Source organism: Streptomyces sp. NPDC025651 (assembly GCF_055558735.1).
The window spans coordinates 1-57,671 of the sequence record NZ_JBVHLZ010000005.1 but is presented as its reverse complement, the minus strand read 5'-3'; the positions used below and the strand labels follow the sequence as shown (position 1 = coordinate 57,671).

At 71.9% G+C, this 57,671-nt stretch carries 43 protein-coding genes (1 of these 43 running past the window's edge); 17 read left to right on the top strand and 26 right to left on the bottom strand.

Going from position 1 to position 57,671, the window contains the following annotated elements; all coding sequences use genetic code 11:
* The 5 genes from ACZ4D5_RS19630 to ACZ4D5_RS19610 form a co-directional block, all read right to left on the bottom strand.
* Positions 1 to 691 carry the 5' portion of an ABC transporter permease gene (locus tag ACZ4D5_RS19630; protein ID WP_467773642.1) on the bottom strand. The gene continues 272 nt to the left of window position 1, outside the view, so only the first 691 of its 963 coding nucleotides appear in the window; the start codon lies at positions 689 to 691; its stop codon lies off the left edge, out of view.
* Positions 684 to 1,613 carry an ABC transporter permease gene (locus ACZ4D5_RS19625; RefSeq protein ID WP_467773641.1) on the bottom strand — a complete coding sequence of 310 codons (930 nt, stop codon included), beginning with the start codon at positions 1,611 to 1,613 and terminating at the stop codon, positions 684 to 686. The genes ACZ4D5_RS19630 and ACZ4D5_RS19625 overlap by 8 nt, the downstream gene beginning before the upstream one ends.
* Before the next feature lie 81 nt (positions 1,614 to 1,694).
* Positions 1,695 to 3,320 (bottom strand): peptide ABC transporter substrate-binding protein, encoded by a 1,626-nt coding sequence (locus ACZ4D5_RS19620; protein WP_467773640.1) that lies wholly within the window; start codon positions 3,318 to 3,320, stop codon positions 1,695 to 1,697.
* Between the two features lie 479 nt (positions 3,321 to 3,799).
* Positions 3,800 to 5,707: a translational GTPase TypA gene (gene typA / locus ACZ4D5_RS19615; RefSeq protein ID WP_467773639.1), complete on the bottom strand. Its 1,908-nt coding sequence runs from the start codon at positions 5,705 to 5,707 to the stop codon at positions 3,800 to 3,802.
* 245 nt (positions 5,708 to 5,952) lie between these two features.
* The gene (locus ACZ4D5_RS19610) at positions 5,953 to 8,247 is read right to left on the bottom strand and encodes an ABC transporter family substrate-binding protein (protein WP_467773638.1); all 2,295 of its coding nucleotides are present in this window, start codon (positions 8,245 to 8,247) and stop codon (positions 5,953 to 5,955) included.
* A gap of 447 nt (positions 8,248 to 8,694) precedes the next feature.
* On the opposite strand from ACZ4D5_RS19610, the gene ACZ4D5_RS19605 reads away from it, so the two are divergent.
* From ACZ4D5_RS19605 to ACZ4D5_RS19575, 7 genes are all read left to right on the top strand, one after another.
* Positions 8,695 to 9,006: a hypothetical protein gene (locus ACZ4D5_RS19605; protein WP_467773637.1), complete on the top strand. Its 312-nt coding sequence runs from the start codon at positions 8,695 to 8,697 to the stop codon at positions 9,004 to 9,006.
* A gap of 92 nt (positions 9,007 to 9,098) precedes the next feature.
* Positions 9,099 to 9,932, top strand: a complete 834-nt coding sequence (locus ACZ4D5_RS19600; protein ID WP_467773636.1) for a hypothetical protein — start codon at positions 9,099 to 9,101, stop codon at positions 9,930 to 9,932.
* Positions 9,933 to 11,882 carry a fumarate reductase/succinate dehydrogenase flavoprotein subunit gene (locus tag ACZ4D5_RS19595; RefSeq protein ID WP_467773635.1) on the top strand — a complete coding sequence of 650 codons (1,950 nt, stop codon included), beginning with the start codon at positions 9,933 to 9,935 and terminating at the stop codon, positions 11,880 to 11,882.
* Positions 11,879 to 12,649 carry a succinate dehydrogenase/fumarate reductase iron-sulfur subunit gene (locus ACZ4D5_RS19590; protein WP_467773634.1) on the top strand — a complete coding sequence of 257 codons (771 nt, stop codon included), beginning with the start codon at positions 11,879 to 11,881 and terminating at the stop codon, positions 12,647 to 12,649. The genes ACZ4D5_RS19595 and ACZ4D5_RS19590 overlap by 4 nt, the downstream gene beginning before the upstream one ends.
* 157 nt (positions 12,650 to 12,806) lie before the next feature.
* A complete protein-coding gene (locus tag ACZ4D5_RS19585) occupies positions 12,807 to 14,054 on the top strand; it encodes an alpha/beta hydrolase family protein (protein WP_467773633.1) in 1,248 nt (415 codons plus the stop codon).
* A gap of 167 nt (positions 14,055 to 14,221) precedes the next feature.
* Positions 14,222 to 16,324 (top strand): TPM domain-containing protein, encoded by a 2,103-nt coding sequence (locus ACZ4D5_RS19580; RefSeq protein ID WP_467773632.1) that lies wholly within the window; start codon positions 14,222 to 14,224, stop codon positions 16,322 to 16,324.
* Positions 16,325 to 16,392: 68 nt separating this feature from the next.
* Complete coding sequence (locus ACZ4D5_RS19575; protein WP_467773631.1) at positions 16,393 to 17,106, top strand: PspA/IM30 family protein; 714 nt, start codon at positions 16,393 to 16,395, stop codon at positions 17,104 to 17,106.
* A gap of 150 nt (positions 17,107 to 17,256) precedes the next feature.
* On the opposite strand, the gene ACZ4D5_RS19570 is transcribed toward ACZ4D5_RS19575, so the two are convergent.
* The 7 genes from ACZ4D5_RS19570 to ACZ4D5_RS19540 form a co-directional block, all read right to left on the bottom strand.
* Complete coding sequence (locus tag ACZ4D5_RS19570; RefSeq protein ID WP_467773630.1) at positions 17,257 to 19,914, bottom strand: SpoIIE family protein phosphatase; 2,658 nt, start codon at positions 19,912 to 19,914, stop codon at positions 17,257 to 17,259.
* Between the two features lie 173 nt (positions 19,915 to 20,087).
* Entirely contained in the window at positions 20,088 to 20,504 is a 417-nt protein-coding gene (locus tag ACZ4D5_RS19565; RefSeq protein WP_467773629.1) for an ATP-binding protein, read from the bottom strand.
* A gap of 138 nt (positions 20,505 to 20,642) precedes the next feature.
* Positions 20,643 to 21,044, bottom strand: a complete 402-nt coding sequence (locus ACZ4D5_RS19560) for a (deoxy)nucleoside triphosphate pyrophosphohydrolase (RefSeq protein ID WP_467773628.1) — start codon at positions 21,042 to 21,044, stop codon at positions 20,643 to 20,645.
* 138 nt (positions 21,045 to 21,182) lie between these two features.
* Positions 21,183 to 21,368, bottom strand: a complete 186-nt coding sequence (locus tag ACZ4D5_RS19555) for an SPOR domain-containing protein (protein WP_467773627.1) — start codon at positions 21,366 to 21,368, stop codon at positions 21,183 to 21,185.
* A 163-nt stretch (positions 21,369 to 21,531) separates the two neighbouring features.
* Entirely contained in the window at positions 21,532 to 23,232 is a 1,701-nt protein-coding gene (locus ACZ4D5_RS19550; RefSeq protein ID WP_467773626.1) for a purine-cytosine permease family protein, read from the bottom strand.
* Between the two features lie 134 nt (positions 23,233 to 23,366).
* Positions 23,367 to 24,122 carry a GntR family transcriptional regulator gene (locus tag ACZ4D5_RS19545; RefSeq protein WP_467773625.1) on the bottom strand — a complete coding sequence of 252 codons (756 nt, stop codon included), beginning with the start codon at positions 24,120 to 24,122 and terminating at the stop codon, positions 23,367 to 23,369.
* Positions 24,123 to 24,343: 221 nt separating this feature from the next.
* Positions 24,344 to 25,570, bottom strand: coding sequence for a DUF4190 domain-containing protein (locus ACZ4D5_RS19540; protein WP_467773624.1), 1,227 nt, complete (start codon positions 25,568 to 25,570; stop codon positions 24,344 to 24,346).
* Positions 25,571 to 25,651: 81 nt separating this feature from the next.
* Between ACZ4D5_RS19540 and ACZ4D5_RS19535 the strand changes: the two genes are divergently transcribed.
* Positions 25,652 to 26,860 (top strand): serpin family protein, encoded by a 1,209-nt coding sequence (locus ACZ4D5_RS19535; RefSeq protein ID WP_467773623.1) that lies wholly within the window; start codon positions 25,652 to 25,654, stop codon positions 26,858 to 26,860.
* Between the two features lie 60 nt (positions 26,861 to 26,920).
* Here ACZ4D5_RS19535 and ACZ4D5_RS19530 read toward each other — a convergent pair whose 3' ends face one another.
* Entirely contained in the window at positions 26,921 to 28,492 is a 1,572-nt protein-coding gene (locus ACZ4D5_RS19530) for a S8 family peptidase (protein WP_467773622.1), read from the bottom strand.
* A 268-nt stretch (positions 28,493 to 28,760) separates the two neighbouring features.
* Here ACZ4D5_RS19530 and ACZ4D5_RS19525 point away from each other — a divergent pair, with 268 nt between their 5' ends.
* Both ACZ4D5_RS19525 and ACZ4D5_RS19520 read left to right on the top strand, forming a co-directional pair.
* Entirely contained in the window at positions 28,761 to 29,894 is a 1,134-nt protein-coding gene (locus ACZ4D5_RS19525; protein ID WP_467773621.1) for a threonine synthase, read from the top strand.
* 59 nt (positions 29,895 to 29,953) lie between these two features.
* The gene (locus ACZ4D5_RS19520) at positions 29,954 to 32,653 is read left to right on the top strand and encodes a discoidin domain-containing protein (protein ID WP_467773620.1); all 2,700 of its coding nucleotides are present in this window, start codon (positions 29,954 to 29,956) and stop codon (positions 32,651 to 32,653) included.
* A 7-nt stretch (positions 32,654 to 32,660) separates the two neighbouring features.
* On the opposite strand, the gene ACZ4D5_RS19515 is transcribed toward ACZ4D5_RS19520, so the two are convergent.
* Together ACZ4D5_RS19515 and ACZ4D5_RS19510 are read right to left on the bottom strand one after the other, a co-directional pair.
* The gene (locus ACZ4D5_RS19515; RefSeq protein WP_467773619.1) at positions 32,661 to 34,073 is read right to left on the bottom strand and encodes an amidase; all 1,413 of its coding nucleotides are present in this window, start codon (positions 34,071 to 34,073) and stop codon (positions 32,661 to 32,663) included.
* Between the two features lie 30 nt (positions 34,074 to 34,103).
* On the bottom strand, positions 34,104 to 34,418 hold the full coding sequence (locus ACZ4D5_RS19510; RefSeq protein WP_467773618.1) for an ArsR/SmtB family transcription factor: 315 nt from the start codon (positions 34,416 to 34,418) through the stop codon (positions 34,104 to 34,106).
* 154 nt (positions 34,419 to 34,572) lie between these two features.
* Between ACZ4D5_RS19510 and ACZ4D5_RS19505 the strand changes: the two genes are divergently transcribed.
* Complete coding sequence (locus tag ACZ4D5_RS19505) at positions 34,573 to 36,099, top strand: MFS transporter (protein ID WP_467773617.1); 1,527 nt, start codon at positions 34,573 to 34,575, stop codon at positions 36,097 to 36,099.
* A gap of 17 nt (positions 36,100 to 36,116) precedes the next feature.
* Here the strand turns inward: ACZ4D5_RS19505 and ACZ4D5_RS19500 are convergent, their stop codons facing one another.
* From ACZ4D5_RS19500 to ychF, 8 genes are all read right to left on the bottom strand, one after another.
* Complete coding sequence (locus tag ACZ4D5_RS19500; RefSeq protein WP_467773616.1) at positions 36,117 to 37,517, bottom strand: hypothetical protein; 1,401 nt, start codon at positions 37,515 to 37,517, stop codon at positions 36,117 to 36,119.
* Positions 37,514 to 42,622, bottom strand: coding sequence for a hypothetical protein (locus ACZ4D5_RS19495; protein WP_467773615.1), 5,109 nt, complete (start codon positions 42,620 to 42,622; stop codon positions 37,514 to 37,516). The genes ACZ4D5_RS19500 and ACZ4D5_RS19495 overlap by 4 nt, the downstream gene beginning before the upstream one ends.
* Complete coding sequence (locus ACZ4D5_RS19490) at positions 42,622 to 44,685, bottom strand: CHAT domain-containing protein (RefSeq protein ID WP_467773614.1); 2,064 nt, start codon at positions 44,683 to 44,685, stop codon at positions 42,622 to 42,624. The genes ACZ4D5_RS19495 and ACZ4D5_RS19490 overlap by 1 nt, the downstream gene beginning before the upstream one ends.
* Positions 44,686 to 44,749: 64 nt before the next feature.
* Positions 44,750 to 45,577: a hypothetical protein gene (locus tag ACZ4D5_RS19485; protein ID WP_467773613.1), complete on the bottom strand. Its 828-nt coding sequence runs from the start codon at positions 45,575 to 45,577 to the stop codon at positions 44,750 to 44,752.
* Between the two features lie 225 nt (positions 45,578 to 45,802).
* Complete coding sequence (locus ACZ4D5_RS19480; protein ID WP_467773612.1) at positions 45,803 to 46,246, bottom strand: VOC family protein; 444 nt, start codon at positions 46,244 to 46,246, stop codon at positions 45,803 to 45,805.
* Between the two features lie 83 nt (positions 46,247 to 46,329).
* Positions 46,330 to 46,899, bottom strand: coding sequence for an NADPH-dependent FMN reductase (locus ACZ4D5_RS19475; RefSeq protein ID WP_467773611.1), 570 nt, complete (start codon positions 46,897 to 46,899; stop codon positions 46,330 to 46,332).
* A 212-nt stretch (positions 46,900 to 47,111) separates the two neighbouring features.
* Entirely contained in the window at positions 47,112 to 49,106 is a 1,995-nt protein-coding gene (locus ACZ4D5_RS19470) for a helix-turn-helix domain-containing protein (RefSeq protein ID WP_467773610.1), read from the bottom strand.
* 81 nt (positions 49,107 to 49,187) lie between these two features.
* Positions 49,188 to 50,276 (bottom strand): redox-regulated ATPase YchF, encoded by a 1,089-nt coding sequence (ychF, locus tag ACZ4D5_RS19465; protein WP_467773609.1) that lies wholly within the window; start codon positions 50,274 to 50,276, stop codon positions 49,188 to 49,190.
* A gap of 211 nt (positions 50,277 to 50,487) precedes the next feature.
* On the opposite strand from ychF, the gene ACZ4D5_RS19460 reads away from it, so the two are divergent.
* A complete protein-coding gene (locus tag ACZ4D5_RS19460) occupies positions 50,488 to 51,126 on the top strand; it encodes a DUF6542 domain-containing protein (RefSeq protein WP_467773608.1) in 639 nt (212 codons plus the stop codon).
* Between the two features lie 57 nt (positions 51,127 to 51,183).
* On the opposite strand, the gene ppgK is transcribed toward ACZ4D5_RS19460, so the two are convergent.
* Positions 51,184 to 51,927: a polyphosphate--glucose phosphotransferase gene (gene ppgK, locus ACZ4D5_RS19455; RefSeq protein ID WP_467773607.1), complete on the bottom strand. Its 744-nt coding sequence runs from the start codon at positions 51,925 to 51,927 to the stop codon at positions 51,184 to 51,186.
* A 21-nt stretch (positions 51,928 to 51,948) separates the two neighbouring features.
* On the bottom strand, positions 51,949 to 52,932 hold the full coding sequence (locus ACZ4D5_RS19450) for a 4-hydroxy-3-methylbut-2-enyl diphosphate reductase (protein ID WP_467773606.1): 984 nt from the start codon (positions 52,930 to 52,932) through the stop codon (positions 51,949 to 51,951).
* A gap of 85 nt (positions 52,933 to 53,017) precedes the next feature.
* On the opposite strand from ACZ4D5_RS19450, the gene ACZ4D5_RS19445 reads away from it, so the two are divergent.
* From ACZ4D5_RS19445 to ACZ4D5_RS19430, 4 genes are all read left to right on the top strand, one after another.
* On the top strand, positions 53,018 to 54,412 hold the full coding sequence (locus ACZ4D5_RS19445) for an APC family permease (protein WP_467773605.1): 1,395 nt from the start codon (positions 53,018 to 53,020) through the stop codon (positions 54,410 to 54,412).
* 36 nt (positions 54,413 to 54,448) lie between these two features.
* Positions 54,449 to 55,666 (top strand): exodeoxyribonuclease VII large subunit, encoded by a 1,218-nt coding sequence (gene xseA / locus ACZ4D5_RS19440; protein WP_467773604.1) that lies wholly within the window; start codon positions 54,449 to 54,451, stop codon positions 55,664 to 55,666.
* A gap of 9 nt (positions 55,667 to 55,675) precedes the next feature.
* Positions 55,676 to 55,933, top strand: coding sequence for an exodeoxyribonuclease VII small subunit (locus tag ACZ4D5_RS19435; protein ID WP_467773603.1), 258 nt, complete (start codon positions 55,676 to 55,678; stop codon positions 55,931 to 55,933).
* A gap of 147 nt (positions 55,934 to 56,080) precedes the next feature.
* Positions 56,081 to 56,671 (top strand): malonic semialdehyde reductase, encoded by a 591-nt coding sequence (locus tag ACZ4D5_RS19430; protein ID WP_362328275.1) that lies wholly within the window; start codon positions 56,081 to 56,083, stop codon positions 56,669 to 56,671.
* Between the two features lie 111 nt (positions 56,672 to 56,782).
* On the opposite strand, the gene ACZ4D5_RS19425 is transcribed toward ACZ4D5_RS19430, so the two are convergent.
* The gene (locus tag ACZ4D5_RS19425; protein WP_467773602.1) at positions 56,783 to 57,301 is read right to left on the bottom strand and encodes a DUF4245 domain-containing protein; all 519 of its coding nucleotides are present in this window, start codon (positions 57,299 to 57,301) and stop codon (positions 56,783 to 56,785) included.
* Positions 57,302 to 57,465: 164 nt separating this feature from the next.
* Between ACZ4D5_RS19425 and ACZ4D5_RS19420 the strand changes: the two genes are divergently transcribed.
* On the top strand, positions 57,466 to 57,671 hold a 206-nt coding region (locus ACZ4D5_RS19420), incomplete at its 3' end, for a fructose-bisphosphatase class II (RefSeq protein ID WP_467773601.1).

Sequence of the window (57,671 nt, the reverse complement as noted above, 5' to 3'; positions counted from 1 at the left end):
GCCGGAACAGGATCCGCTTGGTGCCCGCGCCGAGCGCGCGCGCCGCCACCACGTAGTCGGCGTGCTTGGTCGTGATGACCGCGCCACGCATCACTCGGGCGATCTGCGTCCAGCCCAGGAAGGCCAGGGCGCCCATCACGACCCACACGCTGCGGTCGGTGAAGGCGTTCAGGACGACCATCGCGCCGAGCAGGAACGGGATGCCGAAGAACACGTCGATGAGACGCGAGATCAGGCTGTCCCAGAAGCCGCCGAAGTAGCCGGCGAGCATGCCGCACAGGCCGCCGAAGAGGGTGACCAGGAGGGTCACGCCGACGCCGACGATGATGGAGTTGCGGGCGCCGTGGACGACACGCGCGTAGATGCTGCGGCCCGTCCTGTCGTACCCGAACCAGTCGGCCTGGAAGAAGTGGCTCAGCTCGGGCTTGCCCAGGAAGTGGTTGGCCTGGTCTCCGGTGTCCGGGTCCACGTCGGTGAACAGGCCGGGGAAGGCCGCCACCAGAAGCAGGACCAGGATCAGCACCGCGGAGATCACGAAGAGCGGATTGCGCCGCAGTTCGCGCCAGGCGTCGCCCCAGAGGCTGCGCGGCTTGCCCGTGGAGGCCTGGGCGGAGACCGCGGAACCCGCCACGACTTCGTCCTGTGCCGCCGCCGTCTCGTCCGTGGTCGAGGTCTTGGTCAGGTCAGGCATAACGGATCCTCGGGTCCAGGACCGCGTAAAGCAGGTCGACGAGCAGGCTGGCGAGGAGGTACACGAGCACCAGGACGGTGACGACACCGACGATGACCGCGCCCTCACGGCGGGCCAGCGCCTGGAAGAGCAGGTTGCCGACGCCCGTCACGTTGAAGATGCCCTCGGTGATGACCGCGCCACCCATCAGGGCGCCGATGTCCGTGCCCAGGTAAGTGACCACCGGGATCAGCGAGTTGCGCAGCAGGTGCCGGGTGACGATGCGCTGGCGCGGCAGGCCCTTGGCGACCGCGGTGCGCATGTAGTCGGCCTGGCGGTTCTCCGCGATCGAGGTTCTCGTCAGGCGCGCCACGTAGGCGAGGCCGACCATGCCGAGCACCAGGGCGGGCACGACCAGCTGGCTCATGTCCTCGGAGTCCTGCACCGTGGGTGTGATCCAGCCCAGCTCGTTGCCGAAGAACAGCTGGAAGAGCAGGCCGACCACGAAGATCGGTACCGAGATCACCAGAAGCGTGAAGAGCGTGACCGTGTTGTCGACGAACCGGCCGCGCCGGATGCCCGCGAGGACACCGAGGGTGATGCCGACGATGAGCTCGAACGTCCAGGCCATGGAGGCCAGTCGGATCGAGACCGGGAACGCCTGGGTGATCTCGTCGAGGACCGGCCGGTTGCCGGCGATGGTGTTGCCGAAGTCCCCCTGCAGCAGGCCACCCATGTAATGCAGGTACTGCTGCCAGAGCGGCAGATCCAGACCACGGTCGTGCCGGATCTGCGCGACCTGCGCGGGGTCCGGCGGCTTGTCGCCCCACAGCGCCCGCACGGGGTCGCCGGGGAGGACGTTGACCATGATGAAGATCAGTAGTGTCGTCCCGATGAAGACCGGGATCATCTGGAGCAGTCGCCGTGCGACGTAGCGCCCCATTGGTGCCTCCGTCCAATCCGGAGCCGCCCGAAGCGACGCCCGGGATCACCGGGCGTCGCTTCGGGAGCGGACTTCCGTCGACTACTTCTCGAAGACCTGGACGTCCGTCAGGACCGGGTCACCGGCCTGATCGAACTTCATGTTCTTCACGTTCGTCGAGTAGCCGGAGGTGATCTTGTTGTACCAGAGCGGGATGCCCGGGAAGCCGTTGACCAGCTCCTTCTCGGCCTTCTGGTACAGCTCGGCGGACTCGTCGATCGTCTTGGCCGCGTCGGCCTGCTTGGTCAGTTCGTCGAACTTCTTGTCCGAGAACACGCCCTTGTTGCCGTCGACGCCGGTGCCGTAGAGGTCGGAGAGGAAGTTGCCGTTGAACGGGTAGTCGAGCACCCAGCCGGACCGGTACATCGCCTTGACCTGGTGCTTGTCACGCACCTCGGTGTCGGCCTGGAAGTCGGTCTTCGGGTCGCCGACGCACTTCACGCCGGTGTTCTTCTGGATGTCGTTGCAGACGGCCGTGACCCAGCCCTTGTGCGGCTGGTCGGCGTTGTACTGGATGGAGATCTTGTTGCCCGGAACGCCGCCGCCGTCCTTGACGAACTGCCTGGCCTTCTTCGGGTTGAACTTGCAGTACTCGCCGCAGGCGTCCTTCTGGTAGCCCTTCACGCCCTTGGCGACCCAGCCGGTGGCCGGCTCACGGGTGCCCGAGAACGTGGTCTTGACGATGGTGTCACGGTCGATCGCCATCGACAGGCCCTGGAGGACCTTGACGTCGATGTCCTTGAACGTCTTGCTGTAGAAGGCGGGGTTGATCGTGTTGATCGCCGAGTAGTCCGACTCGATGGCGCGGTCGCCGAAGTCCTGCTTGAAGTTGGCGAGTTCGCTGTCGGGGATCTGCGGCATCGTGTCGACGTTGTTCGACCGCAGGTCGTTGTAGGCGGCCTGGGGCGTCGTGTACGCCTTGAAGTTGATGCCGCCGTTCTTGGGCTTGTTGTCGCCCTTGTAGCCGGGCCAGGTGGTGACCTGGATCGACTTCTTGTGGTCCCAGCTCTTGAACTTGTAGGGACCGTTGCCGACCGGCGCCTCGCCGTACTTCTTCGGGTCCTTCAGGGCGGCCGAGGGCATCGGGTAGAACGGCGTGTACACCAGCTTGTACGCGTAGTACGGGATGCCGGACTTCAGGGTGATGGTGAAGGTGTTCTCGTCGACGACCTTCAGGCCGGACATGGTGTCCTTCTTGGCCTTGCCCTTCTCCGGGTGCACGTCGTCGTAGCCGACGATGTCGCGGTACCAGGCGCTGTTCTGCTGGCCGTTCGCGGGGTTCGCGGCCCAGTTCCAGGCGTCGACGTACGACTTGGCGGTGACGGCCTCGCCGTTGTGGAACTTCCAGCCCGCCTTCAGCTTGATCGTCCACACCTTGTTCGCCTTGTCGGGAGTGACCGACTCGGCGTTCTCGTAGGTGATGTCGCCCTGCTCGTCGTAGTGGACCAGGCCCGTGAAGAGCGAGTCGATGACGACGCTGCCGTACGCCTCCATGGTGTTGGCCGGCTGCAGTGCGTTCTGCGGCTCACCGTTGGCGTAGCTGACGATCCCCTTCGGGTCGACCTTGCCACTGCCGTTGCTGCCCTTGTCGCTGCCGCCACAAGCGGTGGCAGTCAGCGCCACAACACCGGCTATCGCGACCCACTTGGCGCTCTTGGCACCACGCATGGGGTTCCTCCTCATGAGTCCACTTGTTCACTACAAGAGGGGGTACGTGCAACCGCGCCGACACCCCTGACGGCGAAGATCGAGTACCCCAGTGTGCTCGTGAGTCGGCGCTCCCCACAGCGCGTGACCCATTGACCCGAGCTATACGCGGTCAACTATTAGCCATGAGGTACCGGTCGACCACACCCTTTTGGTCTCGGTTCAATCACACCTGGCCCGTACAACTTCCAAAATCCGGACAAACCGATCCGAGATAGATGGTTGCGAAACGGACGTGTTACCCATCTAACGGTCAGTGACGTCCGCATAGCGGACGCTCCGCGCTCGAAAACCGGTTGCCGGGAGCGCCTGGGAGGACTGTGGCGACACCGTACCCGCCAGGGGAAACACAAGAGGCCGACTTCCGCGCAACCCCCTCGGGAGCGGCGGAAATCGGCCTCGTGAGCGGCGGAGTGCCGCTAACTGCCTACATCAGTGGGTCAGTTGTGCTTGGCGCGCGAAGCGGAACGGCCGCGCTCCTTCTGGTCCAGGACGACCTTGCGGATGCGGACGGCCTCCGGGGTCACCTCGACGCACTCGTCGTCGCGGCAGAACTCCAGGGACTGCTCCAGCGACAGCTTGCGCGGCGGGACGATCGCCTCGAAGGAGTCGGCGGAGGAGGAGCGCATGTTGGTGAGCTTCTTCTCCTTGGTGATGTTCACGTCCATGTCGTCGGAGCGCGAGTTCTCACCGACGATCATGCCCTCGTACACCTCGGTGCCGGGCTCCGTGAAGAGCACGCCGCGCTCCTGGAGGTTCGTCATCGCGAAGGCGGTGACGGCGCCCGAGCGGTCGGCGACCAGCGAACCGTTGTTGCGGGTCGTCAGGGTGCCGAACCACGGCTCGTGGCCCTCGTGGATGGAGTGGGCGATGCCCGTGCCGCGGGTGTTCGTCAGGAACTCCGTACGGAAGCCGATGAGGCCGCGGGAGGGCACGACGAACTCCATGCGGACCCAGCCCGAGCCGTGGTTGGACATGTTGTCCATACGGCCCTTGCGGACGCCCATGAGCTGCGTGACGGCGCCCATGTGCTCCTCGGGCACGTCGATGGTCATGCGCTCGACGGGCTCGTGCGTCTTGCCGTCGACCTCCTTGGTGACGACCTGCGGCTTGCCGATCGTCATCTCGAAGCCCTCGCGGCGCATCTGCTCGACGAGGATGGCGAGCGCCAGCTCACCGCGGCCCTGCACCTCCCAGGCGTCGGGGCGCTCGGTGTCCAGGACGCGCAGCGAGACGTTACCGATCAGCTCGCGGTCCAGGCGGTCCTTGACCTGGCGGGCGGTGACCTTGCGGTCCTTGACGGCCGCCTTGGCGTCCGCGCCCTTGCCGGTGCCACCGCGGCCGACCAGCGGCGAGGTGTTCGTACCGATGGTCATGGAGATGGCCGGCTCGTCGACCGTGATCAGCGGCAGCGCGATCGGGTTCTCCGGGTCGGCGAGGGTCTCGCCGATCATGATGTCGGGGATACCGGCCACGGCGCAGATGTCGCCCGGGCCCGCCTTCTCGGCGGGCTTGCGGGTGAGCGCCTCGGTCATCATCAGCTCGGTGATGCGGACGTTCTGGATCGTCCCGTCACGCTTGATCCAGGCGACGGTCTGGCCCTTGGCCAGCTCGCCCTGCTCGACGCGGAGCAGCGCGATACGGCCGAGGAAGTTGTCCGCGTCGAGGTTGGTGACGTGGGCCTGGAGGGGCGCGGCCTCGTCGTACGTCGGGGCCGGGACGTGCTCCAGGATCGTGGAGAAGAACGGCTCCAGGTTGGTGGAGTCCGCCGGGACCGTGCCGTCCTCGGGCTTGGTCAGCGAGGCGATGCCGTCACGGCCGCAGGCGTAGACGATCGGGAACTCGATCTGGTCCTCGTCCGCGTCCAGGTCGAGGAAGAGGTCGTACGTCTCGTTGACGACCTCGTCGATGCGGGAGTCCGGGCGGTCCGTCTTGTTGATGCACAGGATGACGGGCAGGCGCTGCTGGAGGGCCTTGCGGAGCACGAAGCGGGTCTGCGGCAGCGGGCCCTCGGAGGCGTCCACGAGCAGCACGACCGCGTCGACCATCGACAGGCCGCGCTCGACCTCGCCACCGAAGTCGGCGTGGCCGGGGGTGTCGATGATGTTGATCGTGATCGGGTCCCCGCCGTCCTTGGGGTGATACTTCACCGCCGTGTTCTTGGCGAGGATCGTGATGCCCTTCTCACGCTCCAGGTCGTTCGAGTCCATCATGCGGTCGTCGAGGGACTCTGCGGCGTGCGCGGCGAAGGAACCGGCCTGCTTGAGCATGGCGTCGACGATGGTCGTCTTGCCATGGTCGACGTGAGCGACGATGGCGACGTTGCGGATGTCGTGGCGCGTGGCCATAGTGCGGCGTACTCCTGGAGTGAGTGGACGGTCGCGCGCACATCTGAGGTACGCGAACCCTGCCGGGCTGGACACGCCACGGCCTCACCCCAGTCTACGTGTCCGCGGCGGAGGCAGCCTCCGCGGGGGCTGCGCAGGGGTGCGGAAAGCCTCGGGAACTCTGGGGAAACAGCAGGTCAATGGGTGGATACGAGCTTGCCCGCCGGGGTGGCCGACGGGCAAGGGAGTTGAGCAGGATCTGAGCGTCAGTCCGCCGCGGGGGCCTTGGAGGCCTTCGCGTCCGGCTTCAGGAAGCCGATGTCCTCGTAGTGCGGGGCCTGGAATCCGAAGGCTCCGGCGTTGGCCAGGTTCGGGCGGGCGGCCATCAGCTGGGGGCGCTGGTAGAGGGGGATGGAGCCCGCCTCGGCCCAGATGCGGGCGTCCGCCTTCCTGACCAGGGAGCGCGCGGTCTCCTCGTCCAGCTCGCCGACCGCCTGGTCGAAGAGCTGGTCGATGTGGTCCGTGCCGACGCGCGTGTAGTTCTGCTCGACGTTCAGCGAGCCGTCCGCGGCCGGGACCGGCTTGGCGAAGATCGGGCGGGCGTCGGTGGCCGGGAAGGCCGAGGCGGGCCAGGAGTAGAGCGCGAGGTCGTACTGGCCGGACGCGATGTGGTCCTTGAAGTAGCTGTCGTCGGAGACCTTCGCCGTCTCCGTGCGCACCCCGATCTTCTCCAGCATCCGCGAGATGCGGTCGGCCACCGCGCGCAGCGGCTCCGAGCCGTCCCCGGAGGGCAGCACGAAGCGCAGGGTGAGGGGCTTGCCGTCCTTGGCGAGCGGGCCCGCGGCCGCGGCGGGTGCGGCGGTCCCCTTGGGTGCGTACGCGCCGGGGGCGCCGCCCCTGGCCTGGTCCTTGGAGCCCGCGTGCTTGTCGGCGTGCTGCTTGGCGTGGCCGCCCGGGTCCTTCTTCTTCTCCTTGTCGGCCTCGCCGGGCAGCCCGAGCACGTCGGCCTGGCGGGTCAGCGCGGCGCGCTGGTAGGCGGCCGCGGGGGCCGGGGCGAGCACCGAGGTGCCGTTGCCGCCGGGCTTCCCGTCGTCCTCGCCGACGATGTAGGTGCCGTCGTCCGACGACTCCTCCTCGGAGTCCTGGCCGGCCTTCTTCGCAGCGGCCTCGCCGCCCGCCGTCTTCTCCTTCTTGTCCTTCTGCCCGGTCTTCCCGGTCTTCCCGGTCCCGGGCGCCCAGCCCGCGTCCGCGAGCAGCGCCCGCGCCTCGGCGGTGTCCTGCTCGCCGAGCGCCCCGCTGTTGTCCGCGTACGCCTGCTGTCCGGCGAGGGCGAGATGGCTGCCGACCGGCTCGGCGGGCAGGCCGAGGGGTCCGAGGACGGTCTTCGCGAGCTCCTCGCGGTTCAGGGCGCGGGCCACCGCGCGGCGCACCCGGTCGTCGGCGAGGGGGCCCTCGGAGCCGTTGAGTGCCAGCTGGGTGTAGGCGGGCTCCAGGGACTTGCGGACCACGTAGCCGCGCAGGCCCGACTGTTCCTTCTCGTACTTCCTGACCGCCTTGCGCGTTGCGGCGCGGGCCTCGATCTCGGCCTCGGCGGCCTCCTCGTCGGAGCCGTTGGCGATCGCCCAGGAGCGCAGCGCCTTGCCGGGGGTGAGCTGCGAGCCGGGGCCGTGGGTGAGCGGCCCCCGCGCCCCCTTGTCGCGGGCGGCCAGGGCGATCCGGTCCGCCTCGGCCGAGTCGATCTCGGCCAGGTCGACCTCGCCGTCGGCGAGCGCCTCGGCCCGGTCCTCGCGCGCCACCTCGTGCAGCACGAGCTTGTCGAGCTTGGCCGGCCGGCCCCACCAGCGCGGGCTGCGCTCCAACGTCACATCGCCCGCCGTGCGGTCGACGTCGGCGAGCGCGAAGGGGCCCGCGGTCACCTTCAGCCTGCGGCGGGCGCCGTCGTTGAAGGAGTCGGGGCTGCCCATGACCTGCTTGGGGTACAGCGGCGAGAAGAGGGAGCGCCAGTCCGCGTACGGCTTGGCGAAGGTGACCCGCACCTCCAGGTTGTTCGCGCCGCGCTCGATCTTCTCGATCCGGTCGTAGCCGGCGTTCCGCGCCGTCCAGTACGCGGTGTCCTTGCCGGACAGGGCCCGCCACTGCGCGGCGAAGTCGTCGGCGCCGATCTCCCGGCCGTCGCTCCACACCGCCTGCTGGTTGAGCTTGTACAGGACGACCTGCCTGGGCTCGCGCTCGACGACCTTCGCCGACTCCAGGAAGTCGGTGTCGGGCTGCGTCCTGCCCTGCGCGTCGAGGCGGAACAGGGACGGCAGGACGGCGCCCGCGACGCGCGCGGTCCCCGCGTCGGCGTCGGACTGGAAGGTGTTGAGGGTCTCGGGCAGCGCGTCGACCGCCCACTTCACGGTCCCGCCGTCGGCGACCAGGTCCCGGGCCGCGGGCGCGACGTCCTGGCCCGCGGTCGGCCGGCCGGCCTCGTCGTTCGAGCTGCATCCGGCGAGGGCGGGCAGAGCCAGCACCCCCGTCGCGAGGAACACGACAGATCTGACTCTGACGTGGTGGGACATGGCTGGTACCTCCGGGGTCCGGGGCTCGCCCGGCCGCCCGCTGCCAGGACCGGGCCGGGTTTGATCACGTTTGGCGGTATATGGAGCTGATCACATCTATCGCCCCACTCAAGGCGATGTGAGGCCTCGCGCGGTGGAGGCGCGACGCGGGGGCGCCCATATCCCACTCGTGCGGCCCAACAGGGGGCGCGCACGGGCGCGGCCGGCGGTCAGACGCCGCGATCCAGGGCGGCCGGGGCCCGCGGTCGGCGGCGGCCGGGGCCCGCGGTCGAGGGCGGTCGGGGACGGTCACCGTCGGTCGAGGTCGGCGCGATCGGCGCGTGATCCGGCGCATTCACCGTCCTCGATCCGGTAATCGGTGCAGATCTCTTCACAAGCCGGGATGTGACGCGCGACACTCGCAGGCGCATGAGCGTTGCCACCGCACCCCCGAAGTGAGGGCAAGTCATGGCTCTGCACGACGAATTGACGGCCGTTCAGCGCTGCGTGGACGACTTGGTCCGCACCGTCGGAAGGCTGGAGCAGCAGGCCGGCGACCGGATAGCCGACGTCGACGTACGCCGGGTGCGCACCGACACCGACCACCTGCGCGAGAGCGTCGCCCTGCTGCGTGCGGCGGCCCCGCCACCGGCGCCCCACGAGGAGCACCGGCCCGATCTCGTGACCATCCCCGACACGCCGTACGACAGCGCGCTGTGGGCGGGCGCCGGGGACGTCGACGACGAGGGCCTCGGCGCACACGACCGCCACGCGCCCTGACCGCGCTTCGGGGACCGCGCCCCTGGCGCGCGCCCCGCTGAGCCACGACCCGGAAACCCTCCCCTGCCCGAGGACGAAGGAGTGGAGCCTCGTTGGCCACCGGCACGGAACCCCAACCGAAGAGCGGACCGGCCCCCGGCGGCGTGCGTGACGGCACACGCGCCGCCATCACCGCTGCCCATCTGCGGACCGACCGCTGGTGGCTGGCGCCCGCGGCGACCGCCGCCGGGCTGCTCGCCTTCGTCGTCTACTCGACCTGGCGGGCCTTCGCGAACACGGACTACTACCAGGCGCCCTACGTCTCGCCGTTCTACTCGCCGTGCCTGGCCGAGAACTGCGAGCCGATGCGGTCCGGACCCAACTGGGAGATCTTCGGGAGCTGGTGGGGCCTGTCCCCCGCGCTGCTCATCCTGATCTTCCCGCTCGGCTTCCGACTGACCTGCTACTACTACCGCAAGGCGTATTACCGCGGCTTCTGGGCGTCGCCTCCCGCCTGCGCGGTGGCGGAGCCCCACAAGAAGTACTCGGGCGAGACCCGCTTCCCGCTCGTCCTGCAGAACATCCACCGGTACTTCTTCTACGCCGCCGTGCCGGTCGCGGGCATCCTCACGTACGACACCGTCCTGGCCTTCCGCGACGAGCACTACGAGTGGGGCCACATGGGGCTCGGCACGCTCGTGTTCCTCGTCAACATCGTGCTGATCTGGGCGTACACGCTCTCCTGCCACTCCTGCCGGCACATCGTCGGGGGCAAGCTGAAGCACTTCTCCAAGCATCCGGTGCGGTACCGCATGTGGCAGTGGGCGGGGAAGCTGAACGCCCGTCACATGCTGCTCGCCTGGGCCTCGTTGGTGAGCGTGGCACTCGCCGACTTCTACGTGTACCTGATCGCGTCCGGCGCCTTCGACGATCCGAGGTTGTTCTGAATGTCTCAAGTGGAGCGACAGCAGTGGGACGTCGTCGTGGTGGGGGCGGGCGGCGCCGGGCTGCGGGCCGCCATCGAGGCCCGGGAGCAGGGCGCCCGGACGGCCGTGATCTGCAAGTCCCTGTTCGGCAAGGCCCACACGGTGATGGCCGAGGGCGGCATCGCGGCCTCCATGGGCAATGTGAACTCCGGTGACAACTGGCAGGTCCACTTCCGCGACACGCTGCGCGGCGGGAAGTTCCTCAACCAGTGGCGGATGGCCGAGCTGCACGCGCGCGAAGCACCCGACCGGGTCTGGGAGTTGGAGACCTGGGGCGCCCTGTTCGACCGGACGCCGGACGGGCGGATCTCGCAGCGCAACTTCGGCGGGCACGAGTACCCGCGCCTCGCGCACGTGGGCGACCGCACCGGGCTCGAACTGATCCGTACGCTCCAGCAGAAGATCGTCTCGCTGCAGCAGGAGGACTTCAAGGAGTTCGGGGACTACGAGGCGCGTCTGAAGGTCTTTCAGGAGTGCACCGTCACCCGGGTGTTGAAGGAGGAGGACACCGACTTCGGCGAGGGCGGACGGGTCTGCGGGGCCTTCTGCTACGACCGTGAGTCGGGCCGCTTCTTCGTACTCGAAGCGCCCGGCGTGGTCCTCGCGACCGGCGGCATCGGCAAGTCCTTCAAGGTGACGTCGAACTCCTGGGAGTACACCGGCGACGGCCACGCGCTCGCGCTGCTCGCCGGAGCGCCCCTGCTGAACATGGAGTTCGTGCAGTTCCACCCGACCGGCATGGTCTGGCCGCCGTCGGTCAAGGGCATCCTCGTCACCGAGTCCGTGCGCGGCGACGGCGGAGTCCTGCGGAACTCCGAGGGCAAGCGGTTCATGTTCGACTACGTCCCCGACGTCTTCAAGGAGAAGTACGCGCAGTCGGAGGACGAGGGCGACCGCTGGTACGACGACCCGGACCACAACCGCAGGCCCCCCGAGCTGCTGCCCCGTGACGAGGTCGCGCGCGCCATCAACGCCGAGGTCAAGGCGGGCCGCGGCTCGCCGCACGGCGGCGTCTTCCTCGACGTGTCGACGCGCATGCCCGCCGAGGTCATCAAGCGCCGGCTCCCCTCCATGTACCACCAGTTCAAGGAGCTCGCGGACGTCGACATCACCGCCGAGGCGATGGAGGTCGGGCCCACCTGTCACTACGTGATGGGCGGCATCGCGGTCGACTCCGACACCGCGGCCGCGCGCCGCGTCGCGGGGCTCTACGCCGCGGGCGAGGTCGCGGGCGGCATGCACGGCTCCAACCGGCTCGGCGGCAACTCGCTCTCCGACCTGCTGGTGTTCGGGCGGCGCGCCGGACTGCACGCCGCGCGGTACGCCGCGGGGCTCGCCGTGCGGCCGACGGTGGACGAGGTGCAGATCGACACCGCGGCCGCCGAGGCGCTGCGGCCGTTCAGCGCCGAGGGCCCCGAGGACGGGGCGACGCCCGAGAATCCGTACACCCTGCACCAGGAACTGCAGCAGACCATGAACGACCTCGTCGGCATCATCCGCCGCGAGGCCGAGATGGAGCAGGCCCTGGAGAAACTCGCCGAACTGCGGGTGCGGGCACGGCGCGCCGGGGTGGAGGGGCACCGCCAGTTCAACCCGGGCTGGCACCTCGCGCTCGACCTGCGGAACATGCTCCTGGTCAGCGAGTGCGTCGCGCGGGCCGCCCTGGAGCGCACGGAGAGCCGCGGCGGCCACACCCGCGAGGACCATCCCGCCATGGACCGCGCGTGGCGCCGCACCAATCTGCTGTGCCAACTGGCCGATCCCTCGGGCGGGTTGGCGGCCACGGATCCCGTGCGTGGCCAGATCGATCTCGTACGTGTGGAGACCGAGCCCATCCGCCCGGACCTGCTCGCCCTCTTCGAGAAGGAGGAGCTGGTCAAGTACCTGGCTGAAGAGGAGCTGTACGAGTGAGTTCGTACGACGCGCAATTCAAGGTCTGGCGCGGGGACGTGGACGGCGGCGACCTGGCGGACTTCGAGGTCGAGGTCAACGAGGGCGAGGTCGTCCTCGACATCATCCACCGGCTCCAGGCCACCCAGGCGCCCGACCTCGCGGTGCGCTGGAACTGCAAGGCGGGCAAGTGCGGTTCGTGCTCCGCGGAGATCAACGGGCGGCCGCGGCTGATGTGCATGACGCGGATGTCGGTCTTCGGGCGCGACGAGGTCATCACGGTGACGCCGCTGCGGGCCTTCCCCGTGGTGCGGGACCTGGTGACGGACGTCGGCTTCAACTACACCAAGGCGCGCGAGGTCCCCGCGTTCGTGCCGCCCGAGGATCTCGGGCCCGGCGAGTACCGCATGCAGCAGACGGACGTGGACCGCTCGCAGGAGTTCCGCAAGTGCATCGAGTGCTTCCTGTGCCAGGACACGTGCCATGTGGTGCGCGACCACGAGGAGAACAAGGGCGCCTTCGCCGGTCCCCGGTTCCTGATGCGGGTCGCCGAGCTGGACATGCATCCGCTGGACGCGGCGGCGGAGTCCGGCCTCGACAGGAAGCGGACCGCGCAGGACAAGCACGGGCTCGGCTACTGCAACATCACCAAGTGCTGTACGGAGGTCTGTCCCGAGGGGATCAAGATCACGGACAACGCGTTGATTCCCTTGAAGGAGAGGGCGGTCGACCGGAAGTACGACCCGCTGGTGTGGCTCGGGAACAAGATCCGGCGGCGGGGGGACTAGCGGGGTGGGGGTTATCCCCCAGCGGGGATTTCCCTGATTTCCTCCATGGTCGCGGCGGGCCGGTGACGATCAGCATGGAGGCATGACTTCCTCCACGGCTTCTTCCACGGCTTCTTGCACGGCTTCCTCCGCGGCGCCCTCCGTGGCCTCCTCCGCCTTGAGGCGTCGTACGTTGCTGGGGATCGCCGCCGCCGGTCTCGTGGCGGGCCTGCTGCCCCTCTCCGCGACGGCGCAGGCCCATCCCACGGCGCGGGCACACGCCTCCGGTGTCCGCGCCCAACTGCCCGCGCCCACGGGCCCGTACGCGATCGGCACCGTGTCCGCTCGGCTCGTCGACCGGTCGCGGCACGACCCGTGGGTGGCATCGCGGCCGTACCGCGAGCTGATGGTCGGCATCTGGTATCCGGCGGCGGGTGGCGCGGAGGGCTCGGGCGGATCCGGCGAGGAGCACCGCCTCGCCCGCTACATGGCATCCGGCGCCGCCCAGCGCTGGGACGCCACCGCGCCCCACGGCATCCCGAAGGGCGCGGTCGACTTCGCGGCCACGCGGACGCACGCGCGGGAGGGGGCCCCTGCCGACACGCGCGGCGGGCGGCGGCCCGTCCTCGTGTACGCGGCGGGTTCGGGCGACCCGCGCACCTGGGGCACGGCCCTGGTCGAGGAGATGGCGAGCCGCGGCTACGTCGTGGTGACCGTCGACCACACCTACGAGACCTCCGGTGTGCAGTTCCCCGACGGCTCGGTGAGGGACGACGGGCCGCTGCGTGAGGCGCTGGCGGAGGCGGAGCGGAACGGCACGATCACGGAGCTGCTCAAGAAGACGCTGGACGTCAGGGTCGCCGACTCGCGGTTCGTCCTGGACAGCCTCGGTTCGCTGCCGCACGGTCTGTCGAAGGTGGTCGACCGGCGGCGCGTGGGCATGTTCGGGCAGTCCGCGGGCGGGATCGCGGCGGCCCAGACGATGTACGAGGACCGGCGGGTGAGGGCGGGCGTCGACCTGGACGGCACGCTGGAGTTCAACCCGGAGCCGAACGGCACGAACCTGATGCCGGTCGCGAGGCACGGCCTCGACCGTCCCTTCCTGCTGATGGGCCGCGAGGGCAGCGACCGGGTGACGGAGCCGTCGTGGCGCTCGTTCTGGTCCCACAGCACGGGCTGGAAGCGGAACCTGACACTGCGGGGTTCCCTGCACCAGACGTACACGGACCTGCCGGTACTGCTTCCGCAGGCGGGGGTGGACGAGAAGGTGCGGGAGGAGCACATCGGCACGGTGGATCCGGGGCGGGCGGTCGCGGCGCAGCGGGCGTATGTGGGCGCGTTCTTCGACCGCTGGTTGAAGGGGGAGGACGGCGGGCTGCTGGACGCCCCGTCGGTGCGGTACCCGGAGGTGGAGTTCGCGGGGTGAGGGGCTGTTCGCGGCTGGGGCCGGCGGGCGGCTGCAAGCCGTTCCTGCTGTGGGCAGGCGTTCCGCACGGCGGAACGGGTGGGCACAGCCCGAAGTTGCCGGGCAACCGATCAACCAGGCCCCGCTCCAGGTCGCGGCACCCCCAGTAGGGTCATACGCTCCCAAATGTGACGCCGCCCTCGCACATAGCCGCGCGGGCAGCCGCGGCCGCGGTGGCCGCGCTGCTCGCCTGGTTCCCGCTGCTGTGCGCCCCGCCCGCCGCGGCCGACGACCCCGTCACGCTCTCCCGCACCGGCCAGATCACCGACAAGGCGGGCGCCCTCGGGGACCGCGAGGACGCCGTGGTGAAGGCCCTCGACCGGCTCTACGACGACCGGGGCGTGCAGCTCTTCGTCGTCTACGTACGTGACTTCTCCGGCCGCTCCGCGCAGAGCTGGGCGGACGCCACCGCCGAGCGGGGCGGCCTCGGCATCGACGACGTCCTGCTCGCCGTCGCCACCCACGACCGGCAGTTCGCCTACTCCGTGGACGACGGTTCGCGGCTGACCCAGGCCCAGCTCAAGGACGTGGCCACCACCGCGATCAGGCCCGCCCTGCGCGAGAACGACTGGGCGGGGGCCGCGATCGGCGCCGCGGACGGCTACCGCGCGGTCCTCGCGGGACGGCCCGTGCCGACGCCCTCGATCACCCCGGGACCGGCCGACCCCGGCGCCGGCGACGACTCCGTGGCCGGTGATCTGGTGCTCCCCGTGCTGGCGGCGGGCGCGGCAGGGGTCGCCGCGACGGTCGCGTACAAGCGGCGCAGGAAGCGGGCCACCACCCGCACGACTCCGGGAGGCGGCCGGGGACAGACATCCGGCAGGGACCTCACACCTCTCCCCGACCTCGACGAGCAGGCCCGCCGCATCCTCGTGGAGACCGACGACGCGGTCCGCACCAGCACCGAGGAACTCGGCTTCGCCACCGCCCAGTTCGGCGAGGACGCGGTCAAGCCCTTCAGCGACGCGCTCGGCTACGCGCGGTCGGAGCTGACCGCGGCGTTCCGGCTGCGGCAGGAGCTCGACGACGCCCGTCCCGAGGACGACGCGACCAGACGCCGCATGCTGGACGAGATCGTCGCGCGCTGCACGGAGGCGGGCCGCCGTCTGGACGCGGAGACCGCGGGCTTCGACGAGCTGCGCGCCCTGGAGAAGAACGCCCCGCAGGCCCTGGAGCACGCCGAGACGGTGTTCCGCCAGGTCGCCGGGCGCACCGGAGCCGCCGAAGAAACCCTCGCCCGCCTGCGCGCGGCCTACGCGCCCACCGCGTCGGCGGCCGTGCTCGGCCATGTCGAGCAGGCCAAGGACCGGCTCGTCTTCGCCACCACGCACCTCAACCGGGCCCGGCAGTCCGTGGACACCGGCGAGAGCGGCGCGGCCGCGGTGCATCTGCGCGCCGCCGAGGGCGCCGTCGACCAGGCGGGCACGTTCGTGGACGCCGTCGACCGGCTCGCCGACGAGCTCGCGCTGGCCGCCGAGAAGCTGCCGGGCGCGCTCGCCGAGTCCGAGGCCGACCTCGCCGACGCGCACGGCCTCCTCGACGGCACCGCGGAAGGCGTCTCCACGGCCGGTCTGCGGGGCCGTGTCGCCCGCGCGGAGGCGGTGGTCGCCGAGGTGCGCAAGCAGACGTCCGCGGGACCCTACGACCCCATCGACGCCCTGCGCCGCGTCGAGGAGGCCGACGCCGCGCTCGACGAGGCCCTCGCGGGCGCGCGCGAGCGGGAGGCGGGCGACCGGCGCTCCCGCGCCCTGCTCTCCCAGGCCCTGCTCACCGCGCGCAGCGCCGTCGGGGCCGCCACGGACTACGTCACCACGCACCGCGGCGCCGTCGGCAGCGAGGCAAGGACCCGCCTCGCCGAGGCAGGGCGCCACCTCGCGCAGGCTCAGGCCGCCCAGGACGGCGACGCCACCGCCGCGCTCGCCGAGGCCCGGCAGGCGGACTCCCTGGCCCGGCAGGCGCAGCAGCTCGCCGAGCGTGACGTACGCGGCTACGGCAACCCCTACGGAGGCCTGGGCGGAGGCGGCGGCCGGGGCGGCGGCATGGGCGGCGCGGTCCTCGGCGGCATCATCCTCGGCGAGCTCTTCGGAGGCAGGGGCCGCGGAGGCGGTGGCTACGGAGGGGGCGGCTACGGAGGGGGCGGCTACGGAGGGGGCGGTTTCGGCGGCGGCAGCCCCGGCAGCTTCGGCGGCGGGGAGACGCGGGGACGGCGGGGCGGGGGCGGCAGATTCTGAGCGCCCGCGCTCCCCGGCAGCGACTTTCGTACGTCCCTCACGAACCCTCGTACAAGGAAGTGGCCCTCATGACCAAGCAGACCATCCTCGGCCGCGTCGCCCAGCTGGCCAGGGCGAACATCAACGCGCTCCTCGACCAGGCCGAGGACCCGCAGAAGATGCTCGACCAGCTGATCCGCGACTACACGGACAACATCAAGGAGGCCGAGGAGGCGGTCGCGACCACCATCGGCCATCTGCGGATGCTGGAGCAGGACCACAGGGACGACCAGGACACGGCCGCCGAGTGGGGCACCAAGGCGCTCGCCGCGAGCAGGAAGGCCGACGAGCTGCGCGCCGACGGGAACGCCACGGAGGCCGACAAGTTCGACCGGCTCGCCAAGGTCGCGCTCGGGCGGCAGCTGCGCTCCGAGAAGGAGGCCGAGGAGGCCGAGCCGACGATCGCCTCGCAGACCGAGATCGTGGACAAGCTGAGGTCGGGGCTCGACCGGATGAAGGGGAAACTGGCGGACCTGGAGTCCAGACGCGACCAGTTGGTGGCCCGCGCCAGGACCGCGCAGGCGCAGAACCAGATGGTGGACGCGGCCCGGAGCATCGACGTCCTCGACCCGACCAGCGAGCTGAGCCGCTTCGAGGAGAAGGTGCGCCGCGAGGAGGCGCGGGCCCTGGGCAAGCAGGAACTCGCCGCGTCCTCGCTCGACGCGCAGTTCGAGGAGCTGGACGCCCTGGGCGACGCGGCGGAGGTCGAGGCCCGCCTCGCCGCCCTCAAGGCGACCACGTGAGCGGCGCAGGCGCCGCAGTCGGCAGGCCTCGGACGAGGCGCGGCCGTGCCTCGCGCACGGAGCGCCGGCCGAACCCGGCCGGCGCCGCGGCGGCGGGGCAAGACCGCCCGCTGCCCTCGGCACGCCCCCTGAGCCGCGGGCAACGGCGGTTCAGAACAGGCTGAGCAGCGCCTCCGCCGCGTCCATCGGCTCGGACTCCCCGTCGGGCAGCGCGAGTTCGAACCAGACCGTCTTGCCGCGCGGTGTCCTGCGCGAGCCCCACGCGGCGCTGAGCAGTCCGACCAGCTGGAGACCGCGCCCGCCCTCGTCGGTGTCGCGCGCACGGCGGCGGCGCGGCTGGACGAAGCCGCCGTCCCACACCTCGCACACCAGGGTGCGGTCGAGCAGGAGACGCAGTCTGATCTCGCCCTCGCCATAGCGCAGGGCGTTGGTGACGAGCTCGCTGACCAGCAGTTCCGCCGTGTCGCAGAGCCGCTCCAGGTCCCAGGCGCGCAGCTGGTCGCAGGCCAGTTCGCGGGCGCGGCCCACCGACTTGGGGTCGCGCGGCAGCTCCCAGTCGCCGACGTGCTCGGCGGGCAGGCCCTCGACGCGCGCCATCAGGAGCGCGATGTCGTCCTCTCCGTGGTGGGTGTCCAAGGTGTTCAGGACGTGGTCGCAGACGTCCTCCAGGCCGGCCGGGGCGTCGCTGAGGGCCCGTACGAACGCGTTGAGGCCCTCGTCCAGCGGGTGGTCGCGGGATTCGACCAGGCCGTCGGTGTAGAGCGCGAGGAGGGCGCCCTCGGGGAGTTCGACCTCGACGTCCTCGAAGGGCTCGCCGCCGACGCCGAGCGGCATGCCCGGGGGTACGTCGAGCATGAGCGCGGATTCGCCGGGCTCGACGAGGACGGGTGGCAGGTGGCCCGCGTTGGCGAAGGTGCAGCGGCGGGTGACGGCGTCGTAGACCGCGTAGACGCACGTGGCGAGGTAGACCTCGCTGAGGTCCGCGTCCGCGGCCTTGCGGGCCGCTCTGGTGGTCTGCTGGGGTCCGGCGGGGTTGCCGAGGCCGCGGGCGACCTCGTCCAGGGCGGAGAGCACCTCGGCGGGCTCCAGGTCCAGGAGCGCCAAGGTACGCACGGCGGTGCGCAGTTCACCCATGGCGACGGCGGCGCGCAGGCCGCGGCCCATGACGTCGCCGACGACCAGGGCGGTGCGGTGGCCCGGCAGTTCGATGACGTCGAACCAGTCGCCGCCGACCTCCGTGGCGGCGTTGCCCGGCAGGTAGCGGCAGGCGATGTCGAGCCCGGACGCCTCGGGGTCGCCGGGCGGCAGCAGGGAGCGCTGCAGTATCAGCGCGCGCTCGTGCTCCCTGCGGTACAGGCGGGCGTTGTCGATGCAGACGGCGGCCCGCGCGGCCAGTTCGACGGCGAGGGCACGGTCGCGCTCGCCGAAGGGTTCGCTGCCCTTCGTACGGGAGAACTGGGCGAGGCCGACCACGGTGTCGTGGGCGACCATCGGCACGGCGAGCGTCGACTGGATGAGTCCGCCGGTGAGCCTGCTCGCGGACGCGCTGTCGGCGCCGGTGACCAGCCGGGGTCTGGCGGCGCGCAGGGCGTCGGCGCACGGCGAGGAGAACGCGAAGCGGTGCACCGCGCCGACGTCTATGGGCCCGGAGCCGTCCGGGAACGGGGCGTCGGCGACCGCGCTCGCGAAGGCCACGCGGCGCAGTTCCGCACTGCCGTCGGCCAGGCCCGGCGGGGTCTCGTCGCCGTCGAGCAGGCCTTGGTACAGGTCGACGGAGGCGAGGTCGCAGAAGCCGGGGACAGTGACGTCGAGCAGTTCCCTGGCGGTGGTCTCCAGGTCCAGGGAGTTGCCGATGCGCGATCCGGCCTCGTTCAGGAGCGCGAGGTTGCGCCGGGCGTGCGCGGCCTCGCGGGCGGCGGCGTGCCGCCGGGTGACGTCGGTGCCGAGGCCCGCGACGCCGATGGGGCGGCCCGAACCGCTGTGCACGCGATAGAGGTTGATCGACCAGTGCCGGCGCTCGCTGCTGCCGGGCGCGGGTCCCACTATCTGCATGTCCGTCACGGAGTCGCCGGTCCGCAGGACGCGCTTGAGGGCGGCGGACATGCGGTCGGCCTCGTGGCGCGGCAGGTAGTCGTGGACGGTGCGGCCGCGGTGGTCCTCGACGCCGCCGCCGAAGACGTCGGCGAAGCGGCGGTTGGCGCGCTGCACCTTCAGGTCCGTGCCGAACAGCAGGAAGCCGAAGGGAGATTGGCCGAAAATGGCCTGGGAGGCGGCGAGGTCCGTCTCGATCTGCCGGAGCGCGCGGACGTCGACGACGATGCAGACCGCGGCCCGCTCGCCGTCCTCCGTCTCGGTCGGCATCACATAGACCTCGGCGAGGCCTTCCCGCCCCGGCCCGTCGGCCTCCTCCCCGTCGGGCACCCGGAAGGGGACGACACCCGTCCACTCCCGTCCGTCGAGGATCTCGGCCATCTTGCGGTGGCCGCCGGGCCGCAGCTCGGGCGGCACGAAGGCCTCGATGGGGTCCTTGCCCACGGCGTCGTGGGCGGCGACGCCGAAGAGGCGCTCCGCACGGACGCTCCACTGGTCGACGAGGCCGTCGGCGCCGATCGAGAACGAGGCGACCTTGATGTAGTCGTAGATCGAACCGGGTGGGTTGCTCTGCCAGGTCTCGTCGACCAGGGCGTCCCCGGGCCCGCCTGCCGCCGCGTCGCCGGGTCCGTCCGACCCGGCGTCACCCGAGTCGTCGGCCATCGCGTCGCGCGACGGCCCCTCGGGCTCCGTCGCCTTCGCTGGTATCTCGCTCACGCGAACCGTCCCCTCCAGCTCACCGCGTCCGGCACCGGTCACCGCATACGGCTGTCCGCAGTATCCAGCACTACGGTGCAGCACCACACGGCGTTCACGATCACAGCACGGACTCGACGCTTTTTGGCCCGTGCCGCCCTTGTGCCGGACGCCTCTCGCACACTGCCAGTCTTCTAACCCGGCAGCGCCAGCTCGAACCACACCGTCTTCCCCGTCCTGCCCGTGCGGCCCTGCCGTGTTCCCCAGCGCCGCGCGGAGCGCGCGACCAGCTGGATGCCGCGGCCGCCCTCGTCGTCGGGGGCGGCGACGCGCTCCAGGGGCGGGTCGGGGAGCGGATCGGACACCTCCACAAGGAGGGTGTCCGAGGGGGTCGAGGGGCGTACGAGACGTACGCCGATGGGCCCGGAGGCATGGCGCAGCGAGTTGGTCACCAACTCGCTCACGAGCAACACGGTGACGTCGCCGAGGGGCGCGAGACCCCAGTCGCCGAGCTGCTTGCGGACGACGGCGCGGGCGGTACGGACGGCGCCGGGGTCCGCGGGGAAGTCCCACTCGGCGCAGTCGCCTTCGGTGTCGATCACGCCGATCACTTCCAGACCAGAAGCGGAGCCTGTCGGGAACCCACCGGGAACCTGTCCGGTTTCATGGGGTTAATGGGCACATACCCGATATCCCGGCGGGATTACCGCGTACTGGGGCGCACTGTGGCACGAACGGCGTAGGCGGGGTCAGTGCGTGGCGTGCGCCATGGCGAGCGCCGCCGTGACCGCGGGCACGTCCGCGGCCAGCCAGTCCACCGACCAGACCTCGTCGGGGGCGAGCCAGCGCAGCTCGTCGTGGTCCTCCAGGGGCTCGGGCTCGCCCGAGACGAGGCGGGCGGCCCAGACCCGCAGGGCGTACCCCTTGGCGAGCGGCCACTGCCCCGGGACCCGTCCGGCCAGCTCCGCCTCGACGCCCAGTTCCTCGCGGAGCTCGCGCAGCAGCGCGTCCTCGCAGCGCTCGCCGGGCTCGACCTTGCCGCCGGGCAGCTCCCAGCCGCCGGCGAGCTCGGGCGGCGCGGTGCGTCTGGCGGCGAGCAGGCGGCCGTGGTCGTCGTACAGGGCAGCGCCCACCACGATGCGTTCGTTCATGCGCCGGAGCCTAGGCGCTCCGCTTCGGTGGGCGGGTTCCAGGGCGGTTCTTTGCCCGCGGACCGTTGGGGCTGGTCGCGCAGTTCCCCGCGCTCCTTCGGGGGCGCCCCCTCGACCGGCAGCCCTGCCGACTGGACGTCAGTGGGCGCCGCCGTTCTGGTGGAGCTTTTCGATGGAGTAGAGCTGTTTGTGGCCCCGGTCGTCCAGGCTGTCCGCGATCTTCTGGGCCTCTGCCTTGGTGGCGTACCTGCCCACGCGATAGCGGTTGCCGTTGTCGTCCTGCCGTATCACGAGCCAGGGCAGCAGAACCGTCCCGTCGTTCATCGCGCCCCTCCGCTCGCCACCCCCGGCGCGCGCCACGCCTCGATCAGTAAGGAAACCGCAATCCGCATATGCCCGAGCCTACGCCCGACCTTTACTCAGCGGATACGAGTTTGCACAAAGAGATACGCAGGAGGTGACGAGGAGGTACGCAATCGGCCACCGCTCAGTCGGCACGCACCGTCGGCATCGGCATCAGCACCGGCTCACCCGCGGGCGACCTGCGGCAGACGTCCCCGCAGTCGGCGTCCAGCGAGCAGCACAGCGAACAGATCGGGCCCGACCGGACGGGGCAGTCCGCGATGTCGGGCAGTTCGTACGCCGTCACGCAGACACCGCAGGTGTGGGTGGCCGTGATGTCGGCGACCGCCACGTGCGGGCCGTTCACCGGGTTGGGGCGGGCCAGGTAGTACCGGCCCTTGGTCGCCCGGGCGATCAACGGGCAGAGCAGCAGGGCGAGTCCGGCCGCGATGAACGTCGAGAACGCCTGCGCGTACCGGCCGAAGAGACCGAAGAAGGCGAGGATCGAGACCGTCGAGGCGATCACCATCGCGCCGAAGCCCGCCGGGTTCACCGCGTACAGGTACGCCCGCTTGAACTCGATGTACTTGGGGCTCCAACCCATCCGCTTGTTGACGACCAGATCGGCGGCGACCGCCGTGATCCAGGCGATGCCCACGTTCGAGTAGAAGCCGAGCAGCTTGTTGAGGGCGGCGAACATGTTCATCTCCATCAGCGTCAGCGCGATGGCGAGGTTGAGGAAGATGTACCAGACCCGGCCCGGGTGCCGGTGCGTGACGCGGGAGAAGAAGTTCGACCAGGACAGCGAACCGCTGTAGGCGTTGGTCACGTTGATCTTGATCTGCGAGACGATCACGAACAGGGCGGCGGCGGGCAGCGCGACGGAGCCGAGCCACGGCCTGAGCGCCTCGATCTGCGGGGCGATCGGCTCCAGGGCGTGCGTCGTGCCGACGGCCTCCAGGGCGACGAACGCCAGGAAGGCGCCGCCCAGTTGCTTGGCCGCGCCGATGACGACCCAGCCGGGCCCCGCCGCGAGAACGGCCAGATTCCAGCGCCGCTTGTTCGCCTCGGTCCGCGCGGGCATGAACCGCAGGTAATCCGCCTGTTCGCCGATCTGCGCGATGAGCGAGAGCGCGACGCCCGTGCCGAGGCCGAAGCCGATCCAGGAGAAGCCGCTGCCCGCGCCCTCCGTGCCGCCGAAGGAGCCGAAGGCGCCCCACGCGTCCGGCGCCTCGAAGGCGAGCACCACGAACGGCAGCACCATGCCGACCAGCCAGACCGGCTGCGTCCAGGCCTGCACCTTGGCCAGTGCGCCCATGCCGCGGAAGACGATCGGGATGACGATCAGTGTCGTCACCAAGTAGCCGATCTGGACCGGGAGTCCGACGGCCTGGTGCATGGCCTGGGCCATGATCGAGCCTTCGAGGGCGAAGAAGATGAAGGTGAAGGACGCGTAAATGAGAGACGTGAGGGTCGACCCGAAATAGCCGAATCCCGCCCCTCGCGTCACCAGGTCCATGTCCAGGCCGTACGTGGCGCAGGCCCGCGCGATCGGTACGCCCGTCACGAAGATGATCGTGGCCGCGCACAGGATCGAGGCGAGACCGCTGGTGAAGCCGTACGTGAAGACGATGGACGCGCCGATCGCGAAGTCCGCGAGGTAGGCGATGCCGCCCAGCGCGGTGGAGGCCACCATGGTCGGGGACCAGCGCCGGAAGGAGTGCGGGGCGTACCGCAGGGAGTAGTCCTCGCGGCTCTCGTCGGCCGCCATCCTGGCGTAACCGCGCCGGGGTGGCGGGGGGTCCGCGGGGGCCTCGGGGTCATGGGTGACCGTCGCGTCCGTCATGAGGGCTCCTGTCGTCCGGCCGGGTTGCGGGTACGGACGGGGAAGGTAGGAGCCGTGCGTGACAGGGGGGCGCGGGGCGGTGTTGCCCCGGCGTTACGGCGGCGCTCGGTGGGTTAACTCCCCGTCACGGGACGTCACTTCACGGGCAGGTGGTACGCGATGCGGTACCGGTCGGCGGGCACCACGACGTCGGCCGTCTCGACGGGGCGGCCCGAGGCGTAGTACGTCCGCTGGACGACCAGGACCACGTGGCCGGGGACTCCGCCGAGGGTGTTGAGCTCCTCGGCGAGGCCGGGGCGTGCGCCGACCTCCTCCGCGACGTTGTCCACGATCACGTCGATGGCCGCCATGCGCTCCACCACTCCGCAGCCGCCGAGCGGGCCCTCCTCGGGGAGCATCACGGGAGTGCGCCCGGTGACGGCCAGGGGCTCCCAGGAGGTGGAGAGCATCATGACCTCGCCGGCGTCCCGGAAGACGTACTTGGTGCACATCACGCGGTCGCCCGCGCGGATGGCGAGCCGCTCGGCGACCGCGGCGCTCGCCTCGATCTGCTCGCTGCGGGACTCCCAGGTGCCGCGCGTGCCGTCGGCGGCCTGCTCCTGGCGGAAGGGGGTCGAGCCGCCGTTCACCGCGCGGTAGCCGGTGCGGGCGATCTTGCGCGGGACGGGGCGCTCGCGCACATAGGTGCCGGATCCGGAGCGTCCCTCGACCAGGCCCTCGGCCATCAGGACCTTGCGCGCCTCCAGGGCGACCGTGTCCGACACCCCGTACTCCTCGCGGATCCTGGCCTGCGAGGGGAGTCGGGTGTGCGGCGGCAGCGAACCGTCGACGATCTTCTTGCGGAGATCACCCGCGACCCGCAGGTACGCCGGCTGCTCACCGAAAGTCACTGGCCACTCCCATCAGGTTGACAGACAGCAACAGCCTGGCAACCGTGGGTTGTTGGGTGCAACCCAAGGCCAAGGAATCACCCGAAGTGATGATTTCTTCTGCCGCAGGTCTTTACGCAGGGCCTTTCCGCGGTTATGGCGAACGGTCGGGAGGGCCGAGTGAGGGCCGCGTCGGGTGAGGAAACGTTCGGCCCCCGCGCGGGGACCGCCCCCGGCCCGCGTCACACCGCGGCACCCTCCCCACCGTCGTCGTGGTCCTCGCCGAGACCCGACTCCGGGCCGTCCCCCGGCGTCGCGTCGCGCGGCGAAGTCGTCGCCAGGCCGAGGGACTTGCGCGCGGCGACCTCGCTCTTGCCGTCGAGCAGCCCGAAGCCCCGCGTGTAGTGGTCGTAGAAGCGGTCGACGTCGGGCGCCTCGGCCGCCTTCGCCCACTCCTTGCGGGCCTTGCCGATCTCGGTGACGAGCCCGTCGACGTGCTCCTGCGTCCCGGCGGGCCAGTCGTGCGCGCGCAGCTGCCGCACCCGCTCGGCCATGCCCTTGTCCACGCGGGCGGCCCACTTCTTGTGGCCTTCGAGGTCGTCCTCGAACCGCTCCTCCTCGGGCGCCGACGCGTGCGCCTCCTCGAAGGCCTTCTCCGCCTTCACGTAGGCGAGCTGGTCGGCGTCGAGCGTCGACCCGTCGCTGCGCAGGGAGCCCTTCAGCGGCTCCTTCGGATCGGGGGCGCCGAAGAGGCAGGTGATGTGGCGGTCGCCGCGGCGCCAGGTGTCGCGGTCCGGCATGAAGTAGTAGATGTCCGCGTCGCCGAGGTCGGTCCAGGTGTCCTGGACGTAGGACTCGGTGAGCGCGGAGCACTTGGTGTCGGCGAGGTCGGTGAGCTCGTCGTCGCCGGGGTAGCTGGTGTGGTTCACGCGGAACGAGCCGAAGACCTCGCCGTCGTGGCGCCCGGAGCACGGCACCTTCTCGACCTGGAAGCCGTACTTCATGGAGTCGATCCTCCCGCCCGGCGCGTCGAAGCAGCCGCCCTTGTCGACGGGGAAGGCCCCCGCGTTCTGCCGGGACTCGCGCGCCGCCTCCTTGAAGCCGTCGGCGAAGTCACGGGCGGCGCCGGTGGCGACGGCCAGGACGAGCAGCAGCACGCCGACCACGGAGAGGATGCTTCCCGCGATCGCCAGGCCCTTGCCGCGCTCGCCCTTCTTCTTGATCTGGGCGAGCCCGACCAGGCCGAAGATCAGGCCGAGGCCGGGTATGCAGCACAGGACGCCGAGCACCAGGGAGGCGATGGCGAAGCCGTTCACCGGCGGCCGGGAGAACGGCGAGTACGGGCCGGGCCACTGCTGGTAGGGGGTCTGCCCCGGCGGCGGATACGACGGCAGCTGCCCCGGCTGCCCCTGCTGCCCCTGCTCCCCGGGAGGGGGTGCGTACGGTCCGGGCGGCGGCGGTATGTCCACGGGTAACGTGCTCCTGGATCTCTGGGGGCAGGCGGTGCGGAGAGCTTGGCGCATCGTAATCGGGGCGGGAGCGAAAAGGTAATGCGGCGGCAAAACGCGTCAACTCGGACAGTCGTCGAAGCCGTCAACGGCCTGACCTCACGCTGGACCGCGGCTTTCGCCCCGGACCGCGGCACCGTCATCTCCGCGCCCGGCGTCTGGCCCCTCCTCGCGCTCCTCGCGGACGGCGCGGGCGGCGCGGCGCGCACCGGACTGGCGGACGCGGTGGGGCTGCCCGCGGACGAAGCGGCGGGCGCGGCACGGGAGTTGCTGGCCCGGATGGCCGCCATGCGGGGCGTGGACGCGGCGGTGGGCCTGTGGACGAAGCGCACGCTGACACTGCGGGACGCGTGGCGGGAGGGGGTGCCGGTGGAGGCACTGGGGGTCCTCACCGGCGACCTGGAGGCGGACGCGGCCGCCCTCGACGCCTGGGCGTCCAAGCGCACGGGCGGGCAGATCGAGCGGATGCCGGTACGGCTGACGCCGGACGCGGGACTGGTCCTTGCGAGCGCGCTCACCCTGCGTACGGACTGGGAAGTGCCGTTCGAGGGCTGCCTCACGCGGACGGACACCGGCCCGTGGAAAGGGCGCGCGCTCGCGGGGCTTCAGCGGTCGGTCCCCGGCCTGGACACGGTGCGGGTCGGCACGGGCCCGGCCGGCCCCGTCACCGAGGTGACGGTCCGCGGTACCGCGGGCACAGACGTGCGCCTGCTCCTGGGCGAGGCGCGCATGCCCCCGGGCGAGGTGCTCGCGACGGGTCTCGGGATGCTCGGGGGCGACATCCCCTCGACTCCGGGCGGCGAACTCGCGCGCGGCGCGGCGGGTCCCGGCCTGGCCCTGCGCGCAGCCCGCACCGACGAGCCCGAACCGCCCCGTGTCCGCCTGAACACCGTGGAGTTCCCGCTCGGCGTGGAGCACGACCTGCTGGCGTCGCCCGGGATCTTCGGCCTGGAATCCGCCGCCCCGGCCCCCGGAGCCTTCCCCGGGATCTCCGATGCCCCCCTCGTCGTGCGCTCCGCCCGCCAGTCGGCGACCGCCGCCTTCGGCGCCACGGGCTTCCGGGCCTCCGCCGTCACGGCCGTCGGCATCGACTGGATGGGGCTGCCCGCCCACGAGACGACCGAGCTGGACGTCACCGTGGACCGCCCGTTCGGATTCCTCGCCGTGGACCGCGCGACGCGCCTCGTCCTCGCGGCGGGCTGGGTCACCGACCCGGAGCCGTACCGCGAGGACGAGGAGGAGAGTCACTGAGTCACGTGCTCAGGTTCCCGGAGGTCCCAGAACCCCGGAGGCCTCAGAACCCCGGAGGCCTCAGAACTGCAGACCCCAGGAGTCGATCTTCCCGATGTCCTGCGCCGCGTTGTCGCTGACCCGCAGCTTCCACGTGCCGTTGGCCGTCTCCGAGGAGGCGTTCACCGTGTACGTGGTGTTGATGTTGTCCGAGCTGCCGCCCGTGCCGTAGTTCTTCAGCGTGTACGCGGTGCCGTCCGGCGCGATCAGTTGGACCCGGAGGTCGCCGATGTACGTGTGCTGGATGACGACCGGCACGGAGAGCGACGCGGGAGCCGAGCCCTCGACGCCCGAGACGGTGATCGGCGACTCGGCCGTGGCGTTGTCGTTGATCGCGTAGTCGTCGGTGTTGCTGAACGACTTGCCGGGCGGGGTGGTGCCGCCGGTGACGTTCAGGAGGCGGTTGGGCGAGCCGGAGCCGGGGCTGGTGACGACGCCGGTCGAGGAGGCGCTGACCAGGGCCGCGGACACCTGCGCCGGGGTCGACGAGGGGTTCTGGCCCAGGTAGATCGCCGCCGCGCCCGCCACGTGCGGGGAGGCCATCGACGTACCGGAGATGGTGTTGGTGGCGCTGTCGCCGGAGTTCCACGTCGAGGTGATCGAGGAGCCCGGCGCGAAGATGTCGAGGATGCTGCCGTAGTTCGAGTAGCTGGCCCTGGCGTCGGTGCTGGTCGTGGCACCGACGGTGATGGCCTCCGCCACGCGCGCGGGCGACTTGGTCGAGGCGTCCGTGGACTCGTTGCCCGCCGCCACCGCGTAGGTGATGCCGGAGGCGATGGAGTTGCGGACGGCCGTGTCGAGCGCGCTGTCGGCGCCGCCGCCGAGCGACATGTTGGCGACGGCGGGCTTGACGGCGTTCTTGGTCACCCAGTCGATGCCCGCGACGACCTGCGCCGTGGTGCCCGAGCCCTGGTTGTTCAGGACGCGGACGCCGACGATCTTGGCCTTCTTGGCGACGCCGTGCAGGGTGCCCGCGACGGTGCCGGCGACGTGCGTGCCGTGGCCGTGGCCGTCCTGCGCGGTGTTGTCGTTGTCGATGGCGTCGTAGCCGTAGGAGGCGCGGCCGCCGAAGTCGGTGTGGCTGATGCGGACACCGGTGTCGATGACGTACGCCGTGACGCCCTCGCCCGCGGAGTCCGGGTAGGTGTACTTCTGGTCCAGCGGGAGGTTCTTCTGGTCGATGCGGTCCAGGCCCCAGGACGGCGGGTTCGTCTGGGTCGCGGAGGCAGTGAACGTCCGGTTCTGGACGACCGCGTCGACCGCCGGGTCGGCGGCGAACCTCTTCGCCTCGGCCTCGGAGAGCTCGACCGCGTAGCCGTTGAGCGCCTTGTCGTAGGTCCGCTCGATCTTGGCGCCGTACTCCTTGGCGAGGGCCCTGCCCTCGGCGGAGCGGGCCTTGGGGGCGTCCTTGTCGAGGCTCACGATGTAGCTGTTCTTGATCGCGCCGGGGACGCCGGCGTTCTCGATCGTGCCTTCCGCCCGGTCCGGCCGGGCGTTCGCCGGGAGGGCGGAGACGACGCCGAGGGCGAGGGCCGCGACCGCTGTCGCGCTGATCCCGGCAAGTCTTCGGCGGTTGTGACGCATCACTGCCATCTGAGGGGTCCTCCTCAATAGGTGGTGCGTTGGTGGGGGATTGGTGCCGTGGTGCCCACACTCACGGGACATAGGGCAGGTACATGTCAAGAGGGTGTGCCTGTCCTTGTCTCCTTCGGGACGAAAGATTGGCGGATCCATAGGAATCCCACAAGGGTCAGGACCGGACGTAACACGACCGCCACGGCCCCGCCATGACGCATCGCCACCAACCGCCACAGACCTCTCAGGTCTCAGTTTCAACAACTGCCCCACCTAGCCTGCGCTCATGACAGATACGACCGCCACGGCCGCCCTGCCCGACTCCGTCTGCCCGGCCGACGGGACGCGCGTGCCCGCGGGTTCGCTCGCCTGGTCGTGCCCGGCCTGCCGCGGGCCCCTCGACCTGGACTTCTTCCCCACTCCCGCGCCTCTGGAGTCCCTTGTGGGGAGGGTGAACTCACTGTGGCGGTACGCGGAGTGCGTGCCGTTGCCCGCCCCCGCGATCTCGCTCGGCGAGGGGCGGACGCCGCTCGTGGAGCTGGAGGGGCCGGTTTCGGCCAAGCTGGACTTCCTGATGCCGACGCTCTCCTTCAAGGACCGCGGCGCGGTCGTGCTGGCCGCGCTGGCCCGGCGTCTCGGGCCCGAGCGGGTGGTCGCCGACAGCAGCGGCAACGCGGGCACGGCCGTCGCCGCGTACTGCGCGCGGGCCGGGCTCCCCTGCACCGTGTACGTCCCCGCCGGGACGTCGCCGAAGAAGCTGGAGCAGATCGGCGCGCACGGGGCGCGGCTCGAAGTGGTGGACGGGGACCGGGAGTCGGCGGCGCGCGCGGCGCGCGCGGCGGCCGACGCGCACGGCACGTTCTACGCCTCGCACGTCCACAACCCCTACTTCGCGCACGGCACCAAGACGTACGTGTACGAGATCTGGGAGGACCTCGGCGGACGGCTTCCCGAGGCGCTGGTCGTCCCCGTCGGCAACGGAACGCTGCTGCTCGGCGCGGTGCTCGCGGTGCGGGAACTCCTCGCCGCCGGGCTCGTCCCCGAGACGCCCGCGCTGTACGCGGTGCAGTCCGCGGCGGTCGCGCCGCTCGCCGCGGCATGGCGGGCGGGCGCGGACGACCTGGTCGGCGAGACCCCGACGGCGCCGACGTCCGCGGAGGGCATCGCGATCCCGCGGCCCGCACGCGCACGGCAGATCCTGGGCGCCGTACGGGAGTTGGGAGGCACGTTCATCACGGTGACGGAGAATCAGATCGCCGCCGCCCAGCGGGATCTGGCGGCGCGGGGGCTCTACGTCGAGTCGACGGGCGTGGCCTGCTGGGCGGCCGTGCGGGACGGAGCGCTCGGCGGCCGGACGGCGGTGGTGCCGCTGTGCGGCGCGGGGGCGAAGACGGGGCTCGCGCACGGGGCGGGACGCTGACCGCGCCGACCGCACCGGCCCGGCCCCGCCCCACCCGTCCGTGGGACGCCCCGGCGCGCATGCCGTGCCGGAGGGCCTCCCCGGCGCATCGTCAGGCCGTGAAGCCACGCCTCGTCACCGCCCTGCTGACCGCCGCCGCCCTCGCCGCCCCCGCCCACGACGCGCCCACCGCGCACGCCGCCGAGCCCCGCCCGCCCGCCGACTGCGGCCCTCCCGGCGACCCGGCCTGGGCGCCCACGGCCACCACCCGCGGGCCCTCGAAGGGCGCGTACGACCCCTACGTCGGCAACGGCTACCTGGGGGTGCGCGTGCCGCCCGCCGGGACCGGCTACCCCGCTCCGCGACCGGACGAGAAGACCGGCTGGCCGCTGTACACGCCGCGCTACGACGGGGCGTTCGCCGCCGGGCTGTACGCGCGAGGGCCCCGCCACACCGCCGGGCGCGAGGCCATCGCCGCCCTGCCGAACTGGACCGGGCTCGACGTCACCGTCGGGGGTGAGACCTACGGCCCCTCCCGTCGCGTCTCCGGATACCGGCAGACCCTGAACCTGCGCTGCGGCTACGTGCGGACCTCGCTCACCTGGACCACCGCCGACGGACGGCGCACCGACCTCACCTACGACGTCCTCACCTCCCGCGACCGCGCGCACACCGGAGCCGTGCGGCTGCGCCTGACCCCGCACTGGACCGGCGAGGTCACCGTCACCGACCGCATCGACGGCCGCGGCGCCCGGCGCGTCGCGCACACCGGCGGCGGGCCGCGCGGCAAGAAGACGATGGACGTCACCTTCCGCACCGACGGCACCCGCACGGACGGCGCCGTCGCCTCCACCCTGAAGGCCCCGGGCGTCACCCATCAGGCGGGCGCGGCCAGGGAGTTGGGCAACCAGCAGTCCGCCGACTTCCGGGTGCGCGACGGGGCCTCGTACGACGTCGGCAAGTACGTCGGCGTCGACACCGCCCTCACCTCCCGCTCCCCCCGCGCCGACGCGCAGCGCGCCTCCCGTCGTGCCGCGGCCCTCGGCTGGGACGCGCTGTTCGCCTCGCACGCCGCCGCCTGGCGAGGGCTCTGGGCGTCCGACATCGAGGTGCCCGGACGGCCCGACCTGCAGCTGTGGGTGCGTTCCGCGCAGTACGGCCTGCTGTCCTCGACCCGCCGCGGCTCCCGCGACAGCCTCGCGCCCACCGGTCTGACCGGCGACAACTACGCGGGCATGGTCTTCTGGGACGCGGAGACCTGGATGTTCCCCGCGCTGCTCGCGACCCGGCCCGAGCTCGCCGAACCCGTCCTCGCGTACCGCCACTTCACGCGCGAGGCCGCCCGCGACAACGCCCGGAAGACCGCTGTCGGGGGCCTCTTCTACCCGTGGACCAGCGCGAGCCGCGGCGCGCTGTGGACGGAGTGCCAGAGCTGGTACCCGCCGCACTGCGTCCAGCAGAACCACCTCCAGGGCGACATCGCGCTGGCCGCCTGGCAGTACTACCTCGCCACCGGCGACCGCACCTGGCTGCGCGAGCGCGGGTGGCCGCTCCTGAAGGGCATCGCGGAGTACTGGGCCTCGCGCACCACCCGTAACGCGGACGGGAGCCACTCCATCCAGAACGTCGCGGGCCCCGACGAGTACAGCAACGGCGTGACCGACGGCGTCTACACCAACGCCGTCGCCGCGACCGCCCTGCGCGCGGCGGCGAGGGCGGCCCGCACGCTCGGCGAGAAGGCCCCCGCCGCCTGGACGAGGACCGCCGACCGCATCCGCATCCCGTACGACCCGAAGCGCAAGATCTATCTGCAGTACGCCGGTTACTCCGGATCGGCCATCAAGCAGGCCGACACCGTCCTGCTCATCTACCCCCTGGACTGGCCCATGCCGAAGGGCGCCGCGGCCGCCACCCTCGACTACTACAGCGCCCGCACCGACCCGGACGGGCCCGCGATGACGGACTCCGTGCACGCGATCGGCGCGGCCGCGATCGGTGAGCCGGGCTGCTCGGCGTACACGTATCTCCAAAGGTCCGTACGCCCGTTCGTGCGGGGCCCGTTCGCGCAGTTCTCGGAGGCGCGCGGCACGAAGGCGGGCACGGGTGACGCCCTGGCGGGTGCGCCCGCGCAGGATTTCCTCACCGGCAAGGGCGGCTTCCTCCAGGTCTTCACGCACGGCCTGACGGGGCTGCGGCTGCGCGAGGGCGACGCGCTGCACCTGGATCCGACGCTGCCGCCGCAGCTCGCGCAGGGGGTGACGCTGCGCGGCATGCGCTGGCGGGGGCGCACGTACGACATCGCGATCGGGCCCGAGGCGACGACCGTGCGGCTGACCTCGGGCGACGCCTTCCGCGTGAGCGGACCCGGCGGCACGGCCACCGTCCGCCGCGGCTCCCCCGCCGTCCTTGGGACCCGCCGCCCCGACCTGACGCCGACCGCGGACCTGGCGCGCTGCCGCCCGGCGAGGGCGACTTCTCAGGAGCCGGGCCTGTACGCGGCCGCGGCGGTGGACGGCAACCCGGTCACGGTCTGGTCGCCGGCCTCCCTGAGATCCCCTCAAGAGGCCTCCCTCACCGTCGACTTGGGGCGACGGCAGCGGCTGGGGGCGATCACGCCGACGTGGCGGGTGCGGCCGGCCGCCTACCGCGTGGAGACCTCGGCGGACGGCCGCGTCTGGCACGCCGCGGACTCCTCCCCGGTCCGTCATGTGCGGCTCACGGTCCGGCAGGGCGAGGGCGAACGGGCGCCCGCACTGCGGGAGTTGACGGCCGAACGCTGATCACCCGTCAGCTCGGGAGCCGCGGCCGGCGCCGCCCGTGCCCGGTCGCGGCCTCGTAGGCGGCGCCCACTTCGAGGACGGCGCGGTCGGCGCGCGGCGGCCCGACGATCTGGAGCCCGACCGGGAGGCCCCCGGGGGTGAACCCGGCGGGCACGGAGAGCGCGGGCGCGCCGAGGACGGAGAGGAGGTAGGCGGAGCGCATCCAGTCGATGTACGTGTGCTGCGGCTGCCCTTCGACGACCTCGGGGTACTCCGACTCCACAGGGAACGGGGCGACTTGGCTGACCGGCGCGATCAGCACGTCGTACCGCTCGAAGAAGTCGACGGCGGCGAGGTGGATGCGGGTGCGCTCGGCGGCTGCGCGCGCGAGGTCGGCCCCGGTGAGCCGGCGCCCCTCCTCGATGTTCCAGACGATGCTGGGCCGCAGCGCATCGGGGGACGCGTCGAGGAACGGGTCGAGGGAGTGCCGGAAGGCCTGGGCGCGCAGGGTGCGGAAGACCTCGTCGGCGCCGTCGAGGTCGGGGCAGTCCTCCTGGACGCGGAAACCCAACCCCTCGAAGACCGCGGGCTGTTCGGCGAGGACGGCACGGACCTCCGGGTCGACGGGGACGCGCCCGCCCAGGTCGGGCGCCCAGGCGACCCGCAGCCCCCGCAGGTCGCGCTCCAGCGGCGCGCGGAAGGCCTCACCCGGGGTTTCGAGCGAGAGCGGGCAGCGCGGGTCGGGCCCGGCCATGACCGAGAGCAGCAGTGCGGCGTCGGCGACCGTGCGCCCCATGGGTCCCGCGACGGTCAGGCTGCTCCATACGTCGACGGCGGGGTACGAGGGGACGCGCCCCGGAGTCGTCCGCAGCCCCACGACGTTGCAGAAGGACGCGGGGTTGCGCAGCGAGCCGCCCATGTCGCTGCCGTCGGCGAGGGGCTGGAGGCCCGCGGCGAGCGCGGCGGCCGCGCCTCCGCTGCTGCCGCCCGCGCTGCGGCCGAGGTCGTAGGGGTTGCGGGTGGCGCCGAAGACGGGGTTGAAGGTGTGCGAACCGGCGCCGAATTCGGGGACGTTGGTCTTGCCGATGCGGATGGCGCCCGCGGACTCGATGCGCTGGACCAGGAGTTCGTCCTGGTCGGGCACGAAGTCGGCGAGGAGCGGGGAGCCTTGCGTGGTGCGCATGCCCCGCGTGAGGTGGGTGTCCTTGAAGGCGATGGGCAGTCCGTGCAGCGGCCCGGGTGCGGCGCCGCGCGCGAGGCGTTCGTCGGCGGCCGCCGCGGCGGCGAGCGCGCCGTCCGCGTCGAGGGTGACGACGGCGTTGACGGCGGGGCCGATCCGGTCGATCCGCTCCAGGTGGGCCGTGACGACCTCGTGGGCGGAGAGCTCGCGGCGGCGGACGAGGCGTGCGAGTTCGGTGGCGTCCAGCAGGCAGATGTCCATGCGCGGAGTCTGCCCACGGCGCCGGCGGTCTTACGAGGCCTCGTCCGTCTCCGCTCCGTCCAGGACCGAGTCGAGGAGCCCGGGGTAGCGGGCGTCCAGGTCGTCGCGGCGCAGGGACAGCAAATTCTCGCGGCCCGAGGGGCGCTGCCGGATGACGCCGCTGTCGCGCAGGACCCGCCAGTGGTGGGTCAGCGTCGACTTGGAGACGCCGTCGAGGATGCTGCCGCAGTTGCGCTCGCCGCCGTCGGCGAGGACGCGCACGATCTTCAGCCGCAGGGGGTTGCCCAGCGCCGACATGACCTCGTCGACGCGGATCTGGTCCGGGGTGGGGTGACGGGGCGACATGGACCCAATGTACTGCGACAGGCGAACAATGACTGTTCGAGTATTGCCGTACAGTCCAACTGTACGTATGTTCTCGTACAGTCGCATCCTGTCCGGCCGACCCTCCGGGAACACCGGCCGACCCTCCGGGGACACTGAAGGGACGTACGTCCGCATGCCCGAATCGACCGCGCAGACCTCGCACCCCAGGCCAGGTCTCGTCCTCGCGCTCCTCGCCCTCGCCCAGCTCGTCTTCTCGCTCGACCTGAACATCGTCTTCGTCGCCCTGCCCGACATCGGCGAGGACCTCGGATTCCCCGGCCAGACCCAGCAGTTGGTGGTCAGCGCCTACGTCGTCCTGGCCGGCGGCTTCCTGCTCCTCGGCGGGCGCGCGGCCGACCTCTTCGGACGGCGCCGCGTCTTCGTCCTGGCCCTGGCCCTGTACGCCGTCTCCTCGCTGGCCGGCGGCCTGGCGACCGACCCTGCGACGATCATCGCGGCCCGTGCGGTGCAGGGCGTCGGCGGCGCGCTGCTGCTGCCCTCGACGCTCTCGCTCCTCAACACGTCGTTCGAGGAGGGTCCCCGGCGCAACCGGGCGCTCGCCGTGTGGGGCGGGGCGGGCGCCAGCGGGCTGACCGTGGGCGCGCTGCTCGGCGGCCTGCTCACCGAGAGCTTCGGCTGGCCCGCCGTCTTCTACGTCAACGTCCCGCTCGCCGGACTCATCGCGCTGGCCTCGCTCGTCGTCATCCCGCGCGACCAACCCCTCGCGGAGCGGCGCAAGTTCGACCTGCCGGGCGCGCTCACCGTCACCGGCGGCTCGACGCTGCTCGTCCTCGCGCTGGTCGAGGGGCCCGAGCTGGGCTGGGGCTCGCCGGTGGTCGTCGGCGCCGCCGTCCTCGCGGTGCTGCTGCTGGTGGCGTTCGCCCGGATCGAGAGCCGCAGCGCCGACCCCCTCATGCCCTTCCGCCTCTTCCGCAACCGCAGCCTCACGGTCGGCTCCACCGTCACGTTCCTCTACATGGCGACGTTCGGCACGCTGCCGTACTTCCTGACCGTCCTGCTGCAGACCGTGCACGGGTTCAGCGCCCTGGAGACGGGCCTCGCCTTCCTCGTCCCCTCGGTCGCCATCGCGGCCGGCACCCAGCTGGGCGAGCGGGCGGCCACGCGCCTCGGCACCCGCACCACGCTCACCGCGGGCTTCGTCGTGGGCGTGGTGGGCACCGCGGTCCTCGCCCTCGGCTTCGACGACGACGCCACGTACGCCGCGCTCCTGCCCGGCCTGGTGCTCTCCGGGCTCGGACAGGGCGCCGTCTGGACGGCGATGTGGATCGCCGCGGCGACCGGCGTCGCGCCCCAGGAGCAGGGCGTCGCCAACGGCATGGCCTCCACCTCGCTGAACATCGGCAACGCCATCGGGCTCGCGGTCCTCACGGCGGTCGCGGACGCCGGTACGCAGGGCAGGGCGGGGGCGGCGTTGCGCGCGGCCGTCGCCGACGGGGAGTTCCTCGTCGTACTGCTGGCCGCGGCGGGCATGCTGCTGGGCCTTGCCGCGGCGCTCGCGCTGCCGCGCGGCACGGCGGCCTCCGTGGAGGTGCGGCGGACCACCGCCGGGGGGCGGGAGGCCGCGTCCGGGGAGCGGGAGACCACATCCGGGGAACCGGCGACCGCGTCCGGGAAGCCGTCGCCGCGTACTCCCGTGTGACCGGCGGAGCCCCCCCCTCACGCCTCGCCGCGCAGCGCCCCCAGAAGCAGGTGCCCGGCCTCCGCGTCCCGCCGCCCCGCACCGGGACCGCGCCCCGGAACGTCGGCGCGGGGGCCGACCGGACGCAGGGCCAGGGCCTCCGCCGTCGCACGCGCACCGACGCGGACGTCGTCGTACACGGCCGGATCGGTCAGGAAGGCGAGGGCCGCGGCGGCGACCACGCCGGGGACGCGGGCGTGCCGGGAGGGCATGCCCGCGAGCAGCCGTCCGGCGTGGGTCTCGCCGGGGTACTCCCGCGGGGCGCCGGGCCCGGGGCGCCGCGGGGCGAGCAGGTCCACGAGGTTCCTGCCGCCCAGGCGCCCGTATCCGCCGTCGAGAAGAGCGCGGGCCACGGCGTCGGCGGCGGGGGTGTCGGCGGCCTCCCCCGCCAGGAGGTCGGCGAGCGGCTTCGGCCGGGCCTCGGCGGGCGGGTGCCCGGCCCGCTCCAGGACGGCGAGACAGACGGCCAGCCGGGCGCCGGTCTGCGGGTGGTCGGGCGACCGTGCCGCCTCAGGGGTCCCCAGCGCGCCGAGCACCTCCGCGAGCACCCCCGGATAGGCGACGCCACAGGCCAGACACGCGCATACGTCGGCGAACACCTCCCCGGCCCAGCGCTGCCAGTCGGGCAGTTCGCCGCCCGGCAGACCGGCCGCCGCGAGGCGCGCCTCGATCTCGGGGGTCAGGCCGAAGTCGTCCTCGATGTGGTGGCCCGTCTCGTGCGCCACGGTCAGCAGGCCCGGCAGGTGCGCGCCGTAGTACCAGGGGATGTCGATCACCGGGAACGGCAGGCCGCGGACCAGGCGGAGCCCCGCCGCGGTGTGGATGCCGCCGCGCGGCAGCAACTCCCGGTACTGGCCGCCCCGTCGGTGGGCGCGCGGGGCCGCCGCCCTGCTGAACGAGACCAGCGGCGGCTCCTTGGCGGAGACCGTCCCCGCGGCGAGCGCCGCGGCCAGCGGCTCGCGGTAGCAGGCCCAGGCGATCTCGTCCGCGACGGCGAGGCAGTCGCGGTACTCGGCCAGCCTGCGCAGCGCGAACTTCGAGCGGAAGTAGTCCCAGACGTGGTGCAGATCGAGGACGAGGACGGGCAGCCCGCCGTCCGCCCCGGCCCCGGCGATCCCCCCTCCGTCCGCCCCGGCTCCCCCCTCTCCGTCCGCGCCCGCGCCCGCACCTGTGCCCGCGCCGGGAAGCCCGGCGATCCGCCCCCGGGCCTCCTCCAGACCCTCCTCCAACAGACCCTCCACCGCCGCCAGTTGACTGCGGTGCTTCTCCAGCTCCGGCGTCTCGCCGCACAGGGCCAGGTGCCGCCAGGAGGCCAACTCCGCGCGCAGCCCCTCGACGTAGTGCAGCAGGACCGCCCGCCGCTCGGCCCGTGCCGTCACGAGGTCTGCCCCATCGGCCGCTGCAGGAGCGAGGAGGCCGCCGCGTACAGCGCGGTCGCCCGGCGCGCGTCGTCGTCGTTCTCGAACGTCGTGCCGCGGTCCGCCGCGCCCGCCGCCGCGGTGGTGCGCAGCGTCCGCACGGCGTCCACCAGCGGCCCCTGCTCGGACAGCGACTGGTAGAAGCCGATCATCTGCTCCAGGCCGCCCTCCGGGAAGAGCCCCGTGCACACCACCGCCGGACAGTTGCCGAGCCGGAACAGCTGTGCCGCGAACAGGTTGCGCAGCGTCAGCTGGACGTGGATGTCCACCTCGGACCCCGGGCACGGCGGGTCGAGGACGATCAGCGGCCTGCGCCCCGGCCGGAACCCGGCGAGCCAGCGCGACAGCTGGACCGGGAAGAGGTCCGAGCCGCGGGCCTTGCTCGCCAGGCGCCTGGCATGGCCGGCCGGCGAGAGGTCGAGGTGGGGCATGCCGTCGCGCTGCCACAGAGGGGCCGCGATGTGCAGGATGTCGGCCTCCTCCGCGGGCGACGACAGGCGCTTGGCCAGGTCGGTCTCCGACTCCACCACCAGGAGCCGCGCGGAGAGCGGGAACTGGCCGAGCAGGGGCCGCCGCCCGCGCAGCCAGTACGACAGCGGCACCGAGCGCTCGTCCTGCTTCGCGCTGAGCACGAGGACCTTGCGGGTCCCCGGCTCGCTCGGCATCCGCCGCTGCAGCTCCCAGCGGGTCTCCGGCTCGACCAGCGGCCACTCGGCCGTCACCGCCCCCGGCTGGAGCCGTTCCAGGGCACGGCGGGTCTGCGGGCCGACGATGCCGTCCACGTCGAGGGCGAGGCCGTACATGCGGTTCAGGCCCAGCTGCAGCCAGCACACGTCCACCCGCCGGGCCCCGGTGGGCAGCGTGCGGTAGAGCATCGGCCGGTCCCGCTCGTCCGCCCATTCGAGGGCCGACTGCAGGGTCAGCTCCCAGGGCAGCGCGTGCGCGCCCGGGTCCTCCGACTCCAGGCGCACGAACCGCAGTTGGCGCTGCCCCGGTGTGCTCAGGACCGTGCGCAGCGGCCACATGTCCTCGTGCCACTTGGCCAGCTTCGCGGGGTGCGGCGACGCCTTGTCGCCGACCGGGTCGATGTCCGGGCGGGCGCGCAGCGCGACACCGCGCTCCCCCGGCCAGTCCTGGAAGAGCCGCAGGTCGTCGGGGAAGTCCGTGTCGAAGAAGACCGGCCGTCGCAGACCGCGCAGGAGCTCCCCCACGCGGTCCTGCACCCCGGCCACCTGGATGCGCCGCGCGCAGTCCGACAGCTGCACGGGCACGCTGCGCCGCACCCCCTCGCACTGCTCCGCGAGCGCCATGGCCCCGCGCAGCGCCGCCTCGGCGTCCGCCTGGCGGGGGTGGACCCCGGCCTGCAGCACCAACGCGGCGAGGGCGAGCTGGAGATGGGGGATGCGGGGCGTGCCGCTCGGCACCCGCAGGGGCTGCTCCCACGGCACCCCGCGCAGCAGCCGGACCGCGAGCTCGTGGTGGCCGAGCCGGGCGGCGATGCGGGCGCACCGCCAGACGATGAGGCGGTTGTCGCCCGCGCCCTCGACGAGGGTGGCGGCCGTGCGGCTCAGGCGCTCCGGGGCCACCTCGCCCCGCACCTGCGCGATCAGGAGCTGCGCGAGCCCGTCGTCGGGATCGCCGTCCTCGTCCTCCATCTCGTAGAAGGGCCGCAGCAGCGGCCAGGGCACGCGGCCCTCCATCGCCGGATTGTCGATGAGGTCGCGCAGCGTGGCGAGCCTCGCCTGGACGGGCCGCACCTCCCCCAGCGCCGCGGCCAGTTGCCGCAGCGGCTCCGCGGGCGACTCCCCCTCGGGCAGGGAGGCGATGCGGCACAGGGCGTGCAAGGGGCGGACCAGGGCGGGCAGTTCGTCGTACGGCAGCGGCATGCCGTCGAACGACGCCACCTTCCCGGTGCGCTTGGCCCACTCCAGGGACAGGAGCATCAGGCGCAGGGCGAACTCCGGTTCCTGGCCCGGGGCTTCCTTGGGTTCGAGGAAGGGGTGGGCGGCGGTGTAGTCCATGCTGCCGCGCACCAGGAAGCGTGCGTACAGGTAGTGGCACTCCGGTTCGCCCGCCAGATAGCCGAGTTCGGACCAGAGCCCCGTCGCGTTGGTGAAGCAGTCGTCGGCGCCCGCGATCTCGTGCAGCTCGCCGAGCACGACGCCGCGCAGCTGGACGTTCTGCGCGAGCTGGCGGTAGCGCTCGGTGTCGTGCACCTGCCCGGCCGCCGCGTCGGCGCGCTGGAGGGCTTCGAGCGCCGCGACCTCCCTGCCGAGCACCAGCTGGGCCTTGGCCTGCAGCCGCGCCTTGTCGGCCTGCTCCCTCGGCGACTCGACCGTGACCGTGTCGAGGACGGCGAGGGCCGCCTTCGGCCTGCGGCAGCGCAGCAGCAGCCCCGCCCGCTGGGCGACGGCCTGGAACGCGGACTCGCCGACGGCCCTGCGCAGCCCCGCCGCCTGTTCGTAGAGCTGGATGGCGCGTCCGACGTCCCCCATCAGACGGCGCTGCGCCGCCTCGGCCGACGCGGCGTGCGCGGCGATGTCCTGGCGGCCGATGCCGCTCGCGAACACCAGCATCTGGTGGTAGGCGGTCGCGGTGTCCTGGGAGCCGAGCAGTCGCAGCGCCGCGGCGCGGATGCTCAGCGCCCAGAGCCGTTCGAGATCGGGCAGGCCCACCCGGTAGAGCACCGTCCGTTCCAGGAGCCGGACGGCGTCGTCCGGGCTGCCGCGCAGGCCGAGCAGCGCGGCCCGCACCACTTCCTCCCGCACGGAGTGCCGCCGGTCGGCCCCGGCGCCCGCCTTCGCGTACAGCTCGTCGGCCTGGGTGAGGTGCAGGTCGACCTCGGACCACATGTGGTCGTGCACGTCGGACGGCGTGCCCTCGGCCATGCCGTCCCTGAACTGCGCGTACGCGATGTTGAGATGGGCCTCGGCCATCAGGGCGTACGTGATGATCGGGCCGCCGCAGGTGCGGCGCGGGCTGCCGCGGTCCACGTACTCGTCGCCGAGGAGCTCCTCGGCGAGGTCCCGCAGCCGGTCGGTCTCGCCGGCCATCCAGGCCCGTTCCATCGCGCCGCGCCACGCCTCGGGCGCGCCCGGGTCGTGCATCTGGAAGCGGTGGTACAGCGCCTCGCGCAGATACCAGGACCAGTTGTCGGGGTCGAGCTTCGCCCGCGACTCGTACCGCTCGGCGAAGTCATTGTGCAGCTGGGCGAAGACGGGCTTGTCGGAGATCAGGTCGCGCATCGGTCCGAGGACCATGCCGTGGAAGACCACCGACTCCTCGTCCTCGGCGACCTCGCTGATCCACGAGGAGCCCTTCGCGTAGTCGAGGACCTTGCGCCAGGCCTCGTCCAACTTCTCCTTGTCCAGGGCCTGTTCGACGAAGGGGAAGACGTCGTCCCGGCCGCGCAGGTGGTGCGCGTCGGTCAGCGGGTCGTCCGCCGCGGACTGCGCGTGCATCCGCTCGCGCAGATGGAGCCGCAGGATGTCGTGCAGATGCTCGCGGCGCAGCCTGCGCGGGATCACGCCGTAGCGCAGCACCCACCGCACGAGCGGGTCCTCTATGCGGCGGATGACACGGTTGACGAGGTAGCGGATGAGGGGGTCGCGCAGACTGTTCATCGACTCCGCGGTGGCCTCGGGGTTCTGGTCGATGTTGTCGGCGAAGAGCGCGAGGTGGAACGGGATGCCCTCGCTGCGGCGGATGATGACCTCGCGCAGCTCCTGGTCCTGGATGCCGCGGATGCCCTGCAGATAGCGGTCCGCCTCCTCGGGGGTGAACCCGGGCACCGGCACGTTCTCGTAGGGCCCCATGGCGGACAGGGCGGGGCCGTACCGGAGGCTGAGGTCGGGGCGGCCGGAGAGGATCAGCCGGATCGCCGGGCAGGCGGACACGGTCTCGCCGAGGAGCCGCAGCAGGCTGTCGGTGCGCGAGCCGCTGCGCACGACGACCTCCTCCAGCGTGTCGACCACGACGAGCACCGGCCGCCCGGTGCCGAGGCCCTTGTTGAAGCGGCTGGTGAACGCCGCGACGACCTCGCGCTCGATGCGGCTCTCGTCCTGGGTGCGGATGCCGCGGGCGGCCTCGGCCGCGGCGCGCGAGGTGGGGCGGCGCAGCAGCGAGCGGTAGGCCGCGTACTCGTCGAGGCCCGCGAACACCCGGGCGGGCAGGCGCTGTTCGAGCTGGTCGGCTATTTCGAGGAGCAGCAGCCAGGGCCAGCGCGCGGCGTTCAGCGGGTCGACGACGTCGAAGTCGATGCGGGCACAGTTGATGTCCTGCTCCGGGGTGACGGCCCTGCGGGAGACCAGCCAGCGCAGCTGCATGGTCTTGCCGGAGCCGCCGCTGCCGTACATCTGCCAGACGCGGGGGCCCTCGGGGGACAGCAGCCGCTGGGCGCGCCGCCACAGGCCGTCCTGCTCCAGGAACTGCGCGGAGCGGGCGTAGTCGGCGGTCCAGTAGGTGCGGGCCCGCAGATAACCCGCCCTGTCCTCGGCCAGCTTGAGGATCCGCCGCTTGGCCACGGCCGCGCGGTCCGGGTCGGCGAGGGCGTCGGTGAAGTCCTGGCAGCGGGTGAAGTCCCGCCGTGCGTCGCTGGCGAAGAAGAGGGCGTCGAACAGCTCGACGGTGGCGTCGGGGTCGGCCAGCATCAGATGCCGCAACCGCTCGGCCGGCTTGCCGCGAGAGTGCCAGTGCTCGCTGAGCATGCGCTCCAACCGCACGAGGGATTCGGGGAGTTCGGCGCTCGACCCGTCGCGCAGCCAGGACAGGAAGTACGAGGGGCGGAAGGCGTCCGGCACCCGGAAGAGGCGACGGCCCGCGATCTCCTCGACCGCGCCGCGCTCCTTCAGGGCGGCGAGGCTCGGCGGGTCCTCGCCGGCGAACTCCTTGAGGACGGAGCTGTACGTCGTGTCGTCGAAGAGCCGGGCGACGGCCGCCGCCTTGAGGACGTCCGTCCAGGCGTCGGGGAGCAGGGTGCGGCGGATGTCGTCGAGCCCCTCGCCCCGGCCGAGCCGGGCGGCGAGTTCGGCGAACGGCCCTTCGCGGCGTGCGTCGGAGTCGGTCATCATCCTGCCTCCCTCATTCCGGCCATGCCGAGCAGCACGTCCAGCATCTGCTGGTAGGCGGTGACCGGGAAGGACTGCTGGCTACCGCCCTGGAGGGCGGCGTCGAGCACCTGCTCGAACCCCTGGAACGTCCACTCCCGCGGCACCCTGCTGCTGTGCACCTGTCGCTCCCAGAACTCCCTGGCGAGCCGCTTGTAGTCGTACAGCTGGAAGTCCGTGAGGGTCACCGGGTCGCCGCGCATGAACTCCTGGAGGTGGCGGAAGCCGGGCCAGCTCTGCGGCGTCACCGCGAGGACGCGCAGCGGGAACTCGTCCTTCAGCTCCTGCACGGGGCCGAGCAGCAGCGGCAGCAGCACGGCACGGAAGTCGGACTCGATGATCCCCTGCGCATGGTCGATCGCGAGGAGGTGCGGGCGCCTGCGGGCCTGGGCCCTGGAGCGCAGCGCGGTCAGGAAGGCCTGGAAGATCTCCCGCTTGCGGTCCTCGGCGTGCCGGTCGCTCTCCACCACGAAGGGGCCCCCGCGGTCCTCCGACGACGCCGGGAGCCGCTGCGCCCAGTCCTTGCCGCCCCGCAGCGCGCGGTTGAGGACCTGGTTGAACCTGGCGAACTCCGCCGGGAGCATCGGGTCGGGCTGGCGCGGGTCCGTGCAGGCCTTGCGCAGGGCCCGCAGGACGGCCAGCCAGTCCAGGGTGACGGGGTCGTCGCCGTTGCCCCGGCCCGCGTAGGCGGACAGGTCGGCGTACGTGACGTCCTCGCCGCGCAGCATGCAGGTGAGCAGGCACCACTTGGCCAGCCAGGTCTTGCCGGACTCGCGCTGCGCGGAGGTGATGGCGAGCAGGCGCTGCGGCGGGTTCGCCCCGCACTGCTCCCACCAGCCGGTGCGGCGCTCCTTGGCCCGCCCCAGGAACATCGCGAGCTCGCCGAAGGGCCAGCTTCCGTTGAGCCGGGTCAGCTCGGGCTCCGTGTGGCCGAAGTCCATCCGTACGACCTCGCCCGGGTCGTTCACTCCGCACTGCAGCACCGGCAGCGCCCAGGAGGGGCCGTCCGGCTCCGTCTTGTGCAGGTGGTTGCGGACCTCGGTGAGGGCGGCGTCGATGGACCTGGCGCGGGCGAGGTCCTGGTAGAGCGCGTGGGAGAACTGGGCGGCCGCGGGCGATTCGATGTCGGCCTGCATGGCCACGACCGCGGCCGAGCCCCGGTCCAGGCAGGTGTCGACCAGCGCCGTGAACTCGGCGGCGGGGGCGTGCGCCTGGCGGCAGGCGTTGAGCACGACGAGGCGCGGCGTCCACTTGTCGTAGAGGTGGTGCATCTCGTCGGGGCCGAGCGTCCAGGGCTCCTGCGCCGTCTTCCACTGGGGGGCGTCGGCCGCGGCCGCGGGCGGCTGGGCGTTGAAGTGGAGCCCGCCCATGTCACCGGGGACGGCGCGCATGCCGTGGCCGATGAAGTGCAGGACGTGCGGGCGCACGTGGTCGAGTTCGGCGGTGAGTTCCGTGAGGCTCGGGCCGTCGACGACCTCGGTGTGGATCCGGCCCGGCAGACCGGTGAGCGCCGCGCCGATCATGGCGAGCTCGCAGTCGGCGAGGAGGTTCGGGTCGCGCGGGTTGCACACCACGAGGAGGGCGCGCAGGGGACCCATGCGGCTGGTCTCCTCCTCCTTGCCGGGGGATCCCACATGCCGCCCTCTGCGCAGCAGCACACGGCTGTTGCGCCACAGCGCCCGCTGCTGGTCCCGCATCAACTCCCAGGGCAGCGCCGCGAGCGGCAGGCAGTCGATGTCGAGCCTGACGCGCAGCGGCGCCCCTTCGGACGCCTCGTTCTGCAGCTCCTGCCACAGCCCGTCGGGCGCCCCGCCGAGCAGCCCTTCGTGCAGGCGCAGCCCGACGTTGACCCGCTCCTGCGGGGACACGCCGGGCTCCAGCGCCCCGGTGAACTCCTCGGCCTTGCGGCCGCTGGCATCGTGCATGATCTCGACCAGCTCGTCGCCCAACGGCCACTCGGTCTCGCCGGTGTCCCTGTGCAGTCGAACGTGGTCCTTGTGGATGCTGAGGACGACGTCGGTCATGGTTCCCCCCGAGGGATCGCGCCGTGCTGTACCGCCTGGGCGGTCGGTCCCCGCCCAGGAGCCGTCAGTCGTCCGGCCCGACTTCTTCGACTTCTTCGACTTGTTCAACTCGTTCGACCACCGACCAGACCTGGTCCCTGGCCTGCTCCAGGAGCAGCTCGGGCACGGGGCCGGCGGAGAGGCCCCGGCCGGGCTGTGTGGTGCCGTACTCCGCGACGACCTCGTCCCGCCACCAGGACGTACGGATCCGCACGCCCCGGTAGCAGGGCGTGAGGTCCGTGCCCGTCCAGCGCAGGCCGACGCTGCTCGCGGCGTGGAAGGCGACCCTGCCCGCGAGGTCCACGAGGTTCACGGGCCCTGGTCCCGCCTCCCCCTGGATCCTCAACTCCGCGCTGGCGCCTGCCTTTTCCGCGGTCAGTACGGTGCCTGCCCGCGCGGAGATCACTTCGGTGACGGCGAACAGCGCCGGGTCCCACTCGCCCAGCCAGGAGCGCCGGATCAACTCCTGCGCCAGCTGGACGACGTTCTCGACGCCGTTCTGCTCCATGCCGGTGTAGACGACCAACGCGCTGTGTCCGGCGCGGAATTCGACCAGAGCTCCGGCATCGGCGGCGGCGAGGGAGGCAAATCCCTGGGCGGCGGCGCCCACGGCCTTGAAGCGGACGTCGATGGTGCCTTCGGCGTCGTAGGCGATGTCGCCGGGTGCGCCGGTGGGTCCCGACTCGGCCACGATGCCCCGGCCCGCGAGCGTGCCCGCGGGGACCGAACCGCCGTCGTGCAGCGCGCGCACGTCTCCGACGTGCACCTTCTGCGTCAGCGGCCAGGCATACCACCAACCGCCGTACACATCCGCGAGCGCCTTTCGATACGCCTTGTACGCGCCTTTGGCCATGGCCGCTCCCCCCTGAGAATGCGGCTCTTTCTGGGAGATTAGCGCAGGGTCGCCCCACCCGACCCCGGAATGAAAGGGGCCTTGCATGCGGCAGCGGAATATGCGGTGCGGGTACTACCCGAGCCGCCCGGGAAGGAGAGCGCGGAAGCGCGGACAGGGGGCGCGAAAACGGCCCGGCACACTCCGAGGAGCGCACCGGGCCGTTCAAGTACCCCTACGTGCCCGCTACTTGCCGGGGAGGGCGCGACTCTCGGCGTCGCTGCCGTAAGGGACGGTGATGATCTCCATGACGTGACCGTCGGGGTCGAGCCAGTAGACGCCGCGCCCGCCGTCGTTGTGATTGATCCGCCCCGGCTCCTTCCGGTACGGGTCGGCGTAGTAGGGGATCCCCGCTTCCTGGATCCGGCCGAAGATCGCGGTGAACTCGTCCTCGGACACCAGGAACGCGTAGTGCTGGGACTCGATGGGCGCGGTGGCCGCGTCCTCGATGCCGGGGCCGGTCCTGTCCTCCTTGTTCATGTAGTCGAGCGCGACCTCGTTGCTCAGGACCACGGGCAGGAAGGGCCCGAACGGCGGCTGGACCTCGACGCCGAACAGGTCGGCCAGGTGGGTCGCGGACACCTTCTTGTCGGTGGCGTTGACGATGGTGTGGTTGAGCTGGATGGGCATGGGGTGCGGGTTCCTTTCACGGACGGAGCCGCGTACGAGGTCACGTACGAGGCCACTTGCGGGGTGGGGCCGACGCGGTCCGGTCAGTCGCGGGTGCGCGCCTTGGCGTCCAGCGCGGCGAGCAGCTCCTGGAGCAGCGCGATGGTCGTGTCGTCGACGAGGTTGTCCCCGTCGTCGAACCGCTCGTGGGAGCGGAAGACGAGTACCTCGGGCTGGAGGACGAGGTCGCACTGCGTCGAGGTCAGGGTCTGGCGGAGCGCGAGCTGGGCGCGCACCGTGCCAAACGCGCTCGGCGACGCGCCCATGAGCGCGACGGGCTTGTGCAGCAGCGGCCGCCCCTCGCGGCCGGTCCAGTCGGTGCTGACCCAGTCGAGGGCGTTCTTCAGGACGCCGGGGATCGAGTGGTTGTACTCCGGTGTGGCGATGAGCAGCCCGTCCGCCTCGGCGATCCGGCGCCGCAGGTCCCGCACCGCGGCGGGCCGGTGGTCGGGGGTGTCCAGATCCAGGTCGTACGGGGGGATGTCGCGCAGCCCCTCGTAGAGCTGGACGTCCATCCCGTCGGGCTGGAACTTGCGGGCCGCCCTCAGCAGGGCGGTGTTGTGGGACGCGGCCCGGAGGCTTCCCGAGAGCGCGAGCATCGTGCGTTCGGTCATGCCCCGACTCTCGCCGGACGCACGGGCCGCCGATAAGGGCCGCCGGCACCACAGTTGAGGACCCTGCGCGCGGGCGGCCGAACACCCCTCGGAGGGCGGATGGTGGACGGCCCACCACGCGCGGGACGCGAAGGGGCCGACAGCCGGGGCGCGACGGTGGCCGCCCCACACAGCTCCACGCCCCACCGCCCTTCCCGCCCCTCGCGACTCCCTCAGCGCTCCTGCTCCTCCTGGCCCTCTTGGCCCTCCTGCTCCTCCCGGCCCTCCTGCTCCTCCCGGCTCCCCAGGGCCCGAGCGGTGCGCCGGAGCCCGAGCGCGAGTTGGACCTCCAGGGCGCGTGCGGGCTCCTGCCAGGAGGTGCCGAGGAGGGAGGTGACCCGTTCGAGGCGTCGTACGACGGTGTTGGTGTGGACGTGCAACCGCTCGGCGGTGCCCTTGAGTTCGGAGCGGGAGGCGAAGTACGCCTCCAGGGTCTCGACCAGACCGGCGGAGCGGCGCTCGTCATGGTCCAGAACGGGACCGAGCACGGAACGGACGTAGCCGGGCACGTCACGCTCCTCGGACAACAGCACGCCGAGGAAGCCGAGTTCGTCGGCGCAGGCGCCCTGCCCGCTCCGTCCGAGCGCGGTCAGCGCGTCCACGCAGCGCACCGCCTCCCGGAAGGCGCCCCGCGTGCCGCCGCTCCGGGTCACCGCCCCGTCCTTCAGCCGGAGGCCGGCGGCACCGGTGGTCACCGGCGCCCCGATGGCCCGGCCCAGCCGACGCGCCACCTCGCGCGCCGTCTTGCCCGCCTCCGAGCCGGGGATGGCGAGGACCAGGGTCTGTTCCCGGACGGTGGCCATGCCCCCGGCCCGCGTGGTGTGGCTGACCGCCCACATCAGCGACCGCTCGAGGCGGCCCTCCCGGTCGCCCTCGGGGCGGGCCGCGAGCAGCAGCCAGTCGCCGTCGGGCGCGAGCCCGAGGTGCACGGCCCGTTCGCGCAGCAGCCGCTCCTCCTGGGGCGTGGCGGCGGCCACCATGTCGTACAGCAGCCGGCCGCGCGCCTGGTGACCGGCTTCGCGCGAGGTGCGGCACAGCAGCATCTGGAAGGCGGCGGCCAGGGAGAACTGCCGCAGCAGCGCGTCCCGCCGCTCCGCGTCGGGCCCGTCCGCCGCGGCGTGACCAGGCCGCACGACCACGAACCCGCAGGCCCCCTGCCCGGGGATCCTCCCCACCCAGGACACCCAGCACCCGGAGGCGTCCTGGACCGCCGTGCCGGACTCACGGGCACGCTCCACGGACCGCGACCACTGTGCCGCCTCGATCCCGGACGGGCCGCCGCCGGGACCCGCGTCGCCCACGGGGCGGTACTCGTCGGTGAGGATCCGCACGGAGCCGTCGAAGAGCTCGGCACCCAGCTCGGCGAGGCCCTGGGCGTCGCTCTCCAGCGCGGTCTCCGTGAGCCGCCGCTGGGCCGACACCACGGAACGCAGGGACTCGGCGGCCAGGAGCGCGCCGTCGCCCCGCTCCTGACTCCTGGCCAGCTCGGCACACGTACGTTCCAACTGGTGCGCCCTGTCGATGGCGAGGGCGGCGATGTCCCCCAGCACGGACAGCAGAGCGACCTCATCGGGGGTGAAGTGCCGCACGCTGCGGGCGGTGCCGTACAGCACCCCGATGCTGACGCCGCCCCGGATCAACGGAACGGCCAGCGCTCCCCGCGTCCCCTCGGCACGTACGACCTCGTCCATCTCGGGGTGGTGCGGAAACCGGTCGTCGGCCAGATAGTCCGGGGTCCAGAACGGGGCGAGCCGGCTGCGCGTGACCTCACCGAGCCCCTGCCAGTCGGCGGGAACCCGCAGTCCGGCGACGAGCGTGCTGACCGCACCGTCCCCGGCACCCACGTACCAGTCGCCGCAGTCGGGGTCGGGCAGACTGACGTACGCCATGTCGAGCCCGAGCAACAGCCGCGCGCGCCGACACAGGATCCGCAACTGGCTCTCCAGATCCCGCACTTGGGTGAGGTCACGCAACGTGTCGACGAGCGCCGCCATCCCGGCGACGCGCCGCTGACACTCCTGCGCCTGCCCCCGAACCCGAAGCGCGAGCTCCACAGCCTCGGAAAGCTCACCCCCTTCGCCCAACGCCCGCAAGGCCTCCCGGGGAGCGTTCCCGGCAAGCAGCCGCAGACAGCGCAGGGCGAGATCCTCGTGCGTCTCACTGGTCATCGGACAACAGTACGGAAACACAAGAACGACCCGACCGCCCCGAGGGACGACCGGGCCGTTGCCGCACGGGCGCGGGCGGGGCTAGACGTTGAAGCGGAACTCCACCACATCCCCGTCCTGCATCACATACTCCTTGCCCTCCATCCGCGCCTTGCCCGCCGCCCGGGCCTCGGCGACCGAGCCCGTCTCGACCAGGTCAGCGAAGGAGATGATCTCCGCCTTGATGAAGCCCTTCTGGAAGTCGGTGTGGATGACACCGGCCGCCTCGGGGGCCGTCGCGCCCTGCTTGATCGTCCAGGCGCGGGACTCCTTGGGGCCTGCCGTGAGGTAGGTCTGGAGGCCGAGCGTGCGGAAGCCGACGTGGGCGAGGGTGGCGAGGCCGGGCTCCTCCTGGCCGACGGACTGGAGGAGTTCGAGGGCCTCCTCGTCGTCCAGCTCGGCGAGGTCCGCCTCCAGCTTGGCGTTGAGGAAGATCGCCTCGGCGGGGGCGACCAGGGCGCGCTGCTCGGCCTTGAAGGCGTCGTCCGTCAGCTCGTCCTCGTCGACGTTGAAGACGTAGAGGAAGGGCTTCGTCGTGAGGAGGTGCAGGTCGTGCAGGAGCTCCGAGCGCTCCGAGCCCTGGACGATGCCCTGGGAGAAGAGCGTGTCGCCCTTCTCCAGGATCTCCTTGGCCTCCTCCACCGCCTTCACCTTCGGGGCGATGTCCTTCTTGATGCGCGACTCCTTCTGGAGGCGCGGCAGGACCTTCTCGATGGTCTGGAGGTCGGCGAGGATCAGCTCGGTGTTGATCGTCTCGATGTCGTCCTTGGGCGAGACCTTGCCGTCGACGTGGACGACGTTCTCGTCCTTGAAGGCGCGGATGACCTGGCAGATCGCGTCCGACTCGCGGATGTTCGCGAGGAACTTGTTGCCCAGGCCCTCGCCCTCGCTCGCGCCGCGCACGATGCCCGCGATGTCGACGAAGTCGACCGTCGCCGGGAGGATCTTCTGCGAGGAGAAGATCTCGGCCAGTTTCGTCAGGCGGGGGTCGGGGACGCCCACCACGCCGACGTTCGGCTCGATCGTGGCGAACGGGTAGTTGGCCGCCAGCACGTCGTTCTTGGTCAGGGCGTTGAACAGGGTCGACTTGCCGACATTGGGCAGACCGACGATTCCGATCGTGAGCGACACGTTGCGACTTCCCGTACGTGAGGGCTGAGTGGGACGGCCCCTTCGTACCCGGGCCGATCCACCAGTCTACGGCGTGCCGCCACCAGCGCTTCCGGTCGCCCGCCCGCCCCGGGCCCCGCGGGGCCCGCTCCCCGTCGAACGGATGGCCAAGGTCGTCCAAAGGGCGTGTCCCATGCCTGATTCCACGCCGGGGCCGACCTAGGTTGGTCCAGTGGAGCAACACAGGACGCGTCCCCCTCAGTCCGCCCCCAAGGCCACTCCCAAGGCCCGGCAGCGGCGCACCGCGCCGTTGCCCGAGCAGGGCAGACCTGCCGGGTCCGGCACGGTGTACCGGGCCTCGGCACGTCCCCGCCGCCCCGCACCTCCGTTCGTCCGGGCGCTGCGCCGCACCCCGCTGTACCGCACCCTGCGGCGCATGCCGAACCCCCGGCTCACCGGGCTCGGCAGCGGGCTGTTCTGCGCTGCCGTGATGTTCGTCCTCGCCTGTCTGATCCGGCTGCTCGTGGGTGAGTCACCCGTCGCGTACGGCGTGCTCTTCCTGCCCGTCGCCGCGCTCACCGCGCTGTGGGTGCGCCCGGCCGACCTGGTCACGGCGCCGGTGGGCGTGCCGATCGCCTTCGCCGCCGGGATCCTGCCGATCTCCGGGGGCTCCGGCGGCGTCGGCGGCCACTTCATGGGGCTCGTGACGTCGCTCGCGCTGCACGCCGGATGGCTGTACGGCGGGACGCTCGTCGCCGGGCTCATCGTGACCGTGCGCAAGATCCGGCTGATGGCGCAGCGGCGGCAGGCCCGCCCGGCGAAGAGCCAGGCGCCGGGCCCTGCTGGAGGCAAGCGGCTGCCCGCCTCCTGAGGCCCGTGGAGGCTTCGGGAAGCCTCGGAGAGCTTCGCCTGGAAGCTTCCGGAAGCGCTACGCCTCGCCCGCCGCCGCCATCGCCGCCCCCACGATCCCCGCGTTGTTCTGCAGCTTCGCCGGAACGATCTCCGCCGAGATGCCCTCGATCAGCGGCAGGAACTTGTGCGCCTTGCGGCTCACTCCGCCGCCGATGATGAACAGCTCCGGCGAGAAGAGCATCTCCACGTGCGCGAGGTAGCGCTGGACGCGGCGCGCCCAGTGCTCCCAGCTCAGGTCCTCGTCCTCGCGCGCCTTGGACGAGGCCTTCTTCTCCGCGTCGTGGCCGCGCAGTTCGAGGTGGCCGAGCTCGGTGTTGGGGACCAGGCGGCCGCCCGTGAAGACGGCGCTGCCGATGCCCGTGCCGAGGGTGAGCAGGATGACCGTGCCGGTGCGGCCGAGGCCCGCCCCGAAGTGCGTCTCGGCGACGCCCGCCGCGTCCGCGTCGTTCAGGACGGTGACGGGGACGCCGCCGAGCCGGTCGGAGATCAGGGCCCTGATGTCCGTACCGACCCAGCTCTTGTCGACGTTGGCGGCGGTGCGCGCCGTGCCGCCGGTGATCACGCCCGGGAAGGTGGCACCGACGGGCCCCGTCCAGCCGAAGTGCTCGACGACCTCGCGCACGCCCTCGACCACCGCTTCCGGGGTGGCCGGATGCGGGGTCAGGACCTTGTGCCGCTCCTGCGCGAGGTCGCCGCGCCCCAGGTCCACGGGAGCGCCCTTGATACCGGATCCGCCGATGTCCACACCGAAGATCTGCATGGCGCCCACGTTACGGCGCGCTCAGCGCTGTGACAGCTCGGCGGCCTCGGCGCGCAGGTCCCTGCGGAGCTCCTTGGGCAGCGAGAAGGTGATCGACTCCTCGGCCGTCCTGACGGTCTCCACGTCGCCGTAGCCGCGCTCGGCGAGCCACTCGATGACGCCGTCCACCAGGACCTCGGGCACGGAGGCGCCGGAGGTCAGGCCGACCGTGGTGACGCCCTCCAGCCAGGCCTCGTCGATCTCCTCGGCGTTGTCCACCAGGTGCGAGGCGTCGGCGCCCGCGTCCAGGGCGACCTCGACCATGCGGATCGAGTTCGAGGAGTTCTTGGAGCCCACGACGATGACCAGCTCGGCGTCCTCGGCGAGCTTCTTCACCGCGGTCTGGCGGTTCTGCGTGGCGTAGCAGATGTCGTCGCTGGGCGGCGAGAGGAGGTTCGGGTACTTGTTCTTCAGGGCGCCGACGGTCTCCATGGTCTCGTCGACGGAGAGCGTGGTCTGGGAGAGCCAGACGACCTTGTCGGGGTCGCGGACCTCGACGTTGGCGACGTCGTCGGGGCCGTCGACCAGCGTGATGTGGTCGGGCGCCTCACCGGACGTACCGATGACTTCCTCGTGGCCCTCGTGCCCGATCAGGAGGATGTCGTAGTCCTCCTTGGCGAACCGGACCGCTTCCTTGTGGACCTTCGTCACCAGCGGGCAGGTCGCGTCGATGGTGGCGAGCTTCCGCTCGGCGGCCTCGGCGTGGACGGTCGGGGCGACGCCGTGCGCGGAGAACATGACGATGGAGCCCTCGGGGACCTCCGCCGTCTCGTCGACGAAGATGGCGCCCTTCTTCTCCAGGGTCTGCACCACGTACTTGTTGTGGACGATCTCGTGGCGGACATAGATCGGGGCCCCGTACTGCTCCAGGGCCTTCTCGACGGCGATCACGGCACGGTCCACGCCCGCGCAGTAGCCACGGGGAGCGGCGAGCAGGACACGGCGGGTGCCAGGCGTAGCAGTCATGCACACCATCGTAAGGCCGCGTCCAGCGCGTCAAAGATCGCCCGGTTGGGGAGACTGGAGGCCCGCGTTGATCTACGGAGGCACGATGTCCGGTCAGTCCGCCAGTACGGGAGCACCTGCCGCGGGGGGCGAACCCGCCGAGCCCGCCGAGGGTGAAGGGCTGCGGCGCAGTCTCGGCTTCCGGGACCTCGTGGTCTACGGCCTGCTCTTCATCGCCCCCATGGCGCCGGTCGGCGTCTTCGGGACGCTCGACGCGAAGTCGCACGGTGCCGTCGCCCTCGTCTATCTGATCGCCACGATCGCGATGGCGTTCACCGCGTTCAGCTACGCGCAGATGGTGCGGGTGGTCCCCCAGGCGGGGTCCGTGTTCGCGTACGCGCGCGTGGGGCTCGGCAAGGGCCCGGGTTTCATCGCCGGGTGGATGGCGATGCTCGACTACCTGCTCATCCCCGCGGTCGCCTATCTCTTCTCGGGGATCGCGATGAACTCGCTGGTGCCCTCGGTGTCCCGGTGGGTGTGGACGGCGCTCGCGGTGCTCGTCACGACGGCGCTGAACCTGTGGGGCGTGCGGGCGGCGGCGCGGGTCGGCTTCGCGGTGCTCGCGATGGAGGTCGTGGTCCTGCTCGTCTTCGTGGTGGCCGCCCTGGTCGTGCTGGTCCAGGACGGCGCGCGGCGGGACTGGCTCTCGCCGCTGACCGGTGACGGCTCGCAGGGGGCGTTCGCGCTGTCGGCGGTGGTGGGCGCGGTGTCGATCGCCGTCCTGTCGTATCTGGGCTTCGACGCCATCGCGTCCTTCGCCGAGGAGGTGACGGGGGGCTCGGCGAAGGTCGCGCGGGCGGTCCTCGTCTGTCTGGCGCTCGCGGGCTTCCTGTTCATCCTCCAGACGTATCTGGTGGCGCTCCTGGAGCCGCTGTCGTCGGCCGAGCTCGCGGCGGATCCGGCCAAGCAGGGGACGGCTTTCTACGACACTTCGGAGGCGGCGGCCGGGGAGTGGCTGTCCAAGGTGGTGGCCGTCAGCAAGGCGATCGGCGCGGCCTTCGCGGCGCTGGCCGGGCAGGCCGCGGCGGGCCGGCTGCTGTTCGCCATGGCGCGGGACAGGCGGCTGCCGAAGGCCCTGTCCAGGACGGACTCCGGGACGCCGCGGATCGCGCTGCTGTGCGCGGCCGTGGTCACGATGGTCGCCGCGGTGTGGGCGGCCCGGCGGGACGACGGGATGGACCACCTGGTGTCGGTGGTCGACATCGGGGCGCTCACCGCGTTCCTGCTGCTGCACGCGAGCGTGGTGGGCTGGTTCGCGGTGCGCCACCGCGACGAGGCGTTCAGCTGGTGGCGGCACCTGCTGGTCCCGGTGCTCGGCGCGGCGATCGTGGTGGCGGTCGTCTGGGAGGCGTCGGGCTCGGCGCAGGTGGTCGGCGCGGTCTGGCTCGCGGTCGGCCTCGTGGTCCTGTTCGTGCAGCGGCGGGGGCGCGCGGGCGCCTAGGGCAGGGGTGTCACAGGCGCCGACTACGCTCGACGCATGGCTCTCAACACGTCCGCGGACGCCCCTCTCCCCGTGGGTGAGGTGTCGCGGCTCATCGGCGGGTGGATCGACCGGCTCGGTGCCATCTGGGTCGAGGGGCAGATCACTCAGCTGTCCCGCAGGCCCGGCGCCGGCGTGGTCTTCATGACGCTGCGCGACCCGTCGCACGACGTCTCGGTGAGCGTCACGTGCTACCGCCAGGTGTTCGACGCCGTGGCGGACGTCGTCTCCGAGGGCGCCCGCGTCGTGGTCCGCGCGAAGCCCGAGTGGTACGAGCGGCGGGGGCAGCTGTCCCTGCGGGCCGCCGAGATAAAGCCGGTCGGCGTGGGTGAGCTGCTCGCGCGCATCGAGCAGCTGAAGAAGAGCCTCGCCGCGGAGGGTCTCTTCGCCCCCGAGCGCAAGAAGGCGCTGCCCTTCCTCCCGCAGCTCATCGGCCTCGTCACGGGCCGCGCGTCGGCCGCCGAGCGCGACGTCCTGGAGAACGCGCGCCACCGCTGGCCCGCCGTCCGCTTCGAGGTGCGCAACGTCCCCGTCCAGGGGGTGCACGCGGTGCCGCAGGTCGTCCAGGCCGTGAAGGAGCTCGACGCGCTCGACGACGTCGACGTGATCATCGTGGCGCGGGGCGGCGGCAGCGTGGAGGACCTCCTCCCGTTCTCGGACGAGCAGTTGGTACGGGCGGTCGCCTCCTGTCGTACGCCCGTGGTCTCCGCGATCGGCCACGAGCCGGACAACCCCCTCCTGGACCACGTGGCGGACCTGCGCGCCTCCACCCCGACCGACGCCGCCAAGAAGGTCGTGCCGGACGTCGGCGAGGAGTACGAGCGCGTGCAGTGGCTGCGGGACCGGGCCCGGCGCAGCATGGACGCCTTCCTCGACCGCGAGGCCCGGGGTCTCGCGCACGCCCTGGCCCGCCCCTCCATGGAGCACCCGCACCGCATGGTCGAGGAGCGCGAGGAGCAGGTCGCGGCGCTGGTCGACCGCAGCCGCCGCACGCTCGGGCACCTCCTGGACCGGGCGGGCTCGGAGCTTGCGCACACGCACGCGCGCGTGGTGGCCCTCTCCCCCGCCGCGACCCTCCAGAGGGGGTACGCGGTGCTGCAGAAGCCGGACGGCGCGGTCGTCCGGTCGCCCGAGGAGGTGGGCGCCGACGAGGAGTTGAGGGCCCGCGTCGCCGAGGGCGAATTCACCGTACGAACCACACAAATCGACAATTAGGGTGGGCTCATGACCAGCACGACGGACGAGGCCACGGGCCCCGCGGACGCCCTTGGCTACGAGCAGGCGCGGGACGAGCTGATCGAGGTCGTACGCCGCCTGGAGACCGGCGGGACGACCCTGGAGGAGTCGCTCGCCCTGTGGGAGCGCGGCGAGGAGCTGGCGAGGATCTGCCGCCGCTGGCTGGACGGCGCGCGGGCCCGGCTCGACGCGGCCCTCGCGGGCCCCGAGACCGCCGACGCCGAGGACTCCGACGCCGATTCCTGAGGTGGCACCATCCCGACCTGCGGGTTGTGAAGCGGATCACGCGGCGCGGACTTTGGTTGAAAGTTGAACAGTGGCGGCGTACTGTCGTAGACGCAAGCCCGGAAACGGGCACGGCAGACACCACGCACGCATCGAGAAGGTTGATCCATGTCTCTCGCCCTTGACCCCGCCGCCCAGGACCTGCTCTTCCGCGAGGCCCGCACCGCGAACACCTTCACCGACGAGCCGGTCACCGAGGAGCAGGTCCAGGCGATCTACGACCTGGTCAAGTACGGCCCGACCGCGTTCAACCAGTCGCCGCTGCGCGTCACCCTGGTCCGCTCCCCCGAGGCCCGTGAGCGCCTGGTCAAGCACATGGCCGAGGGCAACCAGCCGAAGACCGCCAGCGCCCCGCTCGTCGCGATCCTCTCCGCGGACAACGAGTTCCACGAGGAGCTGCCGGCCCTCTTCCCGCACTTCCCGCAGGCCAAGGACGTCTTCTTCGCCGAGCGCCCGGCCCGTGAGCAGGCCGCCTCGCTAAACGCCGGCCTCCAGGCCGCGTACTTCATCATCGGCGTGCGCGCCGCCGGTCTGGCCGCGGGCCCGATGACCGGCTACGACGCCGCGGGCATCCAGAAGGAGTTCCTGGACGACGACCACACCCCGCTGATGGTCGTCAACATCGGCAAGCCGGGCGAGGACGCCTGGTTCCCGCGCTCCCCGCGCCTGTCCTACGACGACGTCGTCACCACGGTCTGAGCGACCCCGCAGACCCCGCAAGCACCGCGAAGGGCCCCCGGCACGCCGCCGGGGGCCCTTCGCGCGTTCAGGTCCTGGGGGCAGGCCCTGCGTGCGGGTCCTGCGAGGCGGTCAGGACGTCTTCAGGGACTCCGCCATCCTCGTCAGCTGACCGAACGGCGCGGTGCCGAGGACGACCGTCGTGGCGCCCTTCTCCGTGCGCACCAGGGCGTCGTACGTCTCCCCCTTGTACCGCTGCCACTCCTGGCCGCCGATCTTCTCGGTGGCCTTGGTGCGCGAAGCGCCCTGGGTCACGTCCTCGATGAACTTGACCGGCTTCTCCGTGGACTGCTTGATCGCCACGTACTCGCCGTCCGGGTCGAGGAAGCCGAGGTGCCAGCTGTCGTGCTCCTCGCCCTTGAACCGCACCGACGTGGCCTTCCAGTCCTTGGAAAGGCCCTCGGGAGCTGCCACCGGGTAGGCCGCGGCCCGCCGCGCCGTCAGGAGCTCGACGCGGTAGTCCTTCCGCTCGACCGGGGATTCGGACTCGTCATGCGGGACGAAGATGTAGATCACGCCCGCGACGAGGGCGATCACCACCAACGACCACAGCATGTTCTTGACGGTCTGGTTGCCTTGTCTTCCTGCCACACCCTCATGGTCTCAGGCGCCGATCGCGCACCTTCCCCCGGTATCTCCCCTGGCACCCGGTCCGCTCATGCGTGGGGCCCCCTGCTCATTTTGTCGACCTGCGGATAGAGTCATTCCCATCCCTCATCCGGCCGTCGTCGTATCAAGCAGAAAGGTGCGCTCCGATGACCGAGCATCATCTTCCGTCCGAGCTCGAGGTCTCCCCCGAGGCCCCTGACCGCAATCTGGCCCTGGAGTTGGTCCGGGTCACCGAGGCCGCGGCGATGGCCGCGGGCCGTTGGGTGGGCCGGGGTGACAAGAACGGCGCGGACGGCGCCGCGGTCCGGGCCATGCGGACCCTGGTCCACACCGTCTCGATGAACGGCGTGGT

Coding starts and splice junctions, on each gene's coding strand:
- ACZ4D5_RS19625 (WP_467773641.1), bottom strand. CDS start 1,613: ATGGGGCGCTACGTCGCACGGCGACTGCTCCAGATGATCCCGGTCTTC.
- ACZ4D5_RS19620 (WP_467773640.1), bottom strand. CDS start 3,320: ATGCGTGGTGCCAAGAGCGCCAAGTGGGTCGCGATAGCCGGTGTTGTG.
- typA (WP_467773639.1), bottom strand. CDS start 5,707: ATGGCCACGCGCCACGACATCCGCAACGTCGCCATCGTCGCTCACGTC.
- ACZ4D5_RS19610 (WP_467773638.1), bottom strand. CDS start 8,247: ATGTCCCACCACGTCAGAGTCAGATCTGTCGTGTTCCTCGCGACGGGG.
- ACZ4D5_RS19605 (WP_467773637.1), top strand. CDS start 8,695: ATGGCTCTGCACGACGAATTGACGGCCGTTCAGCGCTGCGTGGACGAC.
- ACZ4D5_RS19595 (WP_467773635.1), top strand. CDS start 9,933: ATGTCTCAAGTGGAGCGACAGCAGTGGGACGTCGTCGTGGTGGGGGCG.
- ACZ4D5_RS19575 (WP_467773631.1), top strand. CDS start 16,393: ATGACCAAGCAGACCATCCTCGGCCGCGTCGCCCAGCTGGCCAGGGCG.
- ACZ4D5_RS19560 (WP_467773628.1), bottom strand. CDS start 21,044: ATGAACGAACGCATCGTGGTGGGCGCTGCCCTGTACGACGACCACGGC.
- ACZ4D5_RS19555 (WP_467773627.1), bottom strand. CDS start 21,368: ATGAACGACGGGACGGTTCTGCTGCCCTGGCTCGTGATACGGCAGGAC.
- ACZ4D5_RS19550 (WP_467773626.1), bottom strand. CDS start 23,232: ATGACGGACGCGACGGTCACCCATGACCCCGAGGCCCCCGCGGACCCC.
- ACZ4D5_RS19535 (WP_467773623.1), top strand. CDS start 25,652: ATGCGGCGGCAAAACGCGTCAACTCGGACAGTCGTCGAAGCCGTCAAC.
- ACZ4D5_RS19530 (WP_467773622.1), bottom strand. CDS start 28,492: ATGGCAGTGATGCGTCACAACCGCCGAAGACTTGCCGGGATCAGCGCG.
- ACZ4D5_RS19525 (WP_467773621.1), top strand. CDS start 28,761: ATGACAGATACGACCGCCACGGCCGCCCTGCCCGACTCCGTCTGCCCG.
- ACZ4D5_RS19520 (WP_467773620.1), top strand. CDS start 29,954: ATGCCGTGCCGGAGGGCCTCCCCGGCGCATCGTCAGGCCGTGAAGCCA.
- ACZ4D5_RS19515 (WP_467773619.1), bottom strand. CDS start 34,073: ATGGACATCTGCCTGCTGGACGCCACCGAACTCGCACGCCTCGTCCGC.
- ACZ4D5_RS19510 (WP_467773618.1), bottom strand. CDS start 34,418: ATGTCGCCCCGTCACCCCACCCCGGACCAGATCCGCGTCGACGAGGTC.
- ACZ4D5_RS19505 (WP_467773617.1), top strand. CDS start 34,573: ATGCCCGAATCGACCGCGCAGACCTCGCACCCCAGGCCAGGTCTCGTC.
- ACZ4D5_RS19495 (WP_467773615.1), bottom strand. CDS start 42,622: ATGACCGACTCCGACGCACGCCGCGAAGGGCCGTTCGCCGAACTCGCC.
- ACZ4D5_RS19490 (WP_467773614.1), bottom strand. CDS start 44,685: ATGACCGACGTCGTCCTCAGCATCCACAAGGACCACGTTCGACTGCAC.
- ACZ4D5_RS19485 (WP_467773613.1), bottom strand. CDS start 45,577: ATGGCCAAAGGCGCGTACAAGGCGTATCGAAAGGCGCTCGCGGATGTG.
- ACZ4D5_RS19480 (WP_467773612.1), bottom strand. CDS start 46,246: ATGCCCATCCAGCTCAACCACACCATCGTCAACGCCACCGACAAGAAG.
- ACZ4D5_RS19475 (WP_467773611.1), bottom strand. CDS start 46,899: ATGACCGAACGCACGATGCTCGCGCTCTCGGGAAGCCTCCGGGCCGCG.
- ACZ4D5_RS19470 (WP_467773610.1), bottom strand. CDS start 49,106: ATGACCAGTGAGACGCACGAGGATCTCGCCCTGCGCTGTCTGCGGCTG.
- ppgK (WP_467773607.1), bottom strand. CDS start 51,927: ATGCAGATCTTCGGTGTGGACATCGGCGGATCCGGTATCAAGGGCGCT.
- ACZ4D5_RS19450 (WP_467773606.1), bottom strand. CDS start 52,932: ATGACTGCTACGCCTGGCACCCGCCGTGTCCTGCTCGCCGCTCCCCGT.
- ACZ4D5_RS19445 (WP_467773605.1), top strand. CDS start 53,018: ATGTCCGGTCAGTCCGCCAGTACGGGAGCACCTGCCGCGGGGGGCGAA.
- xseA (WP_467773604.1), top strand. CDS start 54,449: ATGGCTCTCAACACGTCCGCGGACGCCCCTCTCCCCGTGGGTGAGGTG.
- ACZ4D5_RS19435 (WP_467773603.1), top strand. CDS start 55,676: ATGACCAGCACGACGGACGAGGCCACGGGCCCCGCGGACGCCCTTGGC.
- ACZ4D5_RS19430 (WP_362328275.1), top strand. CDS start 56,081: ATGTCTCTCGCCCTTGACCCCGCCGCCCAGGACCTGCTCTTCCGCGAG.